The organism is Arcobacter sp. CECT 8989, assembly GCF_004116715.1.
Classification (GTDB): Bacteria; Campylobacterota; Campylobacteria; order Campylobacterales; family Arcobacteraceae; genus Halarcobacter.
Window position 1 is genome coordinate 1 of record NZ_PDKE01000013.1, and the last position, 57,671, is coordinate 57,671.

At 28.6% G+C, this 57,671-nt stretch carries 54 protein-coding genes and 1 other RNA gene (1 of these 55 running past the window's edge); 38 read left to right on the top strand and 17 right to left on the bottom strand.

What is annotated here, in order from left to right:
• Positions 1-115 precede the first annotated feature (115 nt).
• Positions 116-515, bottom strand: a transfer-messenger RNA (tmRNA) gene (gene ssrA / locus CRV02_RS11735).
• Between the two features lie 46 nt (positions 516-561).
• Between ssrA and bioA the strand changes: the two genes are divergently transcribed.
• From bioA to ppk2 (CRV02_RS11760), 5 genes are read left to right on the top strand one after another with little or no spacing between them, the layout of a single operon-like run.
• Positions 562-1,812, top strand: coding sequence for an adenosylmethionine--8-amino-7-oxononanoate transaminase (bioA, locus tag CRV02_RS11740; protein WP_129090480.1), 1,251 nt, complete (start codon positions 562-564; stop codon positions 1,810-1,812).
• A complete protein-coding gene (locus tag CRV02_RS11745; RefSeq protein ID WP_129090481.1) occupies positions 1,813-3,006 on the top strand; it encodes a saccharopine dehydrogenase family protein in 1,194 nt (397 codons plus the stop codon).
• A gap of 2 nt (positions 3,007-3,008) precedes the next feature.
• Positions 3,009-4,148, top strand: a complete 1,140-nt coding sequence (gene nspC / locus CRV02_RS11750; RefSeq protein WP_129090547.1) for a carboxynorspermidine decarboxylase — start codon at positions 3,009-3,011, stop codon at positions 4,146-4,148.
• A gap of 18 nt (positions 4,149-4,166) precedes the next feature.
• Positions 4,167-5,090: a polyphosphate kinase 2 gene (gene ppk2 / locus CRV02_RS11755; protein ID WP_129090482.1), complete on the top strand. Its 924-nt coding sequence runs from the start codon at positions 4,167-4,169 to the stop codon at positions 5,088-5,090.
• A gap of 5 nt (positions 5,091-5,095) precedes the next feature.
• Complete coding sequence (gene ppk2 / locus CRV02_RS11760) at positions 5,096-6,211, top strand: polyphosphate kinase 2 (RefSeq protein ID WP_129084447.1); 1,116 nt, start codon at positions 5,096-5,098, stop codon at positions 6,209-6,211.
• Positions 6,212-6,232: 21 nt separating this feature from the next.
• Here ppk2 (CRV02_RS11760) and CRV02_RS11765 read toward each other — a convergent pair whose 3' ends face one another.
• Positions 6,233-7,966: a VWA domain-containing protein gene (locus tag CRV02_RS11765; RefSeq protein WP_129090483.1), complete on the bottom strand. Its 1,734-nt coding sequence runs from the start codon at positions 7,964-7,966 to the stop codon at positions 6,233-6,235.
• A gap of 100 nt (positions 7,967-8,066) precedes the next feature.
• On the opposite strand from CRV02_RS11765, the gene tig reads away from it, so the two are divergent.
• From tig to CRV02_RS11790, 5 genes are all read left to right on the top strand, one after another.
• A complete protein-coding gene (gene tig / locus CRV02_RS11770; protein ID WP_129090484.1) occupies positions 8,067-9,368 on the top strand; it encodes a trigger factor in 1,302 nt (433 codons plus the stop codon).
• Between the two features lie 20 nt (positions 9,369-9,388).
• Positions 9,389-9,973 carry an ATP-dependent Clp endopeptidase proteolytic subunit ClpP gene (gene clpP / locus CRV02_RS11775; RefSeq protein WP_129090485.1) on the top strand — a complete coding sequence of 195 codons (585 nt, stop codon included), beginning with the start codon at positions 9,389-9,391 and terminating at the stop codon, positions 9,971-9,973.
• Positions 9,974-9,978: 5 nt separating this feature from the next.
• Positions 9,979-10,494 carry a peptide deformylase gene (gene def, locus CRV02_RS11780; protein WP_129084451.1) on the top strand — a complete coding sequence of 172 codons (516 nt, stop codon included), beginning with the start codon at positions 9,979-9,981 and terminating at the stop codon, positions 10,492-10,494.
• A 151-nt stretch (positions 10,495-10,645) separates the two neighbouring features.
• On the top strand, positions 10,646-12,148 hold the full coding sequence (locus CRV02_RS11785) for a YifB family Mg chelatase-like AAA ATPase (protein WP_129090486.1): 1,503 nt from the start codon (positions 10,646-10,648) through the stop codon (positions 12,146-12,148).
• Positions 12,149-12,385: 237 nt separating this feature from the next.
• On the top strand, positions 12,386-12,604 hold the full coding sequence (locus CRV02_RS11790) for a hypothetical protein (protein ID WP_129090487.1): 219 nt from the start codon (positions 12,386-12,388) through the stop codon (positions 12,602-12,604).
• A gap of 68 nt (positions 12,605-12,672) precedes the next feature.
• Here CRV02_RS11790 and CRV02_RS11795 read toward each other — a convergent pair whose 3' ends face one another.
• A complete protein-coding gene (locus tag CRV02_RS11795; RefSeq protein ID WP_129090488.1) occupies positions 12,673-13,338 on the bottom strand; it encodes a response regulator transcription factor in 666 nt (221 codons plus the stop codon).
• Positions 13,339-13,435: 97 nt separating this feature from the next.
• On the opposite strand from CRV02_RS11795, the gene era reads away from it, so the two are divergent.
• The 6 genes from era (at position 13,436) to folE (ending at position 18,946) form a co-directional block, all read left to right on the top strand.
• On the top strand, positions 13,436-14,320 hold the full coding sequence (gene era / locus CRV02_RS11800; protein WP_129090489.1) for a GTPase Era: 885 nt from the start codon (positions 13,436-13,438) through the stop codon (positions 14,318-14,320).
• A gap of 87 nt (positions 14,321-14,407) precedes the next feature.
• Positions 14,408-15,214, top strand: a complete 807-nt coding sequence (locus CRV02_RS11805; RefSeq protein ID WP_129090490.1) for a hypothetical protein — start codon at positions 14,408-14,410, stop codon at positions 15,212-15,214.
• On the top strand, positions 15,186-15,848 hold the full coding sequence (locus CRV02_RS11810; protein WP_129090491.1) for a hypothetical protein: 663 nt from the start codon (positions 15,186-15,188) through the stop codon (positions 15,846-15,848). Before CRV02_RS11805 ends, CRV02_RS11810 begins: the two co-directional genes overlap by 29 nt.
• Complete coding sequence (locus CRV02_RS11815) at positions 15,835-17,172, top strand: GspE/PulE family protein (protein ID WP_129090492.1); 1,338 nt, start codon at positions 15,835-15,837, stop codon at positions 17,170-17,172. Before CRV02_RS11810 ends, CRV02_RS11815 begins: the two co-directional genes overlap by 14 nt.
• Position 17,173: 1 nt before the next feature.
• Positions 17,174-18,361, top strand: a complete 1,188-nt coding sequence (locus tag CRV02_RS11820; protein WP_129090493.1) for a type II secretion system F family protein — start codon at positions 17,174-17,176, stop codon at positions 18,359-18,361.
• Positions 18,362-18,373: 12 nt separating this feature from the next.
• The gene (folE, locus tag CRV02_RS11825) at positions 18,374-18,946 is read left to right on the top strand and encodes a GTP cyclohydrolase I FolE (protein WP_129090494.1); all 573 of its coding nucleotides are present in this window, start codon (positions 18,374-18,376) and stop codon (positions 18,944-18,946) included.
• Between the two features lie 45 nt (positions 18,947-18,991).
• On the opposite strand, the gene mgtE is transcribed toward folE, so the two are convergent.
• Positions 18,992-20,344, bottom strand: a complete 1,353-nt coding sequence (gene mgtE / locus CRV02_RS11830) for a magnesium transporter (RefSeq protein WP_129090495.1) — start codon at positions 20,342-20,344, stop codon at positions 18,992-18,994.
• A complete protein-coding gene (locus tag CRV02_RS11835) occupies positions 20,344-21,534 on the bottom strand; it encodes a M23 family metallopeptidase (RefSeq protein WP_129090496.1) in 1,191 nt (396 codons plus the stop codon). Before CRV02_RS11835 ends, mgtE begins: the two co-directional genes overlap by 1 nt.
• Before the next feature lie 80 nt (positions 21,535-21,614).
• Here CRV02_RS11835 and CRV02_RS11840 point away from each other — a divergent pair, with 80 nt between their 5' ends.
• The 3 genes from CRV02_RS11840 to CRV02_RS11850 all read left to right on the top strand — a co-directional run bounded on the left by CRV02_RS11840 (position 21,615) and on the right by CRV02_RS11850 (position 25,250).
• Positions 21,615-22,574 carry a murein L,D-transpeptidase family protein gene (locus tag CRV02_RS11840; protein WP_129090497.1) on the top strand — a complete coding sequence of 320 codons (960 nt, stop codon included), beginning with the start codon at positions 21,615-21,617 and terminating at the stop codon, positions 22,572-22,574.
• A 68-nt stretch (positions 22,575-22,642) separates the two neighbouring features.
• Positions 22,643-24,856 carry a phosphoribosylformylglycinamidine synthase subunit PurL gene (gene purL, locus CRV02_RS11845; protein WP_129090498.1) on the top strand — a complete coding sequence of 738 codons (2,214 nt, stop codon included), beginning with the start codon at positions 22,643-22,645 and terminating at the stop codon, positions 24,854-24,856.
• A 13-nt stretch (positions 24,857-24,869) separates the two neighbouring features.
• Positions 24,870-25,250: a DUF302 domain-containing protein gene (locus tag CRV02_RS11850; RefSeq protein ID WP_129085521.1), complete on the top strand. Its 381-nt coding sequence runs from the start codon at positions 24,870-24,872 to the stop codon at positions 25,248-25,250.
• Between the two features lie 10 nt (positions 25,251-25,260).
• Here the strand turns inward: CRV02_RS11850 and CRV02_RS11855 are convergent, their stop codons facing one another.
• The 5 genes from CRV02_RS11855 to amt form a co-directional block, all read right to left on the bottom strand.
• A complete protein-coding gene (locus tag CRV02_RS11855; protein WP_258239297.1) occupies positions 25,261-25,683 on the bottom strand; it encodes a hypothetical protein in 423 nt (140 codons plus the stop codon).
• Positions 25,683-25,988 (bottom strand): metal-sulfur cluster assembly factor, encoded by a 306-nt coding sequence (locus CRV02_RS11860; RefSeq protein WP_129090499.1) that lies wholly within the window; start codon positions 25,986-25,988, stop codon positions 25,683-25,685. The genes CRV02_RS11855 and CRV02_RS11860 overlap by 1 nt, the downstream gene beginning before the upstream one ends.
• Positions 25,978-27,228 (bottom strand): hypothetical protein, encoded by a 1,251-nt coding sequence (locus CRV02_RS11865; protein ID WP_129090500.1) that lies wholly within the window; start codon positions 27,226-27,228, stop codon positions 25,978-25,980. The genes CRV02_RS11860 and CRV02_RS11865 overlap by 11 nt, the downstream gene beginning before the upstream one ends.
• Complete coding sequence (locus tag CRV02_RS11870) at positions 27,228-27,566, bottom strand: hypothetical protein (RefSeq protein ID WP_129090501.1); 339 nt, start codon at positions 27,564-27,566, stop codon at positions 27,228-27,230. The genes CRV02_RS11865 and CRV02_RS11870 overlap by 1 nt, the downstream gene beginning before the upstream one ends.
• An 85-nt stretch (positions 27,567-27,651) precedes the next feature.
• Positions 27,652-29,466: an ammonium transporter gene (gene amt, locus CRV02_RS11875; RefSeq protein WP_129090502.1), complete on the bottom strand. Its 1,815-nt coding sequence runs from the start codon at positions 29,464-29,466 to the stop codon at positions 27,652-27,654.
• 144 nt (positions 29,467-29,610) lie between these two features.
• On the opposite strand from amt, the gene purH reads away from it, so the two are divergent.
• Both purH and CRV02_RS11885 read left to right on the top strand, forming a co-directional pair.
• Positions 29,611-31,143 carry a bifunctional phosphoribosylaminoimidazolecarboxamide formyltransferase/IMP cyclohydrolase gene (gene purH, locus CRV02_RS11880; RefSeq protein WP_129090503.1) on the top strand — a complete coding sequence of 511 codons (1,533 nt, stop codon included), beginning with the start codon at positions 29,611-29,613 and terminating at the stop codon, positions 31,141-31,143.
• Between the two features lie 234 nt (positions 31,144-31,377).
• Complete coding sequence (locus CRV02_RS11885) at positions 31,378-31,737, top strand: hypothetical protein (protein ID WP_129090504.1); 360 nt, start codon at positions 31,378-31,380, stop codon at positions 31,735-31,737.
• A 25-nt stretch (positions 31,738-31,762) separates the two neighbouring features.
• Here the strand turns inward: CRV02_RS11885 and CRV02_RS11890 are convergent, their stop codons facing one another.
• Positions 31,763-31,975 carry a hypothetical protein gene (locus tag CRV02_RS11890; RefSeq protein WP_129090505.1) on the bottom strand — a complete coding sequence of 71 codons (213 nt, stop codon included), beginning with the start codon at positions 31,973-31,975 and terminating at the stop codon, positions 31,763-31,765.
• 91 nt (positions 31,976-32,066) lie between these two features.
• Positions 32,067-32,951 (bottom strand): LysR family transcriptional regulator, encoded by an 885-nt coding sequence (locus CRV02_RS11895; RefSeq protein WP_258239298.1) that lies wholly within the window; start codon positions 32,949-32,951, stop codon positions 32,067-32,069.
• A 96-nt stretch (positions 32,952-33,047) separates the two neighbouring features.
• Here CRV02_RS11895 and CRV02_RS11900 point away from each other — a divergent pair, with 96 nt between their 5' ends.
• The 5 genes from CRV02_RS11900 (at position 33,048) to CRV02_RS11920 (ending at position 39,004) form a co-directional block, all read left to right on the top strand.
• Positions 33,048-34,064, top strand: coding sequence for a YeiH family protein (locus CRV02_RS11900; protein WP_129090506.1), 1,017 nt, complete (start codon positions 33,048-33,050; stop codon positions 34,062-34,064).
• An 83-nt stretch (positions 34,065-34,147) separates the two neighbouring features.
• Positions 34,148-36,751, top strand: a complete 2,604-nt coding sequence (locus tag CRV02_RS11905; protein WP_129090507.1) for an ABC transporter substrate-binding protein — start codon at positions 34,148-34,150, stop codon at positions 36,749-36,751.
• Between the two features lie 32 nt (positions 36,752-36,783).
• Positions 36,784-37,437, top strand: a complete 654-nt coding sequence (locus tag CRV02_RS11910) for a CoA pyrophosphatase (protein WP_129090508.1) — start codon at positions 36,784-36,786, stop codon at positions 37,435-37,437.
• A 10-nt stretch (positions 37,438-37,447) separates the two neighbouring features.
• A complete protein-coding gene (locus tag CRV02_RS11915) occupies positions 37,448-38,062 on the top strand; it encodes a fumarylacetoacetate hydrolase family protein (RefSeq protein ID WP_129090509.1) in 615 nt (204 codons plus the stop codon).
• Between the two features lie 84 nt (positions 38,063-38,146).
• Positions 38,147-39,004 (top strand): bifunctional methionine sulfoxide reductase B/A protein, encoded by an 858-nt coding sequence (locus CRV02_RS11920; protein ID WP_129090510.1) that lies wholly within the window; start codon positions 38,147-38,149, stop codon positions 39,002-39,004.
• A 21-nt stretch (positions 39,005-39,025) separates the two neighbouring features.
• Here CRV02_RS11920 and CRV02_RS11925 read toward each other — a convergent pair whose 3' ends face one another.
• The 3 genes from CRV02_RS11925 to CRV02_RS11935 all read right to left on the bottom strand — a co-directional run bounded on the left by CRV02_RS11925 (position 39,026) and on the right by CRV02_RS11935 (position 43,200).
• Positions 39,026-39,364: a hypothetical protein gene (locus CRV02_RS11925; RefSeq protein WP_129085508.1), complete on the bottom strand. Its 339-nt coding sequence runs from the start codon at positions 39,362-39,364 to the stop codon at positions 39,026-39,028.
• Between the two features lie 86 nt (positions 39,365-39,450).
• Positions 39,451-41,370: an ankyrin repeat domain-containing protein gene (locus CRV02_RS11930; RefSeq protein WP_129090511.1), complete on the bottom strand. Its 1,920-nt coding sequence runs from the start codon at positions 41,368-41,370 to the stop codon at positions 39,451-39,453.
• 123 nt (positions 41,371-41,493) lie between these two features.
• Positions 41,494-43,200 (bottom strand): ankyrin repeat domain-containing protein, encoded by a 1,707-nt coding sequence (locus CRV02_RS11935; RefSeq protein ID WP_129090512.1) that lies wholly within the window; start codon positions 43,198-43,200, stop codon positions 41,494-41,496.
• A gap of 83 nt (positions 43,201-43,283) precedes the next feature.
• On the opposite strand from CRV02_RS11935, the gene CRV02_RS11940 reads away from it, so the two are divergent.
• Positions 43,284-43,598, top strand: coding sequence for an MTH1187 family thiamine-binding protein (locus tag CRV02_RS11940; RefSeq protein WP_129090513.1), 315 nt, complete (start codon positions 43,284-43,286; stop codon positions 43,596-43,598).
• On the opposite strand, the gene CRV02_RS11945 is transcribed toward CRV02_RS11940, so the two are convergent.
• Complete coding sequence (locus CRV02_RS11945) at positions 43,590-44,156, bottom strand: ribonuclease HII (RefSeq protein WP_129085504.1); 567 nt, start codon at positions 44,154-44,156, stop codon at positions 43,590-43,592. The genes CRV02_RS11940 and CRV02_RS11945 overlap by 9 nt on opposite strands.
• A gap of 73 nt (positions 44,157-44,229) precedes the next feature.
• Here CRV02_RS11945 and CRV02_RS11950 point away from each other — a divergent pair, with 73 nt between their 5' ends.
• From CRV02_RS11950 to CRV02_RS12000, 11 genes are all read left to right on the top strand, one after another.
• Positions 44,230-45,330: an ABC transporter substrate-binding protein gene (locus CRV02_RS11950; RefSeq protein ID WP_129090514.1), complete on the top strand. Its 1,101-nt coding sequence runs from the start codon at positions 44,230-44,232 to the stop codon at positions 45,328-45,330.
• Positions 45,331-45,339: 9 nt separating this feature from the next.
• On the top strand, positions 45,340-46,446 hold the full coding sequence (locus CRV02_RS11955; protein WP_129090515.1) for an ABC transporter substrate-binding protein: 1,107 nt from the start codon (positions 45,340-45,342) through the stop codon (positions 46,444-46,446).
• Positions 46,439-48,574 (top strand): ATP-binding protein, encoded by a 2,136-nt coding sequence (locus CRV02_RS11960; RefSeq protein ID WP_129090516.1) that lies wholly within the window; start codon positions 46,439-46,441, stop codon positions 48,572-48,574. The genes CRV02_RS11955 and CRV02_RS11960 overlap by 8 nt, the downstream gene beginning before the upstream one ends.
• Positions 48,575-48,632: 58 nt before the next feature.
• Entirely contained in the window at positions 48,633-51,209 is a 2,577-nt protein-coding gene (locus CRV02_RS11965) for an ATP-dependent Clp protease ATP-binding subunit (RefSeq protein WP_129090517.1), read from the top strand.
• A gap of 87 nt (positions 51,210-51,296) precedes the next feature.
• On the top strand, positions 51,297-51,431 hold the full coding sequence (gene rpmH, locus CRV02_RS11970) for a 50S ribosomal protein L34 (protein WP_044417745.1): 135 nt from the start codon (positions 51,297-51,299) through the stop codon (positions 51,429-51,431).
• The gene (gene rnpA, locus CRV02_RS11975; RefSeq protein WP_129085499.1) at positions 51,419-51,763 is read left to right on the top strand and encodes a ribonuclease P protein component; all 345 of its coding nucleotides are present in this window, start codon (positions 51,419-51,421) and stop codon (positions 51,761-51,763) included. The genes rpmH and rnpA overlap by 13 nt, the downstream gene beginning before the upstream one ends.
• A complete protein-coding gene (gene yidD, locus CRV02_RS11980; RefSeq protein WP_129085498.1) occupies positions 51,756-52,091 on the top strand; it encodes a membrane protein insertion efficiency factor YidD in 336 nt (111 codons plus the stop codon). Before rnpA ends, yidD begins: the two co-directional genes overlap by 8 nt.
• 4 nt (positions 52,092-52,095) lie before the next feature.
• The gene (gene yidC, locus CRV02_RS11985; protein WP_129085497.1) at positions 52,096-53,697 is read left to right on the top strand and encodes a membrane protein insertase YidC; all 1,602 of its coding nucleotides are present in this window, start codon (positions 52,096-52,098) and stop codon (positions 53,695-53,697) included.
• Between the two features lie 9 nt (positions 53,698-53,706).
• Positions 53,707-54,588, top strand: a complete 882-nt coding sequence (locus CRV02_RS11990) for a Jag N-terminal domain-containing protein (RefSeq protein WP_129090518.1) — start codon at positions 53,707-53,709, stop codon at positions 54,586-54,588.
• Between the two features lie 2 nt (positions 54,589-54,590).
• Complete coding sequence (mnmE, locus tag CRV02_RS11995; protein ID WP_129090519.1) at positions 54,591-55,931, top strand: tRNA uridine-5-carboxymethylaminomethyl(34) synthesis GTPase MnmE; 1,341 nt, start codon at positions 54,591-54,593, stop codon at positions 55,929-55,931.
• 154 nt (positions 55,932-56,085) lie between these two features.
• On the top strand, positions 56,086-57,324 hold the full coding sequence (locus CRV02_RS12000) for an NAD(P)/FAD-dependent oxidoreductase (protein ID WP_129090520.1): 1,239 nt from the start codon (positions 56,086-56,088) through the stop codon (positions 57,322-57,324).
• Here CRV02_RS12000 and CRV02_RS12005 read toward each other — a convergent pair.
• Positions 57,321-57,671, bottom strand: the 3' portion of a protein-coding gene (locus tag CRV02_RS12005; RefSeq protein ID WP_129090521.1) for a histidine phosphatase family protein. Its footprint extends 129 nt past the window's final position; the window shows 351 of its 480 coding nt (coding positions 130-480); its start codon lies beyond the right edge, outside the window; the stop codon is at positions 57,321-57,323. The genes CRV02_RS12000 and CRV02_RS12005 overlap by 4 nt on opposite strands.

The window sequence follows — 57,671 nt, forward strand, 5'->3', positions numbered from 1 at the left end:
TAATAAATCTTAGAAATTATTAAAAACTAAAAGAATGAGATAGAATGATTTAGAATATTAAAGTTCGATTATATCGAACTTTTTAGAATAAATAAGAAAGTGTAATTATTAATATTGGTGGAGATGTCCGGAATTGAACCGGAGTCTTAAAACAGCTACTACCAGCGTCTACATGCTTAGAAGGGTTGAAAAATTTCACTTCACAACAGCTCAACCCGCAAAACAATTGCGAAGCTAAGATTTAAAAGTGTCTCAAATTAGCCAAATCAACTCTAAGATGATAATCTATCTTGGGTGAACCCACTAAATCTACTTAGATAGAATCAGTAGTGTGAGCCTCCGAGGTCTCAAGCCCTAAGGCGAGTCCTATAAGTTTGTTAAAACTTACGCAGCTTTTGCGTAAGCTGGAGCGTAATCAGTATTGTTTGCGTCTAAAAAAAATGAACCGCGTAACGGCATGTTCAGGCCGACATGCAACTGATCCTCACTGCTCTAATCGATACCAAGTCATCCCCAGTAAATAAAGTGGAATCATAGCACTTTTTATATATAATATTACTTATGAATTATATAGAATTAGATAAAAAGCACGCTTGGCACCCTTACAACTCATTGCCAACGAAAACAAAAATCCTACCAGTAAAGAGAACTTTTGGACAAACTATTGTCTTAGAAGATGATACAGAACTTATAGATGCTATGAGTTCATGGTGGAGTGCAATCCATGGATACAACCATCCAAAGCTAGTAGAGGCTTTACAAAAACAAGCAAATATTATGCCTCATGTTATGTTTGGTGGACTTACACACGAACCTGCATCCCTTCTTTGTGAAAAGTTAGCAAAGCTTACAGGTCTACCTAGTGTATTTTTAGCAGATAGTGGAAGTGTTAGTATTGAAGTAGCACTAAAAACAGCTATTTTATACCAAAAAGCAAAAGGGAAAAATGTAGATAAATTTATTTCCCTAGAAAATGCTTACCATGGAGATACTTTAGGTTGTATGGGAGTTTGTGACCCAAACAATAGTATGCACTCATTGTATGGAAATTATTTACCAAATAATATCTTTACAAGTATAGAAGATATAGAAAAAACAATAGAAAAACATCACCATGAAGTTGCTGGTATAGTACTAGAACCAGTAGTTCAAGGTGCAGGTGGTATGAGGATTCATAAGCCTGATTATCTAAAAAAAGTGCGAGAATTATGTACAAAATATGATATAATTTTCATTGCTGATGAGATAGCAACAGGCTTTGGTCACACAGGTAAGATGTGGGCTTGTGAACATGCAGATGTAATACCAGATATTATAACAATAGGAAAGTGCCTAACAGGTGGTATGATGACACTTGCTGCAATGTGTACAACAAAACATATAAGCGATACTATTTCAAACTCTGAAATAGGTGTACTTATGCATGGTCCGACATTTATGGGAAATCCTTTAGCTTGTAGTGTGGCAAATGCTAGTATTGATTTATTATTAGAGTCAAACTGGCAAGAAAAAGTTTCAAATATCAATAAAATATTTACTCAAAAACTAAACACTTTAGAAGAAGTAGAAATCGTAAAAGATATTAGAACAATTGGTGCAATTTGTGTTGTAGAACTTCATAGCCCTGATTTCGCTCAGTTTATACAAGATGAGTGCCAAAATCAAGGTGTATGGATAAGACCATTTGGAAAACTAATTTATTCAATCGTTGCTTATACAATTACTAATGAAGAATTAAATAAGATATGTGATGCAATGATAAACGCAATTAAAAAAACAAATATTCAATTTAAAAATATGGAGCAAAAATAGATGAAAAAAGGTATTTTAATCATTGGTGCAGGTGGAGTAAGTAGAGTTGCTACAGTTAAGTGTGCTATGAATATTGATACATTTGAAAAAATTACACTAGCGTCAAGAACGGTTAAAAAGTGTGATTCAATCGCAATGGATATTAAAGAGAAACTTGGTGTTGAGATTCAAACTGCACAAGTTGATGCTGATGATATTCCTCAATTAGTAAGTCTAATTAAAGAGGTTAATCCAAAGGTTGTTTTAAATGTAGCATTACCTTATCAAGATTTAACAATCATGGATGCTTGTACTGAATGTGGTGTTGATTATGTAGATACAGCAAATTATGAACACCCAGACGAAGCTAAGTTTGAGTACAAAGAACAATGGGCTAGACATGAACAGTTTGAAAAAGCAGGTGTAAAAGCTTTACTTGGAAGTGGTTTTGACCCAGGTGTTACAGGTGTATTTTGTGCATACGCTCAACAAAACTTATTTGATGAGATTCACTATATTGACATTATGGATTGTAATGCAGGTGACCATGGATATCCTTTTGCAACAAACTTTAACCCAGAAATCAACTTAAGAGAAGTATCTGCAAACGGTAGATATTGGGAAGATGGAAAGTGGATTGAAACAAAGCCATTAGAAATCAGAGTTGACCATGATTATCCAGAAGTTGGAGTTAAACCTTCATATCTTTTATATCATGAAGAGTTAGAGTCATTATCTAAAAATATCAAAGGTTTAAAAAGAATTAGATTCTTTATGACATTTGGTGATTCTTATATCCAACATATGAACTGCTTACAAAATGTAGGTATGTTAGGTATTGAACCAGTAATGCATAAAGGTGTAGAAATCACTCCAATAGAGTTTTTAACTACATTATTACCTGACCCAGCTTCATTAGGACCAAGAACAGTTGGTAAAACAAATATTGGTTGTATCATTGAAGGTATTAAAGATGGAAAGAAAAAGAAAGTTTACATCTATAATGTTTGTGACCACCAAGAGTGTTACAAAGAGACAGGAGCACAAGCAGTTTCTTATACAACAGGAGTTCCAGCGATGATTGGAACTAAGATGATATACAAAGGTATCTGGGATGGTAAAGGTGTGTTCAATATAGAAGAGTTTGATGCGAAGCCATTTATGGATGAGTTAATGACTCAAGGTCTTCCTTGGAAGATATTAGATTTAGAGTAGATATGGAAAACCAAACTTTTAAGTCACTAGAAGAGTTACCAAGTCCAGCATTTATATGTGAAGAAGAGCTTTTAGAAAACAATTTAAAATTGCTAAAAAAAGTTCAAGATGAAGCAGATGTAAAAATCTTACTTGCCCTAAAAGGTTTTGCATTAAAGTCTAGTTTTGAACTTTGTAGAAAGTATCTTCACGGTTGTTGTGCAAGTGGATTACATGAAGCACTTTTAGCAAAAGAAGAGTTCCAAAAAGAAGTTCATACTTATAGTCCTGCTTTTAAAGATGAAGAGATAGATGAGATTATAGATATTTCTAATCACTTAGTATTTAACTCATTTACTCAGCTTGAAAGATATGGTAAAAAAGCACATGGAAAAACTTCTATTGGTCTTAGGGTAAACCCTGAGTATTCTTCTGTAGAAGTTGATTTATATAATCCTTGTGGTGCATATTCAAGACTTGGAATTACAAAGAAAAACTTCCAAGGTGATAAGCTAGACTTAGTAGAAGGCTTACACTTTCATGCTCTTTGTGAGCAAAATGTAGATGCTCTACAAGGAGCATTAGCTAACTTTGAAGAAAACTTTGGTGAATATTTAGCACAAATGAAATGGGTAAACTTTGGTGGAGGACATCATATCACAAGAGCTGATTATGATGTTGAAGGTTTAATAAAACTATTAAAAGAGTTTAAGCAAAGATACCCTCATTTAGAAGTTTACTTAGAGCCAGGTGAAGCTGTAGGTTGGCAAACAGGTTACCTTATGGCAACTGTTTTAGATATTGTAGAAAATCAAATGCAAATAGCCATTTTGGATACTTCAGCTGAAGCTCATATGCCTGATACTTTAGCTATGCCATACCGAGCAAATATTAGAAATTCAGGTCTTGCCAATGAAAAAAAACATACATATCGTCTTGGAGGGAATACTTGCTTAGCAGGTGATATTATCGGAGATTATTCTTTTGATGAGCCCCTAAAAGTAGGCGATAAAATTATTTTAGAAGATATGATTCACTACACTATGGTAAAGACTACAACGTTCAATGGAATTAAGTTACCATCTCAAGTAATAAAAAATAAAAAGGGTTGTTACCAAATTGTAAATAATTTTGGATATAATGCATATAAATCAAGATTATAATTATAAGTTGGAAGAACAATGGGGCAAGATAGAAATATCATAAATGAAGAATTTAAAGACGAAGAAGAGATTGATACTCAAAAGAGTGACAAACATTTACCAAACAACTATTCAAGAAAAAGAGAAGAGTTAAAAACAAAAGGTAAAAAAGTTCAAATCTGGGTTAAAAAAGAGACTTTAGAGTATGAAAAGGAGTTAACAAAACTTCAAATCGAACTTCTAAAGTTTCAAAACCATGTAAAAGATAAAGGACTAAAAGTTCTTATGATTTTTGAAGGTAGAGATGCTGCTGGAAAAGGTGGTACTATCAAAAGAATCACAGAACACCTAAACCCAAGGGGTGCAAGAGTAGTTGCCTTAGAAAAACCAAGTGATGTTGAAAAAACACAATGGTATTTTCAAAGATATACTAAACACTTACCTAGTGCAGGTGAGATTGTACTTTTTGATAGGTCTTGGTACAACAGAGCTGGTGTTGAGCCAGTTATGGGATTTTGTACTTCTGAAGAACACCATGAGTTTTTAAGAGAGGTTCCTGAATTTGAGCAAATGCTTGTAAAATCTGGAATTATTCTTCTAAAATTTTACTTCTCAGTATCTAAAAAAGAACAAGCAAGAAGATTCAAAAAAAGGGAAGTAGACCCTTTAAAACAGTATAAACTTTCTCCTGTAGATAAAGAGTCTCAAAAACTTTGGGATAAATATACAGTTGCTAAGTTCTCGATGCTTATGTCATCAAATTCTGATTTTGCACCATGGACAATTATAAAAAGTGATAATAAGAAAAAAGCAAGAATCAACTGTATCAAACATATTTTAACACAAGTTGATTATCCAAATAAGATTGATTTAAAAGAGATAAAAATCGATAAAGATACTTTAGTTTCTGGAACAAAAGAGTTAGAGTATATGGAAAAACAAAATAAATTTGCAAAGGCGTAGTTGTAATGAATTTAAGTGATTTTGATAAAACAGAATATAGTGGTTTATATATTTCAAAAGCTGCACACCCAACTTTTGGAAAAAAATATATAGCAAGATTTCAATATAATAAAAAAAGATATGTAAAAGTATTAGGTTATACAAAAAAAGATAACCTTACTAAAAAAACTGCACTTACTTTAATGCAGAAGTTTAAAGACTCAATTGTAGTTGAAAAAGAAGAAGAGACTGTAAAAACACCAATTACAGAAAAGAACTTTGATAAAAAATATCAAGAGTTATATGAAGAAAATAAAAATTTAAAAACTATTTTAGGTGATTTCAAAGATTTAGACCCAGAGACTTTAAGAGATGGGATTCAAAAAATCTATGACTTAGAAGAGTTAAAAAAATATCAAATTGAGCTAATCAAACTACAAAACTATCTTGAATCTGAAAACAAAAGAATGATTATTCTTTTTGAAGGAAGAGATGCTTCAGGTAAGGGTGGGGCGATTAGACGAATCACTAGATATATGAACAACAAACACTATAGAGTTGTTGCATTAGGTAAACCAACTGAAACGCAAAGAAATCAATGGTTCTTACAAAGATATATCCAACACTTCCCAACTGGTGGAGAAATGGTACTATTTGATAGATCTTGGTACAACAGAGCTATGGTTGAGCCTATTTTTGGATTTTGTACAAAAGAAGAGTATGAAATTTTTATGGAAGATGTTGTAAATTTTGAGCAAGATTTAGTAAGACAAGGAATGATTTTAATCAAACTTTATTTCTCTGTTTCTAAAGATGAACAAAAAAGAAGATTTGATAGAAGAATCAATGACCCTCTTAGACAATGGAAATTCTCAGAAGTAGATATGCAAGCTCAAGATTTATGGTCAGAATTTTCAGAGAAAAAATATGAGATGCTTAGAAGAACATCTTCAAGAGCAGCTCCATGGCATATTGTTAGAAGTGATGATAAACACAAAGCAAGACTTGAAGCTATGAAAATCATCTTAAACTCTGTTGATTATGATGGAAGAAACTATGCACTAAACTTTGATGCTGATGAAAATATTAATATCTCAGTACAAAAAGAGTTAATGCAAATGAGAAAAACAGCAGACTACTAATATTTTTTAGATTAAACTATCTTACCAAGGAGTTGAAGTGTCATCACTTTGCTCTTTGGAATCAAACTTTTTAAGCATAACTGGAACTTCTTTTGCTTGTTCTAGTTTTTTTAGCCACTTTTTTTCTTCTGCATCACTTAGTTGGTTTTGTTTTATTTGTTGATTTTTTTGCTCTTTTTGTGAGCTATTTTCTTCACTGTTTTTATTATCTTGTTTTTCTTTTTCTTCTTTAGAGTCTTTATCTTTTTCTTTATTTTCTTGGCTTTTATCTTGTTCTTGTTTTTTGTTATCTTGATTTTTTTTGTCACCATCTTTAGGCTGGTTTTGCTCATTTTTATTTTGCTGATTTTGTTTCTCTTTATTCTTATTTTCAAGGGCTTTTAATACTGCTTCAAGATTCTCTTTTGTTTGTTTATCATCTTCTATTTTTAAAGCTTTTTCATAAACTCTTTTTGCATTTTGTAAGTCATTTAATTTTACATAAGAGTTTCCCATATTATGAAGTTTTTTATACTCTAACTCTTGATTTGAAGAGACTACATTTTTATAGTGCATTAAAGCTTTTTTGTATTCACCTTGTTTATATAGAGCATTTCCCAAGTTGTAGTGAGACTCTGGAGTTTTAGCTACTTTTCTAAACTCTTTTGAGGCTTTTTCATATTCTTGTTTTTCATAATGTTCATTGGCTTTATTTATCGTTTTAAAGTCAAACTCAAAAGCTTTTAATGAACTATTTGAAAAGATTAAAACTAAAGCTAAAAGAGCAAGATTTTTATTCTTTTTAAATATCTCAGATAACTTTGGTCTAGATGAAAAAGCAATAAGTAAAATAAAAAGAGCTAACCCTAAAGGATAATAAAAAAGCTCTGTATATGTTTTGAAATTTCTTGATTCTTGTTTTTGTTTTTTTGAAGTTATATTTATATCATCTATAACTTGCTTTATATCATCACTTGAGTTTGAGTATTTTATGTATGCAGCATCTGTATTTAGTGAAAGCTGTTTAATGTCCTCATTTAGTTTAACAGTTACAATTGAACCATCATCTTTAGTTAAAAAGTTTCCATCTTGAAGTTTGATAGGAGTTGGTTTATTTGTTGCTAATCCTAAAGTATAGATTCTTATATTGTTTTCTTTCGCATATTCAATCTCTTTTTCATAGTCTGATTTATTTGCACCATCAGTTATTAAAATAAGGTTTTTATCTTTTACATTTTTTAAAAGCTTTTTACTAACTTCTAAAGTTGAGAAAATATTTGAGCCATTGTCAAAGTTAAGTCCCGTATCAAGTCTATTTACAAGTATTTTTAATGAGTTAAAATCTTGCGTTATAGGAGAAAGTATAAAAGAAGACTTAGCAAATAAAACTACTGCAATAGAGTTTTGTTTTGCATAATCTATGATGTCTAAAATCTTCTTTTTCCCAAGGCTTAATCTATTTGGATAAATATCAGTTGCAAGCATCGATTTTGAAACATCTAAAGCTATTACAAAAGATACAGTTTCTTGGTCTATTTTATGCTCTTTTTCATTTATTACAGGTCTTGCAAGGGAAATAGTCATTAGTATTAGTACTAGAAAAAAAAGTATGTTTCTAGTTGTTTTTGTCATGTATTTATTTTTTACAGATAGTTTTGCCAAAGCTTCTTTGTCAAAAAACCTTTGAAACTTATCTTTGTTTGTTGTAATTAGAAACATTAAAATAATAATAGGAATTAACATAAAAAATAGTACATTTGGATAAAGAAATTGCAATTATAAGCCCTCATAAAATCTTAGTTTTTGTATTTTATATTATCCCAAGTAACTTTTAGATAAAATCACGACTAAAATTAAAATAATCGGAGTAGATTTAATGGAATTTAACGCACAAAGAGTTGACGAAGCTAATGCAGTTATCACTTCAACAATCTCTAAAGAAACAATTGAAAAAAACGTAGACAAGGTAGCTAAACAAGCTGCTAAGACTATGGATATTCAAGGTTTTAGAAAAGGTAAAGTGCCAGTTGCTGTTGTAAAACAAAGATATGCTGATAAATTAACAGAAGATGCAGAGGGTGAAGCAGTAAGAGCTGTATTAACTGATGCTTTAGTTGAGTTAAAAATCGAAAATGCAGACTTAATTGGTGAGCCAACATTTGGTAAATATGACAAAAAAGAAGATGGTTCTATTGAAGTAGAAATCAAAGTTGCTTGCAAACCAGCAGTAGAATTAGGTGATTATAAATCATTAATTCCAGCAGTTGATAAAAAAGAAGCAGACGCAAAAGAAGTTGAAGCAAGATTAGAAGAGATTGCTAAACAATCTGCACCATTAGAAAAAATCAAAAGAAAAAGAATGGTTAGAGAAGGTGACTTCGCAGTTATCGACTTTGAAGGTTTCGTAGACGGTGTTGCATTTGAAGGTGGAAAAGCTGAGAAGTATCCATTAGAAATCGGTTCTGGTGCATTTATCCCAGGATTTGAAGATCAAGTTATCGGTATGAAATATGAAGAGGAAAAAGATGTTGTTGTAACTTTCCCAGAATCTTACCAACAAAAAGATTTAGCTGGTAAAGAAGCTACATTTAAAGTAACTTTACATGAAATTCAAGAGAAAGTTGCTCCTGAATTAAATGACGAATTAGCTAAGAAAATGTTACCAGGTGAAGAAGATGCAACAATTGATTCTTTAAAAGAAAAAATTGCTGAGCAAATCACTGGTGAAGCAAAAGCTATTTACTATAGAGATGAGTTAAAACCTGCATTCTTAGATAAATTAGTTGAAAAAATTGACTTCGCATTACCTTCTTCTGTTATTGACCAAGAGATTAACTACTCTTTAAATAACAAAGTAAGAACTATGTCTGAAGATGAAATCAAAGAATTACAAGAAGATGCATCTAAAGTTGAAGCTATTAGAGATGAATTAAAAGCAGATGCTGAAAAATCAGTAAAAGCTACTTTCATTGTAGATGCTTTAGCAAAAGCTGAAGAGATTGATGTAACTGATCAAGAAGTTACTCAAGTAATTTACTATGAAGCAATGCAAACTGGTCAAAACCCTCAAGAAGTATTAAAGCAATACCAAGATGCAGGTTATTTACCAGCAATTAAAATGTCTATGATTGAAGAAAAAGTAATTACTAAATTATTAGACGAAAAAGCAGGAAACTAAAACCTAAAATAGGATAAAAAATGAGTTATATACCATATGTAGTTGAGAAAAGTGGAAGAGGCGAAAGAAGTTATGATATTTATTCAAGACTTCTAAAAGATAGAATTATTATGTTAAGTGGTGAGATTAATGACCAAGTAGCATCAACAGTTGTTGCTCAGCTTTTATTCTTAGAAGCTGAGGATCCAGATAAAGATATCTATTTATATATCAACTCTCCAGGTGGAGTAATTACAAGTGGTATGTCTATTTATGATACTATGAACTATATTAAACCAGATGTTTGTACTATTTGTATAGGTCAAGCAGCTTCTATGGGTGCATTTTTATTATCTTCTGGAGTAAAAGGTAAGAGATACTCTTTACCTAACTCTAGAATTATGATTCATCAACCATTAGGTGGAGCTCAAGGTCAAGCTACTGATATTCAGATTCAAGCTAAAGAGATTCAAAGAATGAAAGATGATTTAAATAGAATGATTTCAGAACAAACTGGACAACCTATTGAAGTAATTGAAAAAGATACAGATAGAGATAACTTTATGTCTGCAACTGAAGCTTGCAAATATGGTTTAGTTGATGAAGTGATTTCAAGTCATAAGTAAATAATATGATTAGAGAAGTTTTAACATATCCAAATAAACTACTTAGAACAAAATCTAGTGATGTTGTGAAGTTCGATGAAGAACTTCAAACATTACTTGATGACATGTATGACACTATGATTGCAGAAAATGGTGTAGGTCTTGCTGCAATTCAAGTAGGTATTCCTTTAAATGTTTTAATTATTAACCTTCCAAACGAAGAAGATATTCAAGAAAAAGAAGATTTGATTGAAGCAATTAATCCTGTGATTACTCATAAAGATGGTGAACAAGTTTTTGTTGAAGGTTGTTTAAGTGTACCTGGGTTTAATGAAGAAGTTAAAAGAGCACAACATATTATTGTAGAGTACTACAATAGAGATGGTGAAAAACAGACTATGGAGTGTGAAGATTTCTTAGCTGTAGCATGGCAACATGAAATGGAACATTTAGCTGGGCATTTATTTATTGAAAACCTATCAATTACAAAACGAAAAAAATTTGAGAAAGAGTGGAAGAAGAAACTCAAATCAAAAAAATAAGAATCTTCTATATTTCATAATATACTCCTTTAAGGAGTATATTATGATCCCTGACAATCAACAAACTCAAATTCTACAACTACAAGAATAATCTTTAAACTTATTTTATAGTACTTTTTATATAATAAATTAAATTATTTAAAGAGTGTATATGAAGATAATAAAATCTGCAACCTTAGCAAATATAGATGCAAGTGAAGTAAGTGTTGAGTCAACCTTTACAAAAGGCCTACCAAGTTTTACAATAGTTGGTTTACCGTCTGATCAAATAAAAGAGTCAAAGGATAGAGTAAAGTCAGCACTTCTTACAAATGACTATAAGTTTCCTCCTAAAAAAATTACTATAAATCTCTCTCCCAGCGAAATTAAAAAAACTGGAACACACTTTGATTTACCTATTGCTCTTTTGATTTCTTTATATGAAGAAAAGAAAATAGATTTTAAAGATATCCATGTCTTTGGAGAACTATCTTTAAATGGTGAGATAAAAGATAGTAATAATATCTTCCCTATAATTTTGTCCCTTGCAAAACAAAGTAAGATAAATAATGTTTTAGTTTGTAGTAATAGTGCAAAAAAGATTAGTAAAATTCCAAATATAAATATCTATTGTGTTAAAAACCTTTTAGAAGCTATTGAATTTTTCCATGAAAAAGATAAGAGTAAATACCTTTATAAAAAGGATATGCTTGAATATGAAAAGATAAATATAAATGGAAAAGAGTTTTACTATGAAAACTATTATGAAAATGATTTTTTTGATATAAAAGGACAAGAAAATGCAAAGAAAGCAGCACTTATAGCAGCAGCTGGAAACCATAATATTCTTTTAGAAGGAAGTCCAGGTTGTGGAAAATCAATGATTGCAAAAAGATTGCCTTATATAATGGCTCCAATGAGTTTAGATGAGATTCTTGAAATAGCTAAACTACAAGCACTAGATTTGAAAGAGCCAAACTTTAAACCTGTACGTGTATCAAGATCTCCCCATTGTTCTTCAACAAAGGCATCAATTGTAGGAAGTAGTAATAGTCTAGGAGAAATAGCATTAGCAAACGCTGGAGCACTTTTTTTTGACGAGTTAGCACATTTTCCAAGTTCTATTTTAGAGTCTTTAAGAGAACCCCTTGAAGATAACTGTTTATTAATAAGTCGTGCAAACTCAAAAGTAAAGTATAACACAAAGTTTTTATTTATAGGAGCGATGAACCCTTGCCCTTGTGGAAATTTACTTTCAACAAATAAATCATGTAGATGTAATGAGCTAGAGATAAAAAGATATAAAAATAGACTAAGTGAACCTTTCTTAGACAGAATAGATTTATATGTAATTATGAATGAAACAAATATAAATGACAAACCAAGTGTTGATTCAAAAAGTTTGCATGAGCAAGTTATAGAAGCTTTTAAAATGCAAATTTTAAGAGGGCAAAATGAGTTAAATGGAAAGTTAAATGATAAGCAAGTAAATAAATTTTGTATTCTTGATGAAGAGTCAACAGCCATTTTACATAGAGCAACAAATAGTTTTAATCTATCATTTAGAAGTATAAATAAAGTTTTAAAAGTTGCAAGAACAATTGCAGACTTAGAAAGTTCAGTAAGCATAAAAAAACATCATATTTTAGAAAGTTTAAATTACAGAAGAAGATAGTAAATAAACTGCAATATTAAATGATGAAGAGTGGGAAGATAATGAAAAGTTGGACAAAAGTAGTTACTCTCTAAGTTTAAAAAGTGAAGAAATATATATGGAAGACTTACTGCTATTAGTTATGTATTTGACTAAATAGTTTTATTTTTAAAATTCCATATTAATTCCTCAGACACTGCATATTGAGTCCATATTAAACATTTATAATACTACATATCAAAACAAAAGGATTTAATTATGAAAAAACTTGCAACTTCAATTTTAGGAGCTACTTTACTAGCAGGTTCAGTTTTTGCAGCAGGTAATCAAGGAATGTCAGATATGAGTCATTCTAAAATGAATAAAGACTATGTTCAAAAGTGTGAAGCTTTTATGCAAAAATATCAACTAAGTCAAAATAGTTGGACTCCTCCTACAAATATACTTACAGACTTATATCAAGCATCTGAAAACTAGTCTTTTATTATCTAGTCTCCTTTCTCCTTTAAACCTTCAAGATATTTTTTCTTGAAGGTTTTTTTTGATTAAAAATTATCATTTAGCTTATAGCCTATTCCTTTAATAGTAGTAATAGCCTCTTTTCCTAATATTTTTCGTAAATTTTTAATATAAGTTCTAATAGTTGCTGCTGTTGGTATTTCATCATAAACCCAGTTGTTTAATGAAATTTCTTCAATTGATAAAACCTTGTTTTTATTTTTTAAAAAAAACTCCAAAATCTTTGATTCAATTTTAGGAAGAGTGTATATTTTTTCATTAACTTTAAGTAGTTTAGAATCATAGTTATATTCTATATGTTTATTTATTTTTATAATTCCCATTGAATCAATATTTCTTAGTCTTTTTATATTGTTTAGACGTGCTTTTAATTCACTTAGTTGAAATGGTTTTTTTAAATAATCATCTGCTCCTGCATAAAATCCAATTTCTACATCTCGTGCTGTATGTAATGATGTAATAAAAATAGCGGGAATATCAATTTTATTTTGTTTTAGTATTTTTAATAAATCCAAGCCCGTCAAAGATGGAACATTTATATCTAAAATAAGAAACTGAAAAGACTCTTCATAAATACGTTCTAATGCCTCTTGTCCATCATATGTAGTAACAACATTGTATTTTAGAGAAATCAAATACTCTTCTATTATCTCATTTAGTAGAATATCATCTTCAAGTAAAAGTATTTTCATTTTAGTTTTGGTCCTTTAATTTATTGAGAAATCATATGAAATTTATGAGGATTGAGTGTGGATATGTTATAATCCCAAAAAAACAGTAAGGATTTATATGACTAAATGTGGTTATGTATCTGTAGTTGGTAGACCAAATGCAGGAAAAAGTTCACTTTTAAACTGGCTTGTAGGTGAAAAGATTGCAATGGTTTCACACAAAGCTAATGCAACAAGAAAAAGATCAAATATAATCGTAATGCACGAAGAAGACCAAATTGTATTTGTTGATACTCCAGGTATCCACGAAACAGAAAAACTTCTAAATCAATTCATGTTAGATGAAGCATTAAAAGCAATTGGTGATTGTGATTTAATTCTATTCTTAGCTCCAGTTACAGATAAACTTACTCACTATGAAAACTTTTTAGAAAAAAATAAAAAGAACACAAAGCATATTTTACTTTTAACAAAAATTGATAATGTTTCAAATAATGAAGTATTAGAAAAGATGAAGGAGTACGAACAATATGCAGATAAATATGAAGCAGTAATTCCAGTTTCAATTAAAAAGCAAACAAGACATGAAGATATTTTAGATGTTGTAACAAAACATTTACCAGAACATCCTTACCTTTTTGACCCAGAGATTATGACAACTGAACACTTAAGAGATATCTTTAAAGAGTTTATTAGAGAATCAATTTTTGATAATATCTCAGATGAAATTCCTTATGAAACAGATGTTATTGTAAATAGAGTTGAAGAGAAAAAAGATATTGATGTAGTAAAAGCTACGATTATTGTTCAAAAATCAACTCAAAAGGGAATGATTATTGGTAAAGGTGCAAGTGCTATTAAAAGAATAGGTAAAGACGCAAGAATCAAAATCGAAAAACTTACTGGAAGAAAGTGTTATTTAGAACTATTTGTGTCTATTAGAAAAGGATGGACTAAAGACAAAAAAGGTCTTAAAGAGTTAGGCTACGACGTAACTTTTTAAATAAATAACTAAAAAAAATATTTAATTAAACTTTATTAAATCTTTAAAATAATAAAATAAATTATATTTTGTTATAAAAGGTTTAATATGGAAACTTATGAAATAAAATCTACTGAGAAGATATCTGAAGTACATTTAAAAAGTTTTCTCCTTACAAACCTTGGAAAAGAGGATTTTTTTCTATCTCCTAACTCATATATTTTTGCTTCTTATTTAAAAGAGTTAAATAAATACCAATTAATAATTTTTGAAAAAAACAATAGCTTAGTTCCTGAAATATTTTTACATAAAGCAATTTACGAAAATGAACTTCTTATTACCCAAAAGTTTTTTTGTCTTTATAAAGACAAAAAAGTATATTTTTATCAAGAGTTAAAAGAAAAACTAGATAAAGAAAGAATTGAAGAGTTTATAAAAAGTAGTTTTAACTTAGATAGTTTATCTATTGTAGATAAAATAAATGAAGAGAAAAAAGAGGAGAAAAACTATAGATTTATAAAGTATAAAAAAAGCTATCTATTTAAACTTTTAATACTCTATTTTCTAATTTTATTTATTACTTTACTTTGGTATTTCTCTTTAGATAATAAAACTGAAAAAGATATCTCTATATCAAGTTTAAAAAAGAAGATAGAAAGCCAAAAAAAAGATAATGCCTACTCTTTTGTATCCTCTAAAATAATAAATTTATATTATCAAGCAAAACAAAAAGAGATAAACTTACATCTAATCCAACAAAATGACAACTCTTTTTTGATTGAATTAACTTCATTAAATAAAAATAGTATCTATGAGTTTTTTGATAATTACAAAACTTCTATAAACAGCTTTAAATATGATGAATTAATAGGAGGCTATATAGTAAATGCAAATATTAAATTTATTAGAAAATAGTTTTGAAAAAGCAGCTACAAGAGTAAAGTTAGAACTGTTTTTATTTCCTTTAATTATTATTGCTTTTTTGATTTATTTTTTAGAGCAGACAAAAGTAGGGGAATCTGAAAGAAATCTCTTTAGTAGTAATATCTTTATTCAAAAAAAGAGTATGGACAAATCCTTAATAGAAGTAATAAAAGATATTGAAACTTATTTAGAAAAGAATTATATTCAGCTAATTGATATTTCAAATATAGATGAGAAGATACAACTTCAAGTAAATGCTTCTATTCTCTTAAATTTAAAATTATTAGATTATATAGAACACTACAATAATTTCTCTTCTATTAAGACACTAAAACTTACAGATGATAGTTTACATGTAACGATAAGTTTTGATAAATCTTTTATAAAAAACAGTAAGAAAGCAAGCAAGCTTGAACTAGCTTATTTAGAAAAACACATAAGTACTAGTAAAAAGTATAGTCTAAAAGCAATAGTTGGGAATGAAGTTTTAATTAATGAAAAATGGATAAGTCTAGGTGAAAAAGTAAACAAAGATTTTAAAGTAGAAAAAATAAATAGAAATTCAGCTGTAATAAAAAGTGAGACTATTCAAATAGAACTAAGGCTTTATAATGAAACTATATAAATATCTAATTGATTATAACTATGTAAATAGTTTTGATTTAAAACTTTTAAAAGAGGCTTTGGTTTTACCTATTTCAAGTGATGGAATCTATTGTAAGTTTTATGTTTGTAAAGAGTCAAATTTAAAAGTACTTGATTTAAGTTTGATAATAGAAGAGATTGAAATTTCAAAAAACAAAATAGAGTTCTTCTTAAGTGACTTTAATACAAGACTTGATTTATATAATCGCAGTGAAAATCTAATAAAACAAAAAGAAATAAACCCAAAACTTATGGAGGAGTTTTTTAATAAACTTTTAGAAAAAGCACTGTGTCTAAGAACAAGTGATTTACACTTTGAGAGTTTAGAAAACTCTATGATTGTAAGGTTTAGGATAGATGGGGAGCTAAGCTGTTTTTATATCTTTAATAAACAGTTTTTTAAGACTATAAGTTCATATATTAAGATGTTATCAAAACTTGATGTAACAAAAGTTCGAAACCCTCAAGATGGAAGATTCTCTTTTAAAACTATTGATTTTAGAGTTTCTACTATGCCTACAATTCATGGGGAATCAATAGTAATAAGAGTCTTAGATAATTTAAATGTTAGTGATGATTTAGAAAGTATGAGTTTCTCTTCTCATATAGTTGACTCCTTTGAAAATATTACCTCTTTAAAAGAGGGATTAGTTTTAATAACTGGACCAACTGGAAGTGGAAAGAGTACAACTCTTTATTCTTTGGTTAAACAGTTAAATAGTGAAGATAAAAAGATAATAACTATTGAAGATCCAGTTGAGTATAAAATAGAACAAGTACAACAAGTAAATATAAATGAAGATATTCAATTAGGTTTTAATAATGTACTTAAAAATATTTTACGTCAAGATCCAAATGTCATACTTATAGGAGAAATAAGAGATGCCTTCTCTTTATCAATTGCTTTACAAGCATCATTAACCGGACATTTGGTTTTAGCTTCTATTCATGCAAATTCTAGTGTTGATACTATTTCTAGACTTATTGATTTAAATGCAGATAGGTTTTTATTAGCAAGTACTTTAAAGTATATAGTTTCACAAAGGCTAGTATCAAAACTTTGTACTTGTAAAAGTACTTGTGAAAAGTGCAACTATAAAGGTTTTCTAGGAAGAATGGGTATTGCTGAGAGTTTAGTATGTGATAGTAAAATAAAAACTCTTTTAATGAAAGATGATTTTTTAGTTGAGATTGAAAACTATTTAAAACAAAAAGAGTATAAGACAATCTTAGATGATGGCTTAAAAAAAGTAGAAGAAGAAAAAACTACTTTAAAAGAGCTATATAAAGTGGTGAACTCTTAAGATGAAGTATAAAGTAAAGTATCAAGAAAAAGGAAAAATAAAAACTCTTCTTTTAACTGAAGATGAATACTTAGAAGAGAATAGTTTGCCTTTAAATATTATTAGCATAAAGAAAACTATAGAGTTAAGTACTCTTTTTTCTTCAAAAAAAAGAGTTAGTAAAAGAGCTTTAATCAATATATTAAATGAATTAAATCTTATGCTTGAAGCAAATATACTCTTTGATGATGCCTTTGAAATTTTGATTGATTCTAATAAAGATAAAACTATAAAAGATTTTCTACTTAAGTTAAAATACTCTTTTTCAAATCATTTAGATTTAGAACAAAGTTTAAAAGAGTTTAGAGTTGATAGTTTTGTAATCTCCTTATTTAAGATTATACAAAATAGTGGAGAGCCAAAAAGGCATATTAAAACTTTGTATGAGATTTTAAAAGAAGAAGATGAGGTAAAAAAACAGATAAAAAAAGTTTTTGCTTATCCTTTGATTTTAGTAAGTTCATTTTTATTTGCACTTATTGGTATTTTTAATTTTGTAGTACCAAAGTTTGAGAATATGTTTTTACAAAATGATATGAAATTAAGTTTTGCTACAAAGTCTCTATTTCTTGTAAAAAATATATTTGAAAACTATCTTTTATTTATTATAGTAATTCTTAGTTTAGTACTCTTTTTTATATACTTAATCTACTCAAAAAGTGAGAAAATAAAGTTTTTTGTGCATAGAATTATTTTTGAAAAACTATTTATAGTAAGTAAAATATATAAGCTTCGAATAATGTATAGATTCTTTTATATTGTAAATAGTTTGCTTCAAGGAAGATATGAGTTTCATGAAACTATTATTAAGAGTAAAACTTTAATAAACAACAAATACTTTTTAGATAAAATTACACGAATTGATAGTTCAGTAAAAAGTGGTAAGTCTATTTACCATAGTTTTAAGAAGAGTGATATCTTTGATGAGCTTGTTTTAAATATAATTAGAACAGCCGAAATATCAAACTCTTTAGAGAAAACAAGTTATGAGATAAGAACTATCTATAAAAAAAGATTTAATGAAAAAGTAGAAATATTTTCTATACTAATTGAGCCAATATTTTTTATATTGATTATGTTATTAATTGTTTGGATAATTATGGCTATCTTTGTTCCTTTATGGAGTATAGGTGATATTTTAAAAATATAAGAGGAATTTTTTATGAGCAAAGAACTAGAGTTTGAAAACTCAGTTAAAAACATTTTAGAGTATGTGGGTGAAGATATAAATAGAGAAGGGCTTGAAAAAACACCTAGTAGAGTTAGAAAAGCTTTTGAGTTTATGTGTGGTGGATATAAGCAAAATCCAGAAGAGATTATCAACTCTGCACTTTTTACAAGTTCAAATGATGAAATGGTAGTTATCAAAGATATTGAGTTTTATTCAATGTGTGAACACCATATGTTACCAATTATAGGTAAAGCACATATTGCATATATTCCAAATGGAAAAGTAGTAGGACTTTCAAAAATACCTAGAGTTGTAGATGTTTTTGCTAGAAGATTACAAATTCAAGAGCAAATGACTGAACAGATTTGTGATGCACTTCATGAAACTTTAAATCCAAAGGGTGTTGCAGTTATGATTGATGCAAGACATATGTGTATGGAGATGAGAGGAGTTGAAAAGATTTGTTCAACAACTGTTACTTCTGCACTAAGAGGATTATTTAAAAAAGACAAAAAAACTAAAGATGAGTTCCTTTCAATAGTTGCTCAATCTTTACATAAATAAAGTAGGCTTTTTAGCTTACTTTTATATAAAAGTAAATAAAACCTTTTAAAGTAAAATTACTTTTGCAAGCATTAAAAATGAGAAGAAACCTACAATATCTGTAACCGTTGTAAGTAGTACTGTACTTCCTATTGCTGGGTCTACATCAAGTTTTTTAAGAAATAGTGGAATTGAGGCTCCAAAGAAACCTGCACTAAATAAGTTTATGACCATTGCCATGGCAATAACAACACCAAGCATAGCTTTATCAAACCAAATCCAAGCAATCAATCCTATAACTACAGCAAAAACTACTCCATTAAAAATAGAGATAAAAACCTCTTTTTTAATAGCAGTTTTACTATTATCAAAGTCGATATCACCTAAAGCAAGTTGTCTTACCATTACGGCTAAAGTCTGTGTTCCTGCATTTCCACCCATCGAAGCAACAATAGGCATTAAAATAGCTAAGGCAACATATGATTGAATAGTTTCATCAAATAAGCCAATAACTAAAGAGGCTAAAATAGCAGTTCCTAAGTTTAAAAATAGCCAAAAACCTCTTTTTTTAGCAACTGTAAGTAAGTTATCATCTTGCTCAAACTCATCATCTACCCCTGCTAATTGGTACATTTGTTCTGTTGCACTCTCTTCAATTACATCTAAGATATCATCTGATGTAATCCTACCCATTAACATACCTTGATATCCAACAACAGCCACAACTGAAAGGTCATATTTCTCAAACTGTTTTGCTACATCATCAATATCATCTTTATCTTGTACAACAAAGGGTTTAAACTTGTTTTCTTCGTGAGAGTTTAAAATCTCTTCATATGTTTTTGTAAAATCAAAGATAATTAAGTCTTCAAGTAGAATTGAAGCAAGAAGTTTTTTATCATCATTAATAATAAAAACTTGGTGAATATTTTCTAATTCATCACTTGCTTTTCCCTCTCTTAATCTATCAATAGAACTTTGAATAGTATCTTTGATATTTGCAGAGAAAAGCTCAGTCTGCATGTATGAACCAGCTTCATCTTGGTTATATCTCTTAAGCCAATTAATCTCTTCTTGGTCTTCTTCTTCTAGACCATCGAATACCTCTTTGGCTTTATCTTCATCAATTCCTTCAATTTCTTGAATGATATCCGTAGCATCATCTGATTCTAGTTCATCTACTACGTCTGTTAGTTTTTTAATTGATAATTCTTCATAAACATCTTCTCTTAGATATTCAGGAAGTTCAAGGATAACTTCACCTAATAAATCTTCGGGGATTTTTTTAATAGTATCAAAGAAGTCTTGGCTATTTTCTGCGTGGACTTTTTTTAAAGAGTAAGCTATATCACTAGGGTGAATGTCTTCTATTTTTTCAAGAAGTTCTTTCGTGTCTGTTATAACTCTCTCTTCTGACATTAAATATTCCTAATTGTAATTGGTGAACTTGAAAGTGAGTCTTCAAGCTTTGTTGGTATTAACACATTTAAATCTTTAGTATGACCTTTTAATCTATTTGACATAGTTTTAGCATACTCTTTAAATACTCTTTTTTCTTTACCTTTAAGTTTACTCTTAGTTACCTTTATAATTTTTAAAGGATCAATTGCTCTACCATTTCTATATAATCCTAAGTGTAAGTGAGGTCCAGAACTTAGTCCCGTACTTCCAACATATCCAATATGTTGACCCTTTCTTACTTTACTTCCTCGTCTTAATCCACCTTTGAATTTGTACTGGTGAGCATAAAGAGTTTTTAAACCATTTTTATGTTGGATAATAATTGTATTTCCATAACCACCTTTTCTACCTCTAAAAGTGATTCTTCCATCTGCTGCTGCGTAGATTTTTCTTCCTCTTGGAGCTGCATAATCAACTCCTAAGTGGGCTCTATATCTTTTTAGAACTGGATGGAATCTTCTTTTTTGGAATCTACTTGAAATTCTACTATATCTAACTGGCGTTTTAAATGTGAAGTTTGTTAAGCTTTTACCATTTAGGTCATAATATTGACCATCTCTTTCATGTCTAAATATAAAGTTATTATCTCCTGCAACTTCAACCATAGCTGCAACAATTTCTGGTTGACCAAAATATTTTCCAAGTCTGATTTTTTGTTTATATTTTATAACTACAAAATCACCTTTTTGCATTCCTCTAAAGTTTACACTTGATTTAAATGCTCTAATAAGTTCATTTGCAAGATTTTTATTGTTTGTTTTTTTCATAATATCAAGATATGGAGAGTGAGAAATTTCTAAAACTAAAGTCTCTTCTATCTCTTGATATGAAATAGGAAGTGTTTGAAACTTGTACGTTCCATCTAGTTGTTTTGCAATGTGAAGTTGAATATCTTCTGATACTGGAATTAATACTTGTTTTAATGAGTTATCGTCATCAAGTAATAAGTGATAAGGTATACCTGCATTTATTTCAGAACATAACTCTTTATCCTCTTTTGGCAAATCAAAATATAATGATTGGGAAATTCCATACTGTTCTAAAAATGTTAAAAATGTTTCGCCCTTTGGCCAAGCTAACTCTTTCACCTCTTTTGCTAGTGCAAAAGTACTTAAAAATACAAAAACTAATAAAATGATTTTCTTCACATGACTTCTTTATACTAAAATTAGAAAAATTATTATACAATCCGCAACTTGAAGAGTTAATAAAATATTTGGGGAATTGTATGAAAAAACTACTACTTCTTTTATTCTTTATGGTTACTTATTTATTGGCTGATCTAGTAGATGTTTATCGAAACCAAGGCTTAGATGCAGTACGAGCTGAGTTAGAAAAAGAACTTACAAAAAAGCAATACTGGGAAAATTATCTAAGTAACAAGAACGTTGAGTATGGTTACTATGAATCAAAAGAGTTTTTAATAGTTGCAGAGAAGCAAAAAAAAGAGATAAAAGTATTTAAAGTAGAAAAAGATAATTATAATCTACTTTTAAAAGAAGATATTATTGTTGGTGAAAAAGAGGGTGATAAGCAAGTTGAAGGTGATTTAAAAACACCAGAGGGTGCTTATATGTTAACAAAAAAACTTACTAAATTAGATCAATTTTATGGACCACTTGCTTTAGTAACTTCGTATCCAAATACTTTTGATAAAGCATTAAATAAAAATGGTCATGGAATATGGATTCATGGAATGCCTTTAAATGAAGAAAGAGAAAAATTTACTCAAGGGTGTATTGCTTTAGACAATGAACAATTACAAGCAATAGATAAAAGCATTGCCCATGAAAAATCTATTTTACTTATAAGTGATGAGCATCTTCCAAAAACTTCAAAAGAAGAGATAAGTACAATTTTAGCTGCTATTTATAAGTGGAGAGAAGCTTGGAAAAAATCTGATATTGAAGAGTATTTAAACTTCTATTCTGAATCTTTCAAAAATGATAGAGGAATGAGTTTAGAAGAGTTTGCAAAATATAAAAAAAGAATCTTTGCTAAAAAAGAAGAGAAAAAAATTGTATTTACAAATATAAATATCGCTCCTTATCCAAATTCACTAAATAAAAATATCTATAAAGTTCTTATGGATGAAGATTACAAAACAAAATATTATACTTTTGTAGGAAAAAAAGAACTATATATTGAGCTTAAAGACAATAAAGTACAAATCTTAGCAGAGGGTTAAAACTAATACTAAGAGCTTTTTTTGTATAATCGCCTTTAATTAAAACTACCATAAATTTAAGGGCGAAGATGCAAAAAGAAGAGATGAATCTTGAAGAGATAGCACTTGCACACTCTTTAACACTTGAAGAATTCGAAAATATCAAAGAAATTTTAGGAAGAGAACCAAACTATGTAGAAATTGGTATTTTCTCTGCTATGTGGTCTGAACACTGTTCATATAAATCTAGTACAAAATACTTAAAAGGTTTCCCAACAAAAGCACCATGGGTTATCCAAGGTCCAGGTGAAAATGCAGGGGTTATTGATATTGGTGACGGTTATGCAGCAGTATTTAAAATGGAATCTCACAATCACCCATCTTTTATTGAACCATATCAAGGAGCAGCAACAGGTGTTGGTGGAATTATGAGAGATGTATTTACAATGGGTGCTAGACCTGTTGCAAGTATGAACTTAATCCAATTTGCTGGAATCGAAGGTGACAGTGAAACTGCTAAAAAGCACAGATACTTATTAAGAGGTGTTGTTGCTGGTATTGGTGGATATGGTAACTGTATGGGTGTTCCAACTATTGGTGGACAAACTAATTTTGAAGAGTGTTATGCAGGAAACAACTTAGTAAATGCATTTAACTTAGGTATCGCAAAAGCTGATGAAATCTTCTACGGAAAAGCAGAAGGTATTGGAAACCCAGTAATGTATGTTGGGTCAAAAACAGGTAGAGATGGACTTGGTGGAGCGGTTATGAGTTCTGCTTCATTTGATGAAGATTCAGAATCAAAAAGACCAACAGTTCAAGTAGGTGATCCATTTACTGAAAAACTATTATTAGAAGCTTGCTTAGAACTATTCAAAGAAGATTTAATTATTGGTATTCAAGATATGGGTGCTGCAGGACTTACTTCATCTTCATTTGAAATGGCAGGAAGATCTGACTCTGGTATGATTATGCACTTAGACAAAATTCCAGCAAGAGAAGAGGGAATGACTCCTTATGACTTTATGTTATCTGAGTCTCAAGAAAGAATGCTTATTTGTGCTAAAAAAGGTAGTGAGCAAGCAATTATTGATATCTTTGAAAAATGGGAATTAGATGTTGCTGTTGTTGGTGAAGTAACTGATACAGGAAATATGGAACTATTCTGGCATGGTGAAAAGTGTGCAGAAGTACCAGTTCAACCAGTTTCTGAACAATCACCAGTATTAGATAGACCAGTTTCAAAACCAGCATACTTAAATGATATTGCAAATATCTTTTTAGATAAAAACATCTCTAATCAAGAGGCATTTGATAAACTATTATCTGATATGGAAGTAGTTGACAAATCTTGGGTTTATGACCAATATGATTCAATGGTACAAACAAATACTGTAAAAGGACCAGGTAAAAATGATGGTTCTGTAATTAGAATCAAAGAGACTGGAAAAGCTTTAGCTATGTCTGCTGATTGTAATACAAGACAATGTTATGTTAACCCTGAATTAGGAGCAGCAGCAGCTGTTATGGAATCAGGAAGAAATGTTGCTATGACAGGAGCTACTCCAAAAGCAATTACAGATTGTCTAAACTTTGGTAACCCACAAAACCCAGAAGTAATGTGGCAGTTTGCTCAAGCTTGTGAAGGTATTAAATCTGCTTGTAAAGAGTTAAATACTCCAGTTATTGGTGGAAATGTATCTTTATATAATGAAACAAATGAAGTAGGTGTTTTCCCAACTCCAGCAATCGCAATGGTTGGTGTAAATGATGATGCAAACAAAGTTTTACCTTCTTGTTTACAAGAAGATGGAAACACTTTATATTTATTAGGTGATACTAAATCTGAGTTTGGTGCTTCTTTATATCTTAAAAAGTTATATGGAAAAGTTGCAGGAGCTCACCCAGAAGTTGATTTTGCAAAAGAGCTTAACTTATGGAATACAGTAATTGAAGCAAATAACCAAGGTTTATTAAAAGCAGCAAAAGATGTTAATGTTGGTGGTTTAGCTATCGCATTAGCAAAAATGGCAGTTGTTGGAAACAAAGGTTTAGAAGCAAATATCAAATTAGCTGATGAAAAAGATTTATTCTCTGAAACATTAAGTAGAGCTGTTGTTGAAGTAACTCCTGAAAATAAAGATGCATTTGAAAAACTGTGTGCTTCTAAGGGAATGAAAGTTACTGAATTAGGATTAGTTGGTGGTGGAAGAATTGCTATCAACGATATCTATACAGAATTAGCAGATGCTAAAAATGTATACTTCAATAGATTTAAAGAAGTAATTGAGCAAGACTTATAATAAAGGTTTTAAAATGCAACAATATATTAAAGATTCTTCAAAAAGCGTTCAAGAGGTAGTAGATACTATTTGTGAAAAAGCATCAAACTATAAGTTTGGTGTTTTACATATTCATAATGTAAAAGAGACTCTTAACTCAAAGGGTGTAGAGTTTGATGATGAGTGTCAAATTCTTGATGTATGTAACCCTGGTGTTGCAAAAGAGTTTTTAACTGCAAATAGAAACCTATCTTCTATAATGCCTTGTAAAATCTCTGTTTATAGCAAAGATGGTCAGACAAGTGTAGTTATGAATCCTGTTGAGGATTTAGCTAGACCAATTGAAGAGTCTGTATTACCATTAGCAAAAACAACACAAGAAACTTTATACAAATTAATAGATGAAGCTATCTAAGCTTTATCTATTAAACACTATACATAATCTGCGATAAAAATATAATCATAATTACTAAAATAAATGGAAGCCTGTGACCTTTAAATACGAAAGGTTGAATTCCAAAAAATACTTGTAAAACTCCCCTTAATCCTAACCATAATCCTAAAATTGCTTTTATTGAAAGTAGGATTTGAAAAGTTGAAAAATTATTATCTTCAGGAATACTTCCAAAACTAATATGAAATAGATATATTCCTGATATTACTGCAAGAATTAAAGCTTTGGGAACTATAGCACGGGTTAATTTTGCAAAGTAGCCTCTTACTTCTTTGTATTTGTCTTCACTTAGAGTTTTTTGCATTCTCATTAATATAAGATTATCTGTAAATAAAAAGCCTGCATAAATAAATACTGAAAAAATATGAATTAGTTTTACAAGTAAAAAGTCCATTAGAAACCACCTAACTTCTGCTTTACATGTTCTTGTGACATAGATATATTCCACTCTGGTTCCCATACAAGTTCAACACTTGCAAGTTCAACTCTAGGAAGTTCTTTTAAAACAGCTTCTTCCACCCATTGAACAATTAGTTGATGTAAAGGACAAGCTTTTGTACTAAGTGTCATAGTTACAACAACTTCCATTTTTTCATTACAACTTGCATCATAAATAAGTCCCATTTCCACAAGGTTAAATCCAACTTCAGGGTCAATAACAGTTGATACAGCTTTAAAAATTTCTTCTTTAGAATACATAAGATCCCTCCTTAATTGTTGCCATATATAAAATATCTTTTAATAAAAAGATAAGACCAATAGTTAAAAAACATAAACCACTTTTGTATATTTCATCTATATTTGTTGCTAAACCTATTGTTACAATAGTAGTTCCAACAGAAGAGCTTAAAATCTGAAAGCTAGAGCTTTTCTTTGGTATTAAATCAGTTAACATAGGTACTTGTTTTTTGCCTACAAACATAGAAAATCTTTCATACCAAACTAAAAAAGGAACTATTTTATATAGATGTCCTGCTATTAAAAAACCAATAAAACCAACAAAAATAAGCCATGAAGCTGAAATTAAAAGCTTATCATTTCCATACAAGAAATATGCGATAAAAAATATAAGTGATACAAGTAAACTTAGATATGAGAAAATCATACTTTTAAAATAAATATCAACCTCTACTCTTACTCTTTTTTTATAGATTACAAATATCTGAACAAAATATAAAAGCAATGAGATTATACAAAGTGTATAAGCTATAATTTCAAAGATATTGATATTAAAAAAACTGAAAATAAGCATTGAGATAATACTTGAACATAAAATATAAAAGGCACTTTTTACATATATCCATGAAAAACTATGACTTAACCAAAACATTGGAAGAAGAATTAAACTCATACTCATAATAGTAGTTCCTACATATCCAAAGAACACTAAGAAAATATGTGATTTTAAAAGTCTAAATGAATCTACAGATACAATACCAGAATGGTTAAGAGCTAATGCAATTCCAAGTATTAATCCAAATAGTAAGAATATATTTGAGATGATAATTGTAGAAATAATGAAGTTTATCTTCTTAACTTTTAAGATTGTTAAAAATGTTTCTACTAAAAATATAGCCATTGCTATAAAAATAGCTGTTCCTCCAAAGGGAAGTAAAATAGGAAAACTATAAAAGCCAAAAGCCATTAAAATAGTACCTATTATAACTAAGGGATAAATTGCATAATACAAATCAACTGCACAATGACCAACTTCTAAAACCACAGGAACAAGTTGAGCCATTGCTCCTAAAATAATAAGCATTACAAATGAAAGTAAAAATATATGAACCCAAGCTAAAGTACTACTGTTTAAGTAGTGTAAGCTTTCAAGTTCAAATCCAAACATAAGTAAGATACTTATTACAAAAGTTATTACACCTAAAATAAAAAAAGGTGCTACAAGTTTAAAAGGTGGTGCAAAAGCAGTTGAGATATTCATTAGTGGTTACATCCTGAGCCACTACAACTATTTTGAGTAAAATCAGTTGTATTTTTAGCACCTATTTTTTTTCTAAAAATAACTTTTGAAAAACCATTTTCTAACTCTTTTACATCAAAAGTAAACTCTTGCTCTATTCTTGGGAAAAGTCCTGCTGGTGACTTATGGTTTATCATTACTAATTGACTATTTTCATCTAGTAGTTGTAATCCTACCATTGCATTTACCATAGGTTCTGGTGGACCACATCTGCTAGTATCAAAGTGATAAGTTGTTAATCCATCTTCAATAGATTTAAAAAAGTCTACACTTGAACCTGCTACTTCTATTTTTTCCATTTTTTATCCTTTGTTTTTTGAAGTTTAACTTCTTTAAGGATTTGATTTATTGATGCCAATCAATAAAGAAAATGAATAAATAGTTTTAGTAGCAATAAACTCTATTTCTTCCTAGTTTTTTTGCTTGATATAGTGCTTCATCTGCATTTTTAAATACATCATCAAAGGAGTTATTTGAAGCTTTAAAGCTACTAACTCCAAAAGAAGCTGTAACTTTACCAACTTTAGTAAATTTTACTTTTTCAATATCAGCTCGTATTTTATCTGCTATATTTTGTACCGCATTTAAGTTTGTAGTATTTATCACTAATACAAACTCTTCACCTCCCCATCTAGCAAAGATATCATCTAATCTAATTTTATTACCAATAACTTCAGCAAACTCACTTAAAATAATATCTCCAATATCATGTCCATAAGTGTCATTTATAGATTTAAATTTATCAATATCAGCAATAATAACAGAATACTCATCTCCATAAGGGCGATATTTCATCTTTTCTAAAAAGCCTCTTCTGTTTAAAACTTTTGTTAATGAATCAAAATAGGCTTTTTTATGTAAAGATTTATTTGATTTTTTTAGAGTCTCATTTTTCTCTTTTAACATCTCTAAAAGATAATTGAAAAACCTTGCAACAATACCTACTTCGGTATCTCTTTCTTCATATATTTTTTTATTTAAATTTCCTGTTTTCATAATAGTAACTATGCTTTCAATAGTCTCTACCCAAGGAAGTTTTGCATTGTGTTCACTTGTATTTAATCCAAGAACTTCACTTCTTTTTTTAACCCTTAAAAACTTGTATCTATATAAAATCAAAAATAGAATAATTCCTAAGGTAAAAGAAAATATAAATGCAGAAAATATTCCTAAAGTTTGAACTATAAAAAACTCCACAAATGATAAGCCAGTTGGTGATGCGGTAAAAAGTGCAATTGCCAATGTTCCCCAAGCTCCTGCAAAACCGTGTATTCCTATTACATTTAAAGGATCATCAATTTTAAGTTTCTTTGATATAAACTCATTTGAAAAGTGCATTATCATAGCAGATATAAATCCTACAACTGCTGCTTGATATATTGTAAATAAATGACATCCTGCAGTTATACCAACAAGTCCTGCAATAATCCCAAAACTAAATAGTTCTACTTTTGTTTTTTCATGATTAGCAAAAGTTAATATCCATGCAGCAAAACCACCAAATATAGCTGATATAAGTGTATTTAAAAGTATTAAAGTAATTTGTGCATCAAACTTTAAAAGACTTCCTGCATTAAATCCAAACCATGCAAGGAAAAGTATAAAAACACCAAATACAATAAAGTTGTGATTTGATGGTGCAAAATATTTAATTTTGCCTTTTCCAAACTTTCCAAGTCTTGGACCTAAAACTATAGTTCCAGCTAAACCTATCCAAGCTCCAACTGAGTGAACGACAGTAGAACCTGCAAAATCTACAAAGCCTAGTTCATATAACCAACCATTTTGATTCCAAGCCCAATGTCCAAATATAGGATAAATAATTGCTGCTACAAAAATAGCAACTATAATATAAGCATTAAATTTTATTCTTTCAGCAACTGCCCCTGAAACTATTGTAATCGCTGTTGCTGCAAACATTGCTTGAAAAAAGAAGATTGCATTTTGTTCTAAATTTTTTCCATCAATTATAAAATTTGAAGTTCCAAATAGTCCTGATAAACTATCTCCAAACATAAAGCCAAAACCCAAAAGCCAAAAAAACATAATTCCAAACACTGTATCTATTAGGTTTTTCATAGCTACATTTATAGTATTTTTTGTTCTAACCGTTCCTGTCTCAATTAAAGAAAAACCAAATTGCATTAAAAAAACCAAAAAAGCACTTAGTAATATCCACATTAAATCTAAACTACCCATAAAGTTCTCCTTGGCAAAAATTATAGCACCAAAAATAACTTTATTAAGTATATTACTTATATAGAAAATAGACAATTTTGCTCAAGCGACACATAATTACTTTTTTAGTATAATCACGTTTACAATTACGAGTGAGGAAATAAATTGAGAGCATTAATTAGTGTAAGTGATAAGAGTGGTGTTGAAAATTTTGCAAAAGAACTTGTAGAATTAGGTTATGAAATCATCTCAACTGGTGGTACATATAAAAAACTTCAAGAAGCAGGAATTGCAGTAATAGAAGCAAATGAAGTTACAAAATTCCCTGAGTGTTTTGAAGGAAGAGTAAAAACTTTAAATCCATATATTCATGGTGGTATTTTACATAGAAGAGATAAGCAATCTCACCTTGACCAAGCAAAAGAATTAGGTGTAGAAGGTATCGATTTAGTATGTGTAAACCTATATCCTTTTAAAGCTACTATTGAAAAAACTGATGACTTTGAAGAAATCATTGAAAATATTGATATTGGTGGACCTGCGATGGTTAGATCTGCTGCTAAAAACTTTGATTCTGTAATTATTGTAACTGATGTTGCTGATTATGATACTGTATTAGATAATCTTAAAAATGATACAAATACAGTTGAATTTAGAAGAGACATGATGATTAAAGCATATGAGCATACTGCTGCATATGATTCAATGATTGCAAATTATATGAACAAAAGATTCAACAATGGTATGGGTGAAAAACAATTCATCGTTGGTGAAAAAGTATTTGATACAAGATATGGAGAAAATCCACACCAAAAAGGTGCATTATATGAGTTTGATAAGCACTTATCTGAAAAATTCATTCCAGTAAAAGGTGAAGCATCTTTTAATAACATGGGTGATATCTCAGGAGCTGCAAAAATTGCTGCAAACTTTGGTGATGACAATGCTGTATGTATCGTAAAACATGGTAACCCTTGTGGTTTTGCTATTAAAGATACATTATTTGAATCTTATACAGAAGCTTTAAAATGTGACCCTGTTTCTGCATTTGGTGGAGTTGTTGCTGTTAACGGTGTAGTAGATGGTGAACTTGCAAAAAAAATGAATGAGATCTTCTTAGAAGTTGTATTTGCTGCAGACTTTACTGATGAAGCAATTGAAGAGTTTAACAAGAAGAAAAGACTTAAATTATTTAAACAAGGAACTGCAAAATTAGACCTTGCAAATGATGATTTCAACTTCAAGATTGTTGATGGTGGATTTGTTTACCAAGATTCTGATGTAGTTGGTGAGGATGAAGTTAAAAATGCTGAACTTAAAACTGAAAGAACTGCAACTGAACAAGAGAAAAAAGATATGGAAATTGCTGTAAAAGTAGCAGCAGGAACTAAATCTAACTGTGTTGTTTATGTAAAAGATTCTGCAGTTGTTGCTATTGGTATGGGTATGACTTCAAGAGTTGACGCAGCTAAAGCAGCACTTAGAAAAGCAGAAGACATGGGTATTGATGTAAGTGGTTCAGTACTTGCTTCTGAAGCATTCTTCCCATTTAGAGATTCTATTGATGCAGCGGCAGAAGCTGGTGTTAAATGTGTGATTGAGCCAGGTGGTTCAGTAAGAGATGATGAAGTTATTGAAGCTGCAAATGAGCATGGAATGGCTTTATACTTTACAGGTGTTAGACACTTTTTACATTAATTAAATTAGAGGAAGATTGATTTTTATAGCAATCTTTCTTCATAAATCTTCGTTGAAAGAAAAATAAATCTAGTCATTTACTGACAGTAAACTCCTAGAGTTTATTTTTCTTACTGCCTTGATTTCTTTTGAAACTTTACTTTTAAAATCAATCTTTTTATTACATATTGTAATTATTTATATTATTTAACTTATTTTTATATATAATTATAAAAATTAATAGGAGACTGTAATATGGAGTGGTTACCAATAGTCATTGCTGTTGTAGCTGTTGTTATTGCAATTTGGCAAGGGGTTTTAGCAAAAGCTCAACTTGAACAGGCAAAAATTACTAAGCAAGAGACTGAAAGAGTTCTTGAAACAATTAATGAAAAAGTTAATAAAATTGAAATGATTTCAGATGAAACAAGAAAAGATGTAAGAGAACAAATATCAAAGTTAGTAGACAAACAAGATGAAAATTTCAAAATGCTTTTAAATACACCTAAAGAAAATAGCCAAAATGAACTGATTGCAAAACTCTTACCTACATTAATGACTGATCCAGAAATGTTTAAAATGTTAGTTGAATTTGGACAACAAAAAAATAAATAGATATTAAAAGTAAGAACTCTTACTTTTAAATGTCTAATAAACTACCAATACTTAAAATTAAACCCTTGCTTCTAAACTGTGGAATTAAGTTTAATAAAGATTCTTTTCCATGTTCATTTATATGATTTACTATTAGTTCCCTTTTTGTATCTGAGTCTAAAATTAGTTCTTCAACTCTTGATACATTATTTGTTTTTATAGCTTGTAAAAGTTGCGTTGATGCAGGAATAAATGTCATTTATATTCTCCAAAATAAAAATTTATGGAATAATGACAAAAAAGTACTTAGTAAATATAAGTTTTTGTGTTACCATTTTGTAACTATATTTTTAGTTCAAACCTTCTATAAAACAGTTTTTCATATATGAAGTAAACTCTAAAAATAGTTTGCTTTGGTATTTGTCTTTATGATAAACCATAAAAAGTTCCCTTTCAAAGTTCAAATTTTTTATTTTAATTTCAAATAATTTTTTATTTTCCAACTCCTCTTTTACTGCAAGTTTAGAGATACAAGTTATTGTCTCTTTGTTATTTAGAAGTATGTTTTTTATCTCCTCAAAGTTTGATATTTCCATTGAGATATTCATTTCATCTTGATATTTTAGTTTACTTAAAAACACTTCTCTTGTCGCAGAACCTTTTTCTCTTAGAAGCCAATTATATTTATATAGTTGGTCTATATAATACTCTTTTTTAGTAAGCTCCTTATTTGATGAAACAATTATAAGGGAATCATTTGCTACTTTTTCTTTTATAATATTTGCTTCATTAAAATCACTCTCCACAAAGCCTATATCAACATTTGAGTTTAAAATAGATTCTAAAATCTCTTTTGTGTTTATTGAGTGTTTTGTAATATGAATATCATGGTTTGAAATAAATTTATAGATGCATTGAGATAGGTTTATGCTATTGAAGGTTTTACTAGAGGCAATTTTCAAATTACCCTTTAATTTATCAGAGCTAAAACTCTCTTTTGCATGAATCAACTCTAAAAAAGGTTTGTATGACTTTTCTTTAAAAACTCTTCCTCTTTCATTTAAAGTCAGCTTTCTTCCTATTCTATCAAAGAGTTTTTCATCTAGTTTCTTTTCAAGACAGTTAAGACTAATTGAAATAGCAGACTGAGTCATATTAAGTTTTTTTGCAACATTTGAAAGATTTGTTTCTTCACATAGTTTAAAAAAGATATCTAGTTCTTTAAAAGTAATCAAGAAGTTTCCTTATTAAAAATATTTATGATTATATCAAAAATAATTAATTTTACAAATATTGACTAAACTACTATAATTTCAAAAAAAGGAGAGAAAATGCGAAGATTTAAAGATAAAAACTTCTATTTTGCACTAAGCACAATATTTATACTAACACTATTTGCAAACTATATTTCGCAATTTGATTTTTTTAATAAGCTTGGATTATCTTTACTAATTATTTCTATTTTGATTGGAATGATAATAACTAATATTTTTAAAATCAGATTGCCTCAAACCTTTGATAGTGCAATTGCCTTTTGTACAAAAGAGTTATTACGACTTGCGATTGTTTTTTATGGTTTTAGATTAACTTTCAATGAAATTTTAAATATAGGTTTTGATGGAATAATTGTTAGTTTTTTAATTGTTTTTACAACATTCACTTTAGGATATATTATTGGAACAAAGGTTTTAAAACTAGATAAAGAGATTACTATTTTAACTAGTGCAGGAAGTGCTATTTGTGGAGCAGCAGCAGTTTTAGCTACTGAAGGGGCTTTAAAAAATAAAGCCTATAAAAGTGCTATTGCAGTTTCAACTGTAGTGCTGTTTGGAACTATTGCAATGTTTTTATATCCATATATGATAAAAGCTGGTTTTGTAACTTTAAATGAGGAGCAAACAGCTTTATATATTGGTGGAACATTGCATGAAGTAGCTCATGTTGTTGCCGCTGCAAATGGTTTTGAAAATGAACTTATAGAAGAAAACTCTGTAGTTGTTAAAATGTTAAGAGTTATGCTTTTAGCACCATTTTTGATAGTTGTTTCACTATTTTTAATAAATAAAAAAGAAAAGAAAGAGAAAGGAAAAGTTGTAATTCCTTGGTTTGCTGTGTTTTTTATTTTAGTTGCAGTTTTTAACTCTTTTGATTTTTTACCAAAAGAGCTAGTTTTTACTATAAATGAAATAGATACATTTATTTTAGCAATGGCAATGATGGCTTTAGGATTAAAAACAGATTTAAAAAATATAAAGCAAACTGGGTTTAGACCAATACTATTAGCAACGATACTTTTTATTTGGTTAATATTTGGAGGATTGTTTATTATTAATACAGTAACTTTATAAATAAAATGACCATGTAACAGTACTTTTAAGTTAAATAAACTATTTGTTTTAATATAATATTTTAAATTCTTAAAAGGGTTACAGTGAGTCTAAACTTTCAAAAATTAATTATTTTATTTTTGTTTTTCAATTCTTTAGTTTATGCAAAAGATTTAAAAAAGGTAACCTTACAACTCTCTTGGTTTGATCAATTTCAATTTGCAGGTTATTATGTAGCAAAAGAGCAAGGTTTTTATAAAGATTACGGTTTAGATGTAGAGATTAAACCCTTTAACTTTGGAGTAAATGTTCCCGAAGAAGTTGATGCTAAAAGAGCTGACTTTGGTGTTGATAGAGAAACACTTATACTTCAAAGAGTTCAAGGTAAAAAGCTAGTGGCTTTATATGCACTTTTTCAAGACTCACCTTTAATTCTAATATCAAAAGATGATGGAAAAATTAATAGTGTAGAAGATTTTGTTGGAAAAAAAGTAATGACTACCATTGATGACTCTAGTGAAGTATCAATAAAAGCAATGCTTCTTTCTAAAAATACAAAGATGCATGAAATCGATTTTATAAAACACTCTCATAATGTAAATGATTTAATTGAATCGAAAACTGACCTTATGTCTGCATATCTATCTAAAGCCCCATATGAACTTCAAAAAAGGAATGTTCCATATAAGGTTTTTAATCCTAAGGATTATGGCTTTGATATGTATAGTGATTTTTTATTTACAAATCAAGATATGATTGACTATGATTTAGCTACAGCTCTAGCCTTTAAGCATGCTTCTTTAAAGGGATGGCAATATGCTTATTCTCATATTGATAAAACTGTAGAGTTACTTTATACAAAATATAATGAACAAAATCTTACAAAAGAAGAGTTGAAATTTGAAGCAGAAGTTTTAAAAAGACTCTCTTTTTCTAAAACAGATGAGCTAGGACTTATTGTTCCAGAAAAGATTCAAAGAATATATGATTTATACAATGTTATGGGTTTAACACCAAATAAAATAGATTTAAATGAGTTTGTTTTATATGATAGTTTTAATGAAAAGTTAGAGCTTACAAAAACAGAAAGACACTATATAAAAAATAACAGGCATGTAAACACTTGTATCTTACCAGAATTAAAACCATATAGTTTTGTAGAGGAAAATAGCTTCCATGGTTTTGTATCTGATTACTTATCTCTAATAGCAAAAAAATCAGGACTAAAATTTGATTTGATAGAAACAGAGAACTTTAAAGAGTCTTTAGAGTTTGTAAAAAGTGGACAATGTGATATTTTAGCTTCTGCTCAGAATGTAAAAGAGAGACGAATGTTTATGAATTTTACTGAGCCATTTTTAACTACTTCTTTAGTGTTGATTACAAAAAATGAAAAAAACTTTATAGATGATATTTCAATTTTAAAAGATAAAAAAATCAGTATTTATAAAAGTTATTCTTTCAATAAAATATTAAGGGAAAAATACCCTGATATTGATTTTGTAGATGTTGAAGATTTAGAAGATGGAATATCAAAAGTTGAAGATGGTGAAATCTTTGGTCATATTGATTTCCTTTATACTGCATGGAACAAAATTCATAGTTTAGATAATGTAGATTTAAAAATTTCTGGTAAACTTGATGAAAATGTGCCTTTGGCAATTGCCATAAATAAGAATAGAATTTATCTAAATAGAATTCTTGAAAAGTCAGTAAAAAGTATTAGTGACGAGGAAAAAGATAGACTACTTAAAAAGTGGGTTGCAATAGAATATAAAAAAGAGTTTGACTATAAAACTTTTTATCAAGTAATATTTGTATTTATAATTGTACTTATAATTTTTACTTATAGACAAATTCTTCTTAAAAATATGAATAAAAAACTAAAAAGTGTAGTTGATGAAAAAACAAGAGAATTAAAGAAAATAAATCAAGACTTAGAAAAAACTATTCAAGAAGAAGTTGATAAAAACTTAAAAAAAGATGCCTTATTGACAAAACAATCAAAAATGGCAGCAATTGGTGAGATGCTTCAAAATATTGCCCACCAATGGAGACAACCTTTATCTGTAATATCTACAGGAGCTAGTGGTTTAAAACTTCAAAAAGAGATGCATGGAAAAATTGAGGATAAATTTTTAGACGAAACTTTAACAAGCATTGTTGATACATCTGTTCACCTTTCAACTACAATTGATGATTTTATGCACTTCTTTAAACCTAATGAAGAACAAAGAGTATTTAACATTAAAGATACAGTAAATAAAACACTAAATATTTTTGATTATAACTTGCATAGTGGAAAAATTAGAGTTGAAAAAGATATTGAAGATGTAAAATTAATAAACTATGAGAGTGAATTAATTCAAGTGATTATGAATATCTTAAGTAATTCAAAAGATGCTTTTGTTGAAAGACAAATAGAATATAGAATTATTTTTATCACAACTAGGGTTGAAGGAGAGTCTTTAGAGATTACTATAAAAGATACAGCAGGAGGAATTCCAAGTTCAATTTTAGATAAGATATTTAATCCATATTTTACAACAAAACATCAGTATCAAGGAACTGGAATAGGACTATTTATGTGTCAAGAGATTATTACAAAACATATGGATGGAGAGATTACTGTTTCAAATAGAGAGTTCATCCATGATGACAAAGAGTTTATAGGAGCTGAGTTTATTTTAAAATTCAAACTTAAATAGTTTGATACAATAAAAGAAACTACAGAGTAAAGATGAAGAAAAAACAGTTAAAAAAACTTTTAAAAAACTTACCACAAGAACCTGGTGTGATGGCAAGGGATAGGTTTTTTAATTCTGCTGTATTAATACCTCTTGTTAAAATAAAAAAGAAGTATTATATTTTATTTCAAAAAAGAGCAGCTCATATAAGACAAGGTGGAGATATATGCTTCCCTGGTGGAAGATATGAGCCTGATGATATTTCTTATATGCATACTGCCCTTAGAGAGACAAAAGAAGAGTTAGGTATAGATGCTAAGGATATCAAGATATTGGGGCAACTAGATACTTATGTAGCACCAATAGGAGCAGTAGTTGAACCTTTTGTTGGAAGAATAAAGAAAAAGACTTTAAAAAGTATGAAAATAGATAAAAATGAAGTTGAAAAAACTATTTTAGTTCCAGTATCATTTTTTAAAAAAAATCCACCTAAAGAGTATACTTTAAGATATGAAGTACACCCTTTTTCAATAGATGAAAAAGGAGATAAGCAGATTCATTTTCCAGTAGAGGACTTAAATCTTCCAAAGATGTACCATAAACCTTGGGGACATAAAAAACATAAGGTGTGGGTATACAAATATAAAAAAGAAGTTATTTGGGGACTTACTGCTGTTATAATTAACGATTTAATAAAAAGATTTTAAAAGGAAATATATGAATTCAATATTAATAAATCAAAGTGAAATTTTTCCATCAAAAGTTGTGTGCATTGGAAGAAATTATGTTGACCATATTAAGGAGTTAAATAATGAAACCCCTGATTCCATGGTTTTTTTCTTTAAACCTAATTCATCTATTTCAAAAAACCTTATTTTTCCTAAAGGGAATAAGAGTTGCCATTATGAAGCTGAAATATCTTTTTTAATTGAAGAAAATAAAATTTCTGCTGTCGCTTTTGGTCTTGACTTAACACTAAGAGAAGTTCAAAGTAAGCTAAAAGAAAAAGGTTTACCTTGGGAAAGAGCAAAAGCTTTTAATAACTCTGCTGTATTTTCTGATTTTAAAAGTTTTAATGGCGAGTTAGAAGAGTTAAGTGTTGAACTTTATATAAATGATGAGTTAAAACAAAAAGGTGGCGTTGATTTGATGATAAATAAGCCACAAGAGATTATTGATGAATTATTGAGTTTTTCAAGTTTTGAAGATGGTGATATTCTTATGACAGGGACTCCACAAGGAGTTGGAGAGTTTAATATAGGTGATATTTTCTTAGGGAAAATTCTCTATAAAAATGAAACAATAGTTGAGCAAAGATTTGAAGTTCTTTAAGAGTTTAAATTATTTTGATTTTTTATTTAAAGATTTTCTGCATTTAGCTACAATCGTCCAATATTTAAGAAATGGGGTTCTAAAATGAAATACAATGAACTAACTGAAGAAGAAGCATATGTAATTGAAAATAAAGGTACAGAAAGACCTTTTAGTGGTAAATATAATGACTTCTATGAAGATGGGCTTTATAAGTGTAAAAAGTGTAATGCTCCTTTATATAAATCTAGTGATAAATTCTCTTCAGGATGTGGTTGGCCAAGTTTTGACGATGAAGTTAAAGGGGCTATCAAAAGAGTTTTAGATGCTGATGGTAGAAGAGTTGAAATTGTTTGTGCAAACTGTGATGCACATTTAGGTCATGTTTTTGAGGGAGAAGGTTTTACTGCTAAAAATACAAGGCACTGTGTAAACTCTATTTCCTTAAAGTTTGAAAGTAGAAACTGTGACTGTAAAGAGCATGCCGTAGCATATTTTGCAGCAGGTTGTTTCTGGGGTGTTGAATACTACTTTGAAAAGTTAAAAGGTGTTCATAGTGCAGTTTCAGGTTATATGGGTGGGCACTTAGAAAATCCTGATTACACTGCGGTTTGTACTGGTACAACGGGTCACTTAGAGATTGTAAAAGTAGAATATGATGAGTGCCAAGTACCTTTTGAAGAGTTAACAAAACTATTTTTTGAAATCCATGATTTTACTCAAACTAATGGTCAAGGTCCTGATATTGGGCCACAATATTTATCTGCAATTTTTTATGTTGATGAAAAACAAAAAAATACAGCTTTAGAGTTAATTGATAAATTAGAGGATTTAAATTACAAAGTAGCAACTTCACTTCATGAAGCTAGTAGATTTTATGAAGCAGAAGATTATCATCAAGACTACTACGAGAAGACAGGAAAAGTTCCTTATTGTCACTCTCGTAGAGAAATATTTAAATAAAATAGAGAAAAGTTCTCTATTTTATAAAGTACCTAAAATATAGTAAACTTCTTTTCCATCTAGTTTTTGTAAGTTTACATTATATTTATTTGCCCAATGGCTTACTTCTTCATGAAACTCTTCTAAGATTTCATCTGCGTCATTTTCATCACATTTAATTTTTAAATATTTAGTAGAGTTTGATAATCCAATGTATGCATTCATTTTTTTTAAATGATCATTTAAACTAATTAAATGTTTTGAAAACTTGTTAAAATCTTTTGTTTGTGACATCACTTCTTCTGCTTGTTTAAGAGATGAGTCACTTTTTGAGTAACCTAATTGTGAAAGTAAAACTTCAGGTGATACTTCTAATTGCATGTTTCTTCCTTTTTAAAATATTTGCTTATCTTAGCAAAAAAATTGTAAATTTGTATTAAAAAATATATATTATATAGATAAATTAATCATTGAATTGAAAACTCTTTTTTCATATTATCGCTTAGGAGTTTTAAATTCTTTTCATCGACTTTACTTTTAGAGTATTTTATTAAATTTATTACATTTTTATGGAATTTTGTAAAAAAAGACTTCATTTTAGGATCAATATTATTTGTATTGTTTACATGCGCATATTCGTCAATCATTGTAATTACTAGATCATATTTTCCCATGAAAACAGCATAATTAATAGGAAGAACTCCATAGTTATCTGCAATATTTACAATTTTTTGGTCATATGAGTTTACAAGTTTAAATGTTTTACAACAATCTTTCCAAACAATATTATGAATTATAGTTCTACCTTTATTATCAACACTTTTAAAATTTGGTTTTGCTTCTAAAAGAAGTTTTGTTGTGTAGATACAATTGTTTAAAATAGCTTTATGTAATGCAGTTGCACCTAAATCATCTTTTTCATTTATATTAACTCCAAGGTTTAATAAACTTTGTAATGTTTTTAAATAAAGCCTTTGTTTTTGTGTACTTGACGTATCTGCATTATCTATTAGGTAAAATAGAATATTTTTGTGTTCTAAATCTTTTTGATTTATATTGATTCCATATCTTTTTAGAAGTTTAAAAAGTTCAAAATTATAGTAAATAATTGTATCAAAAAATAGTGGTTTTGCTTTTGAGTTGTATTTCTTTAAATCAACTTTTGTATTTTTTAATAAATACTCTAATAAATCATAATAATTATTTTCATATGAACTTTTTTCTTGTAAAGAGTAGCTTATTATTTTTTGATTTTTATAGTGTAAAATTAGTTCAATTAGTTTTTCAATTATAGTTGAGTCATCATCATCTCTGATATTTACATCAGCTCCTAACTCTAATAGTCTTTTGATTAGTTCTATATTTTGATAACCTTTATAACAAGCTTCTGTTAATACAGTTTGTCCTAAGTGATTTTTTTGATTAATATTAAATTTTTCTAGTGAAATAAAGTATTCAATTAGTTCATCATCTTCACTTCTTATTGCTTTAAAAAGAATTGTCTCTTCATCTTTATTTAAAGAGTTTACATTGATATCGAAGCTAATTAGTCTTTTGATTAGTTTAAAATGAGTAAGGCTTTCTATTATATTAAGTTTATCTTTTGCATCAAGATAGTTTTTTACAATGTAGTTTAATACAGTATTTCCTGCAAAGTCTTTATTGTTTACTTCACAACCGTACTCAATAGCTTTTTCAATTACTTTTATATTTTCAATACCTTTATTAACAGCATAAAATAGAAAGTTTTTCCCATCTTTATCCCCTAACGTAGGATTAGCTCCATGCTCTAAAAGTTTTGTTGCTAGTTCATAGTTATTGTATGCAGCTTCTTTATGTAAAATTATGTTTTTATTTTTATTAACACAGTTAATATCTATTTTTTCATTTTGTAAAACACTATCTAGTATTTCACTACTTCCATTTGATACTGCATCAAATACTAGGTTATTTCCATAGAAGTCTTTATTTCTTATATCATCTGTTTTACTTAATAAATATTTGTATGTTTTACTTCCAGCTATAATAGCTTCTTGTAAAGCTGTACGATTATAAAAATTCTTATGGTTAGTATTTGCGCCTTTTTCAACTAAAAACTTCACAACTGCTTGATTATTTGATTTTACTGCATAAAAAAGTACAGTCTCTTTGTCTTTGTTTTGTGCTTCTAAACTTAACTCTTTATCCATTAGCCATTTTATAGATTCAAGATATGCACATTTGGCACAAAGGTGTAAGAGAGTTTCTTGATTTTCATTTGTTTCATAAAGGTTAATATTTTCTGTGTAATGAAATTCTAGTTCATCTAGATTAAAGACTTTGTTAAGTAGAGCATCCCTAAAGCCATCTTTTGAAGGCTTTTTTTTATTGAAAATTTTTTTTAGCATCGTTGTTACTTTTTAATAGATAAGGGTATTATATAACTAATAGCTAAAATAATTATTAAAAAATAGAGTAAAAAATTATAAATTTAAATAATTTTTAAATTTATAAAAAGGTCTTAAAGGCTATTATGCAATAGAAAACTCTTTTTTCATATTCTCACTTAAGATTCGTAAGTTTTTAAAGTCAACTTTTGTTTTTGCATGTTTAGTAAGTTCATCTAAGTTATTATGGAATTTTTTAAAGAAGTCTTTCATTTTAGGGTCAATTTTATTTGTATTATTTACATGGGCAAACTCTTCAATCATACTAATTACTAAGTCATATCTTCCCATAAAAACAGCATAGTTAATTGGTAAAATACCATATTTATCAGCAATATTAATAACCTCATTATCATAAGAGTGAATAAGTTTAAAGGTTTTTGTACAATCTCTCCATACAACATTATGAATAAATGTTCTACCTTTATTATCAACACTTCTATAGTTTGGTTTAGAGTCAAGTAAAAGTTTAACTGTATGAATTGAGCTATTTAAAATAGCTTGATGAACAACTGTTGCACCAGTATCATTTTTAGCATTTACATTAACTCCTAGATTTATCAAACTTTGCATTGTTTTTAAATAAAGCTTTTGTTTTTGAGTTGTAGAAGTATCAGCATTTTCAATTAAGTATGAAAGCACGCTGTTTTGATTTAAATCTTTTTGGTTTAAATCTATTCCATTTGCTTTAAGTAGAGTAAAAAGCTCAAAGTTATAGTGAGTTATTACATCAAAAAATATAGGTTTAGATTTTGATGTAAAGTTATTTAGATTTATTTTTGTATTTCTTAATAGGTATTTTACTAGTTCAAAATAGTTGTTTTCAGAAGAACTTTTCTCAAGTAAATGTAAATCTATTTCTTTGTGGTTTTTATAGTGAAGAATTAATTCTATTAATTTCTCAATAAGAGTTGCATTTTTTTTGTCTCTAATATTAACATCAGCCCCATAGTTTAATAAAGCTTTAATAACTTCAATATTTCTAAAACCTTTTAAACAAGCTTCCATTAAAACAGTTTCACCATAATAGTTTTGCTGGTTAATATTTATATTTTCAATACCTAAAAAAAGATTGATTAGTTTTGTGTCTTCTTCTTTTATAGCTTGAAAAAGTATATTTTCTTCTCTTTTATCTAGATTGTTTATATCTATATTAAAATCTAATAGTTTCTTAATAATCTTAAAATAAGAAAGAGCAGAGTTAGAGTTTTTTTCTTTTAAATAGTTATTAACAGCATAACTTAATACTGTATCTCTATTTTTATTTATGCAGTTAATATCTACATTTTTATTTTTTAAAACAGTATCTAAAACTTCATCATTACTACTTGATACGGCATGAAAAAGTATGCTATTTCCATAAAAGTCTTTATTGTTAACTTCTTCTGTATGTTCTAGTAGATATTTGTATGTTCTACTTTCTAAAAGAATTGCTTCTTGTAAAGGTGTACGGTTGTAAAAGTTTTTGTGGTTTACATTTGCACCTTGTTCCACTAGATATTTTACTGTTAATAGATTATTTGATTTTACTGCATAAAAAAGTACAGTCTCTTTATCTTCTGTTTGAGCTTCAAGACTTAAACCTTTATTTAGAAGCCATTTTATAGATTCTAGATAAGCGAATTTTGCACAAAGATGTAATAATGTTTCTTTTTTTTCAGTAGTTTTAAATAGATTAATTTTATTGCTATAATGAAATTCAATCTCATCTGGATTAAATATTTTATTAAATAAGGCATTTTTAAAACCTTCAGAAGAAGGTTGTTTTTTATTAAAAATATTTTTTAGCATCGTTATTTCTTTTATCTAATGTATAGATATTATATAATCAATAGCTAAAAAAAGTCATAAAATATCAGTTTAAAAGGAAAAATATGAGTGTTTTGTTAAGTATGGCAATGTTTCCAACGGATAAAACAGAAAGTAAAAGTGAATATGTTTCAGAAGTTATAAAAGTTATTAGAGAATCTGGTTTTAATTATCAGTTAACTTCTATGTCAACAACAATAGAAACAGATAAAATGTCTGAGGCTTTAGGAATTGTTCAAAAGTGTTATGAAAAGCTTGAAGAGTTAGGTTGTAATAGGGTTTATTCTACTTTGACTTTTGATATTAGAAAAGAAAAAGACAATAGACTGAAAACAAAAGTTCAATCTATTGAGAATAAGATAGGAGAAGTATCAAAATAAGCTAGGCTGATTTTGATCATCTACTCCTTTTAGTTTGAAACTAAATCTGTGTTCTTCACATCTTCCAAACTCTTTAATAGCTTCTACATGAGCTTTTGTTCCATAACCTTTATGTTTTTCGAACGAGTAGTTTGGATATTTTGAAGCTATATCACACATATATCTATCTCGACTAACTTTTGCTAAGATAGAAGCTGCACTTACTTCTTGAACTGTAGCATCTGCTTTTATTTTGTGTTGTAAAGTCTCTATTCCAAAAGAGGTATTTCCATCCATTAGAAAATCACTTGTTTCATCTTTTAAATTATCCATAATCTCTTTTATCGATGCTTTCAAACAAGCACTTAGACCTTTTTCATCAATAGTTTTAGAATCAGTAAATACAATATGATAAGAACAGTTTTGTTTTATTTCATCAAAAAGCTTTTCTCTTCTTTTTTCTGTAAGTTGCTTTGAGTCATTTAGACCTTCTATTTCTTTATTTATAATTGCACCAGCAACAACAAGTGGTCCTGCAATAGGACCTCGTCCAGCTTCATCTATTCCACAAAGTGACATATTTTTCTATACTCCAAAAATTAAATGTTTTTTTGTATAATAGTAGATTGTTTATTAAAAAGTGGGAAGAGTAATGTATAAAGTTGTAGGGATAGTTTCAGTTATTATTTTAGGTTTATTTTCATATTTTAGTTTTTTTAGTAATAATGAAATAAAAATAGGTTTTTTAGGTGGTTTAAGTGGAAAATACTCAAACTTAGGACACTCTTTGTTAAATGGAATGACTTTAGCCTTAGAAGAAGAAAATTTCAAAATCAATGAAAAGAAAGTAAAAATTATTTCAAAAGATGATAGACAAAGACCTACCTTTGCAAAGCTTGCCGTTACAGAGTTTAAAAAAGAAGATGTGAACTTGATTTTAGGAAGTGGAACAAGCTCTATGACCAAAATAGCTTTAGAGTCTTTTGATGAAAATTATATGCCTACATTAATTTCTGCCTCAGCTAGTTCAAATACTTTCTCTAAAAAAGATGATAACTTCTTTAGAACACAAGTTTCTCAATCAGAAGCAAGTTTTGAAAAACTAAGTAAATACCTTTTATCTAATAACTTAAAAAGTATCTATGCAATTTATGATTCTAACAACCGTGCTTATAGTGAAAGTTACGCTAGTAATTTCGAGAGTTCTTTTAAAAAACTTGGGGGAAATCCCTTTGTCAAACTAAAAGCGTTGTCGAAAGATTTTTCACATATTACAGAGGATATTAAAAAAAGAGAAGATATTGATGCTATTATAATTATTGCAAATACAATCGATACAGCTAAACTAGTTCAGTTTTTAAGAATTAGTGATATTGAAAAAACAGTTATTGGTTCAAGTTGGTCAAAAAGTTCTAAACTACTTGAAGATGGTGGTAAGTATGTAGAAGGAATGATTTTCTTAACTTCATATAATAATAGTTCAAAGAATGAAAAATATTTAAATTTTGTTAAAAAATATGAAAAAAAATATAAAACAAAACCTTCTGTCTTTGCTTCTCAATCATATGAAACAACTAAAATTATAATTGAAGTATTAAAGAAAAATGAAAATATAAAAGAGTTTAAAGATACACTTTTAAGTATCAAAAAGTTTGAAGGACTACAAGGTGAAATAGAGTTTGATAAGTATGGAGATGTAAAAAGAGATTATATTCTTATGAAAGTTAAAAATGGTCAATATAAACCTATATAAGGAAATATTATGAAAAAACTTTTAATTTTATTTTTAGTAATAGTTATATTTGTAGTTATAGTTTCCCTTCTGTTTTATAAAGAAAAAGAACCTGTTAAGATAGGCTTTATTGGGGCTTTAACAGGAAAATATTCTGTCCTTGGTAATGCAATGGTAAACGGAGTTTTATTATCATTCGAAGAAGTAAACTATGAAGTTAATGGAAGAAAAATAGATATTGTTTTTAAAGATGATAAACAAGATGAAGACTTAAATAAAAATATTATCAATGAGTTTTTGAGAAATGATATAAAAATCATTATAGGAAATGTTACTAGTTCAATGTCTAAAGTTACTATGTCTATAATCAATGACTATGATGATATGTTTATGATTTCAGCATCTTCTGCTAGTAATGAATTTTCAGGAAAAGATGATAACTTTTTTAGAGTTCATGTTGCAAACAATACTCAAAGGTTTGATTCTTTTACTAACTATGTAATAAATAACGGTTTTAAGAGAGTCTATGGAATATATGACCCTTATAATGCGACTTATGCAAAGGATTATTTAATCAACTTTGAGAAAAGTTTAGTATCAAAAGGAGAAAAACCTCTTCTTTCATATTCAAAAACAAACACAAGTTTAGACTTTCTAGTCAATGATATAAGAAAAAAGAATCCTGATTTAATAATTATTTGTGCAAACTCCGTTGATTCTGCTAGAGTTATTCAATATATTAGATTAAAAGGTATCAAAACACAAATCGCATCATCTGAATGGGCAAGAACACCATCTTTTATTGAAAATGCAGGTAAAGCAGCAGAGGGTGTTATTTTTAATATTGATTATGATGAAAACTCTGCTAATCCAAGCTATAAAGAGTTTGTTCACAACTATAAAAGAAAGTATGATATATCTCCTTCTATGTATGCTTCAAAGGCTTATGAGATTGGTAAAATTTTATTGGAAGTATTAGAAAAGGGTGATGAAACTCAAATAAAAAGAAACTTATTATTCCAAAAAGAGTTTGAAGGTGTTCAAGATAAGATTTTATTTGATGAGTATGGAGATGTTATCAGAAGTTATTATAATTTTAAAGTTAAAAATGGGGAGTTTGTAAAAGTAGATGAATAAAATAAAGAGTTTAAAAAGAGAGATACTTCAACTTTTAGTTTTATTTTCAATCTCAGTAATTATAATTGTTGGAATATTAACAATATGGAAGCTTTATAATTCAAAAGTGGAGATTATTAATCATAATCAAAATCTTATTTTAAAGCAAGTGGGTAAAGAAGTTGAGCAGTTACTTCAAGATATAGAAGATATTTCAGTATATATTTCTAAGAACTATTTTAATAATCATATGGTTCTTAAAAATCTTGTGGAAACAAATAAAAACATCTCTTCTATATTAGTTTTAGATGAAAAAGGAATCATCGAAGACTTTTATGCAATATCTAATCTAAATATCTATAAAGGCTTTGATTATTCAAACAAAAACTATTTTAAAAAGATAAAAGATCATAGAAAATATTACTGGAGTAATGTATTTTTATCTTCAGTTGATGAAGAGCCAACTATTTCTTATAGTTTTAAAATGAATAATAAAATTGGTGTTATTATGATTAAATTAACTGAGTTGTCAAACTTCATACAAAGATTTAAAAATACTGATAACTCTCATATGTTAAGAATATTTGATGAAACAGGAATTATGGTTTTAAATCCTGATTCAAAGCAGTATGTACTTCAAAGATTTAATGCAAGTTCTTCTTCTGTTTATACTGACTTAATAAATAAAGAAAAGCCTTTTAAACAAGCAATTTTTACAGGAGTTACTAAAAAGGGTAAACAACTAGGTACTTATATCAAAGTTAAAAAAACTGGTTGGAGTATTTTAGTTAGACAAAGCCATGATGATATTTTAAAGTCTTTAAGTTCAATTATTGTTTCTATTGTTTTAGTAGTATTATTCTTTAGTATTATTGCAATTTTCCTTGCAATAAGAATCTCTCAAAAAATTTTTACAGCTTTTGATAACTTACAATTAATCACATCAAGAATTTCTGATGGTAATTATAATTTGAAAGTAGAAGAACTACATTATGAAGAGTTAAATAATCTTCTTGAAAGTTTTAATAAAATGCAAATTGAAATTGATAAAAGAGAAGATAATTTAGAGAAATCATTAAGTAGTTTTAAAGGACTTTTTAATTCTACAATGGAGTCAATTATTCTTTCTAAAGATGGAAAGATATTAGATATAAATGATGTAAGTTTAAAACTATTCCAATCAAGAAGTAAAAAAGAGTTTATAAATAAATCTTTATTTGATTTTATAGATGAAAATTATCATAAGATAGTAAAGTCAAATCTAATAAAAAACACTGACCCCTATGAAGTTGAATTAATAAAATTAAATGGAAAAAGATTCCAAGCCTTAGTTCAAGGTAAGATTTTAGAGTTTGAAGGTGAAGATGTAAGGTTAACTGCTGTTATTGATATTACAGAGCTAAAACAAAAAGACCAATTATTATTCCAACAAAGTAAGATGGCATCAATGGGTGAGATGATTGGAAATATTGCCCACCAATGGAGACAACCTTTAAATACAATTAGTACTTGTGCAAGTGGAATTAAGTTTGAAAAAGAGTTTGGTGTTTTAAATAATGATAGAGTTGCTGATACCATGGATATTATTGTTGAAAATACTCAATTCTTATCAAAAACAATTGATGACTTTAGGAACTTCTTTAAATCTGATAAAAAGACAGAGAGGTTTATTACTAGGCTTATAATTAAAAGAGCACTTAAACTATTAGATGCAAGTCTAAAAAACCATGAAATAGAACTATTTGAAAACTATTTGGAAGAAGAACTTTTATATGAAGGTCTTTCAAATGAGTTTATTCAAGTTTTTGTAAATATTATAAATAACTCAAAAGATGCCTTTATTGCAAATAATGTAGAGCATAAAGTAATATACATAAATGAGAGTATTGAAGCTAATAATTATGTTTTAGAGATTAAAGATAATGCAGGGGGAATTCCTGAGAATATTATTGATAAAATATTTGAACCATACTTTACTACTAAACATAAAGCACAAGGAACAGGAATAGGTTTATATATGTCTCATCAAATTATTGCTGATCATATGCATGGAAATATAAAAGCAGAAAATATAAATATAAACTATGATAATAAGCACTATAAAGGTGCTTCTTTTAAAATCTTATTACCACTAAATAATAGTACTTGACAAAATATGACTCAAGTGCTATAATTTTATTAGCAGTTGAATTAAAGGAGTGCTAAAAATGAAACAAATATTCGAAAAACTAACAAACCAAATGGCTGAGACAGTTGATTCTTCAGTGTCTTTAGCTTTACATAATAAAAATCAAGAAGTAGAAGTAATACACTTTCTATGGGCTTTATTAACAAATACTAATTCAGTTTTAAATCAATTATTAAATAAAATGAATGTTGATAAAGTTGCAATAGAATTAGAAGCTAAGTCTTATGCAGCAAAACTAACATCTGTATCATCTATATCAAAAGAGAATATAAAACTTTCAAGAAGTTTTGCTAGTTCTTTAGAGAGTGCGCAAGGACAAGCTATAAAACAAGGTGATAAGTTTATTGCTATTGATACTTGGCTTGTGGCAAACTTTGCTACAAAAGAGTTAAAAGAAGTTCTAGGTAAATATATTGACTTAAGAGAAGCAGCAAAAGAGCTTGAAGCTATGAGAGCAGGAGCTACAGTAGATAGTGCTAGTTCTGATGAAAACTTTGATGCCCTAGAAAAATATGGAATAAATTTAAATAAAAAAGCTATTGATGGAGAGCTTGACCCAGTAATTGGAAGAGATGAACAAATCAATAGAATGATGCAAATTCTAATTAGAAAAACAAAAAATAACCCAATTTTACTAGGTGAACCAGGAACAGGTAAAACTGCAATTGCCGAAGGACTTGCTCAAAGAATAGTAAATAAAGATGTGCCTACAAGTTTACAAAACAAAAAAGTGATTACTCTTGATATGAGTGCAATGATTGCAGGTGCAAAATATAGAGGTGAATTTGAAGATAGATTAAAGTCTGTTATTGATGAGGTTAAAAAAGCTGGAAATATAATCCTTTTCATTGATGAGATTCATACTATTATTGGTGCAGGTGCAAGTGAAGGAAGTATGGATGCTGCAAATATCCTAAAACCTAGTCTTGCAAGAGGTGAGCTTCATACAATAGGTGCAACAACACTTAAAGAGTATAGAAAGTATTTTGAAAAAGACGCTGCTATGCAAAGAAGATTTCAGCCTGTAAATGTAGATGAACCAAGTGTAAATGAAGCTTTACAAATATTAAGAGGTATAAAAGAGAAGCTAGAAACTCACCACAATGTAACTATAAATGATAGTGCATTAGTTAGTGCAGCAAAATTATCTAATAGATATATTACTGATAGGTTTTTACCAGATAAAGCAATTGACTTAATTGATGAAGCAGCAGCAGAATTAAAGATGCAAATTGAGTCTGAACCAATTGCCTTATCAAATATCAAAAGAAAAATCCAAACTATTAATGTAGAAAAAGAAGCATTAAAGATGGAAAAAAATAAGAAAAATAGTGAAAGACTAGAAGAGATAGAAAAAGAGTTAGCTAACTTAAATGAAGAGAAACAGTCTTTAGAAACAAGATTTGAAAATGAAAAGCAGACTTTTAATGCTGAAAGTACATTAAAAGCAAAAATTGATGAACTAAAAACAAAAGCTGCAAGGGCAAAAAGAGATTCAAACTTTGAAGAAGCAGCTTCTATTGAGTATGGAGAGATTCCACAACTTGAAGCAAAAATAAAAGAGAATCAAGAAAAATGGGCAAAGATGCAAGAAGAGGGAACTCTTTTAAGAAATTCAGTTGATGAAGAAGCAATTGCAAGTATTGTTTCAAGATGGACAGGAATTCCAGTAAATAAAATGATGGACTCGGAAAAACAAAAAGTTTTAAAAGTTGAGCAAGTTTTAAAAGAGGATGTAATAGGGCAAGATGAAGCTTTAAAAGCAATCTCTAGAGCTATTAAAAGAAATAAAGCAGGATTAAGTGAAGATAGTAGACCTATTGGTTCATTTATGTTCTTAGGTCCAACAGGTGTTGGTAAAACTGAGAGTGCAAAAACTCTTGCAAGATTTTTATTTGATGATGAAAAATCACTTATTAGATTTGATATGAGTGAATATATGGAAAAACATGCGGTATCTAGACTTATTGGTGCAGCCCCAGGTTATGTTGGATATGAAGAGGGTGGCCAGCTAACAGAAGCAGTTAGAAGAAAACCATATAGTGTAATTTTATTTGATGAGATTGAAAAAGCTCACCCAGATGTGTTTAATATTTTATTACAAGTATTAGATGATGGAAGATTAACAGACAACAAAGGTGTAACTGTTGATTTTAAAAATACAATTATTATTTTAACTTCAAATATAGGAAGTTCAAAGATAATTGAGATTGAAAATAAAGAAAATAGAAGAAAAGAAGTACTAAATGAGCTAAAATCTCACTTTAGACCAGAGTTTTTAAATAGACTTGATGATATAATCATTTTTGAGCAATTAGGATTAGATGCGATTACAAATATTGTAGATATTATGTTTGATTCAATTAAGAAAAAAGTTGAACAAAAAGATATCACTATTTCATTAACTTCTAGTGCCAAAGAGCATATTGCGAAAATTGGATTTGACCCTGTATATGGTGCTAGACCGTTAAAAAGAGCAATATATGAGATAGTTGAGGATAAGTTAGCAGATTTAATTTTAGAAGATAAAATCACTGAAGGGTCGTCTGTTGAGTTTGATTTAGTAAATGAAGAAGTTGTAGTAAATATAAAATAAATTTTATGAAGACACTTAAACTAAACAAAATTTAAGTATAGTTTAAATATAATACGCGACTTAATTTGTGAATAGAGGAATAAGATTATGAAAAGAACATATCAACCACATAACACGCCAAGAAAAAGAACGCATGGTTTTAGAATCAGAATGAAGACTAAAAACGGTAGAAAAGTTATCAAAGCTAGAAGAGCTAAAGGTAGAAAAAGATTAGCTGTTTAAGTAAATCGCACCGTCTTAACAATTCAAGAGATTTTAATCGACTTTATAAAAGCGGCAAAAAGTGGCATACGCACACTTTTGTCGCTTTTTTTTCGTCTGATGAAAACTTAAATCTTGCATTTGTTGCTTCAAAAAAAGTAGGAAATGCTGTAAAGAGAAGTGAAGCAAAACGAAAACTAAGAGCACTTTGCTTGAAGTTTGAAAATAGGTTAGAAAACGGTAAATATATTTTTGTAGCAAAAGAGAGAGTTTTTGAAAAAGATTATAAATCTCTAGAAAAAGATTTTTTGTATGCTATGAAAAAACTTCAATTACTAAAAGCAGATGAATAAAATATTTAAGTATTTGATAAAATTTTATCAAAGGTATTTATCTGTAATATCTTTCGGGTCATGTAGATATTACCCATCTTGTTCAAATTATGCCATCTGGCAATACGAAAACAATACTTTTTTTAAGGCAACTTATTTTACAATATCACGCATATTAAAATGCAATCAACTTTTTGAAGGTGGATTTGATTATCCAGTTGTAAAAATAGTAAAGCATAATAATATCAATTTTAAAAAAATAAAAATTAAATATTGGCTAATTCCAGTAGACAATAATAAATACCTCATAGTAAAAAATCGGGAGTGGAAAAATAATAATGGTGAATAACAGTATGAACAATAATAATGGTATGCAAAAAAGAATGCTAATAATGACACTTGTAGTGTTTGCATTTTTTATCGCTTATGAATTTTTAGTATTAAAGCCTCAACAAGAAGAAAAGGCAAAACAAGAACAAATTGCAAAAGAACAAAAACAAAATAGTGCTCCAGATGTAGCAAATGTTGCAAATGCACCAGCTGGACAATCACAAGATGACATGAATAAGTCAATTCAAGCTTTATCAACAAAAGCAATTGGTTCTTCAAATATTTTAACAACTATTAAAACTAATAGAAATATTATTGAAATTGATAAATTAGGTAGAGTAGCGCAAGTAACTTTATTAGATGCAAAATATAAAGATGAAAATGGTGATCAAATCAAACTTTTTGAAGCTGATCAATTAAGACCATTAGAAGTTAGATTTGCAAATACTGATATTAATGACGAAGCTTTCAAAGTAAGTTATGAAACTACTGCAACAAATGTTGATGCAAGTACAGAAGCTCAAAAATTTACACTTGTTCAAAAACTATCAGGTATTACTTTAACTAAAAACTTTACTGTTTATCCAAATGGACACTATGATTTAGATATCTCAACAGATAAAAAAGAACAATACTTTATTACAAATGGATTTAGACCAAATGTTTTAGCAGATATGTATGCTGACCATGGTTTATATTTAAAACTTAATGATGGAACAATGGAATTAACTTCAGATGAAGATTTAGATAAAGTTAAATCTTATACTGGAATCAAATTTGTTTCTAACTTTGATAGATACTATGCAACAGTTATTTATAACTTTGATAACTCTTTACAAGTATCTTTAATGCCAGATAATAACAGTAACCCACAAGGTTTTGTTCATGTTACTGAAAAGACTTCTTTCTCTGGATATATGGGACCTAAAAACTTCAATGACTTAAAAGCATTACATCCAGAACTAACAGACGTAATTGAGTATGGTTGGTTTACATTTATTGCAAAACCAATGTTTACATTACTTCAATTTATTCAATCATATGTTGGAAACTGGGGTTGGACTATTGTTATTTTAACAATCTTAATTAAACTTGTTTTATATCCATTATCATACAAAGGTATGGTATCTATGAACAAGCTAAAAGATTTAGCTCCTAAGATGAAAGAGATCCAACAAAAATATAAAGATGACAAACAAAAACAATCTATGCACATGATGGAGCTTTATAAAAAGCACAATGCAAACCCAATGGGTGGTTGTTTACCATTAATCTTACAAATCCCTGTATTCTTCGCAATCTATAGAGTACTTTTAAATGCAATTGAATTAAAAGGTGCTGAGTGGATTTTCTGGGTACAAGATTTAGCAGAAATGGATCCATATTTTGTATTACCAATTTTAATGGGTGCTTCTATGTGGTTACAACAAAGAATTACTCCAAATACTATGCAAGATGAGATGCAAAAGAAGATTTTCCAAATGTTACCAATCATCTTTACATTCTTCTTCTTATGGTTCCCAGCTGGTTTAACTCTATACTGGTTCGTAAATAATGTATTTACAATTGCTCAGCAATACTACATTAATCAACTGTTTGAGAAAAAAAGAGCTGCTAAAAAATAGGAGTCTATAATGAAAAAATTTGAAGCTAAATGTTTAGAAGAAGCTTACGAGCTTGCAACATCAGAATTTGAATGTTCTATAACAGATTTAGATATTGATATTATCCAACAGCCAAGTAAAGGTTTCCTTGGCTTTGGTAAAAAAACTGCTATTATCACTGCAACTTCAAGAAGAAGAAAAAGAGATAATAGAAGACAAAAAGAACAAAGATTTAGAAAAAAAGATATCAAAATTGAAGATGTTTCTAAAAAAATAGAAGACTCAAATAGAAGCGATAATGAACAAAAAGCTTCAAATATTAAAAAAACTGAAAAGAAATTAAACGATGTTCCTAATGTTGATTCAAAAGAGAAGATTTTTGACAACTTCTATAGCGAATCAGAAAAACAAAACGAAATGTCTAAAATTATTGTAAAAAAAGAATCACAAGAAGTTTTAGATGAAGTTAAAGATGGACTTAATTTACTTTTCGCAGATACTTGTTATGAAATTGATAATATCAAAGTAGAGTTTTATGATGAAAGTACACTTTATATAGAGTTTACAGGAGCTGATTCTGCTTTACTTATTGGTAAAGAAGGCTATAGATATAAAGCTTTATCATATATTTTATTCAACTGGATTAATGAGAAATATGGACTTATGCTAAGACTTGAAGTTGCAGAATTCTTAAAAAATCAAGAAGCTGCAATTCATACATACCTAGAGCCTGTAATTGAAATAATCAAAGAAAAAGGTTCTTATAAAACAAAACCACTTGATGGTATTTTAGTGCATATTGCACTTAAAAAACTAAGAGAAGAATTCCCTGATAAATATGTAGCTGTTAAAACAAATATCAGAGGAGATAAATACGTACTTGTAAATGAGTACAGAAGCAAAGAGCAATAAAATTGTTAGATGAAAATACAATTGTAGCCATTGCAACTGCAAATGGCGTAGGCTCAATCTCTATTGTAAGAGTTAGTGGTAAAGATGCTCTTTCAATTGCTTTAAAACTTTCAAAGAAAAAAGAACTAAAACCAAGAGTAGCAACTCTTGGAACTATTTACAACTCAAATGATGAAATCATAGATGAAGCACTTTTAATATATTTTAAAAATCCTTACTCTTTTACTGGTGAAGATGTAGTAGAGTTTCAGTGTCATGGTGGAATTGCTATTTCTAATATTATTATGCAAGAAGTTCTTAAATGTGGTGCAAGACTTGCAAATCCAGGTGAGTTTTCAAAAAGAGCTTTTTTAAATGGAAAGATTGACCTTACAAAAGCAGAAGCTATTGCTAAGATTATTGAAGCAAGAAGTGAAGATGCAGTTAAACTTTTAGCAAAACAGCTAAAGGGTGAGTTAACAAACTTTGTAAATGATATTAGAGAAGACTTACTATTTATGCTTGCATATACAGAAGTAAATATTGATTATGCTGAAGAGGATTTACCAAGTGATATTTTTGAGCAGATTCAAAATAAGCTAGATAAAATAAAAGAAAAACTATCAAATACTCTTGATGCAAGTAAAAGAAGAGAAGGTCTTATTGAAGGTTTTAAAGTAGCTATTGTTGGAAAACCAAATGTTGGAAAATCTTCACTTTTAAACAAACTTTTAAATTTTGATAGAGCTATTATTTCTGATATAGCAGGAACTACTAGAGATACTATTGAAGAGTCTGTAAAGATTGGAACTCATATAATCAAAATAGTTGATACTGCTGGTATTAGAGAAGCTGATGATGTAATTGAAAAGATAGGTATTGAAAAATCTATTGAAGCAGTTAATGAAGCTGATATTGTAATCGCACTTTTTGATAATAGTAAGTCTTTAGATGATGAAGATAGAAAGATTTTAAATATTTTAGAAGATAATTCTCACAAAGAGATAATTACAGTTTTAAATAAATGTGATTTAGAAAATAAGTTTGAAAAAGATAAGTTAGAAAACTTTGTTAGTTTAAGTACTAAAGAGACTATTACTCCTTTAATACAAAAAATTGAACTTATTTTAGATTCTAATACTCATAGTGATGATATGACTTTAGTTTCGAAAAGACAAGTAGATGAAGTGGAAAATACATATTCTCATATCATTCAAGCTTCTTTACCTTTAGAAACTGGAGAGCTAGAGTTTTTTGCTCACCATATAAATGAAGCTTTAGCTTCTATTTCAAATATTACTAGACCATATGAACATGACCAAATGCTTGATGTTATGTTTGGTTCTTTCTGTCTAGGAAAATAATAGAAGTATTTCTTTTGATGATTTCTTCGTTATTATAAAAGTTTATAAGTCACATACTTTTAGTATGCTCCTAGCTAAACTTTTATTTCTGGCCTTGAACTAACCTAAAATAAATACTTCTATATATGAAAATTACAGTTAATGGAAATTTTAAATGAAAACTAATTACGATTTAGTAGTCATAGGTTCTGGTGCAGCAGGTATGATATCTGCAATTGTTGCAGCAAGAAATGGCAAAGATGTTCTTCTATGTGAGCAACAAGAAAAATTAGGACCTAAACTAAAAGCTACTGGTGGAGGAAGATGTAATCTTACTAATACTCTTTCAAATGAAGATTTTATGAATTCATTTGGAAAAAATGGTAAGTTTATGTTTGATGCACTTAAAGATTTCAATCATCAAGATCTTATAAACTTTTTAGAACAAATTGGAGTAGAAACACATATTCCCGATGGTTTTAAAGTATTCCCTGTAACTCACAACTCTTCAACTATAATAAAAGCTTTAGAACAAGAGCTTATAAATGTAGGAGTAGAAGTTGCTTATAGTACAAAAGTAGATGATATAGTTTTTGAAGATAACTGTGTTAAGAAAGTTTGTACTTCAAAGGGTGAAGTTAGTACAACAAAAGTTATTGTAGCAACAGGAGGATTAGGTTATCCAAAACTTGGAGCAAATGGTGATGGTTATACTTTTGCAAAAGCTTCAGGACATAGAGTAACTTCTTTACATCCAGCAATGACTCCTTTACTTACAAAAGAGATTTGGGTTGCACAATGCCGAGCTGATACAATAGCAAAAGCACAAGTTAGTGTAAATATAAAAAAACATAAAAATCTTAAAAAGACTGGGGATTTAATCTTTACAAATAAAGGTGTTCGAGGTCCTGTTGTTTTAGACTTTTCAAGGGAAGTAACTCCTTTACTTGAAAAGTATGGAGAAGTTCCTATTTTAATAAATATGTTAAAAGGAATGAATGAAGAAGAACTTTTTTCATATATAAAAAAAAGAACAGCATCTAATCCTGATTTTAATATATTACAAACCTTAGAAACACTATTACCAAGCTCAGTTATTAAAGAGTTATGTACGTTAGTTGAGGCTGATTATGAATTAAAATTCAAAGATTTAAAAGGTGAGATAAGACAAAACCTTGTAAAGATTTTAGTAAATACTCCTTTAACAATTAGCAATCATTTAGGTTTTGAAAGAGCTATGATTACACGAGGTGGAATAAGCTTAAAACAGATTAATCCAAGAACAATGCAAAGTAAGCTTGTACAAGGATTGTACTTTTGTGGGGAAGTTGTAGATTTAGATGGTCCATGTGGCGGTTACAATCTGCAATGGTCTTTTGCAAGTGGTAACCTAGCAGGGAAGCTTTTAGATTAGTCTGGTTTTATTTGATAAATTAATTTTGCATTTGAAATATCAATAGAAGTCCATGAGTTACAATCAAATTCTATTTTAAGAACTTCTCCCATAAGTATTTTTTCTTTTAATCCAACAAGGCTAACTCCAAGGGCAGTTAGTGATGGATTATGTCCTACTATCATTAGTGTATTAACATCATCAAAAGTATAAGTAATTGATTCAATAACTTCATTTACAAAAGCTTGAAAAAGTACTTCATTGTACATAATATTTTTACTGTAACCTAACTCTTTTGCAACTACTTCAGCTGTTTGTTTAGTTCTAAGAGCTGGACTCGCAACTAATAAATCTGGTAAAACATTTTT

Excerpts from the sequence above, each read along its gene's own strand:
- CRV02_RS11795 (WP_129090488.1), bottom strand. The coding sequence starts at position 13,338 with ATGAAAATACTTTTACTTGAAGATGATATTCTACTAAATGAGATAATA.
- CRV02_RS11885 (WP_129090504.1), top strand. The coding sequence starts at position 31,378 with ATGGAGTGGTTACCAATAGTCATTGCTGTTGTAGCTGTTGTTATTGCA.
- CRV02_RS11900 (WP_129090506.1), top strand. The coding sequence starts at position 33,048 with ATGCGAAGATTTAAAGATAAAAACTTCTATTTTGCACTAAGCACAATA.
- CRV02_RS11810 (WP_129090491.1), top strand. The coding sequence starts at position 15,186 with ATGCAAATATTAAATTTATTAGAAAATAGTTTTGAAAAAGCAGCTACA.
- CRV02_RS12000 (WP_129090520.1), top strand. The coding sequence starts at position 56,086 with ATGAAAACTAATTACGATTTAGTAGTCATAGGTTCTGGTGCAGCAGGT.
- CRV02_RS11950 (WP_129090514.1), top strand. The coding sequence starts at position 44,230 with ATGTATAAAGTTGTAGGGATAGTTTCAGTTATTATTTTAGGTTTATTT.
- CRV02_RS11990 (WP_129090518.1), top strand. The coding sequence starts at position 53,707 with ATGAAAAAATTTGAAGCTAAATGTTTAGAAGAAGCTTACGAGCTTGCA.
- CRV02_RS11820 (WP_129090493.1), top strand. The coding sequence starts at position 17,174 with ATGAAGTATAAAGTAAAGTATCAAGAAAAAGGAAAAATAAAAACTCTT.
- folE (WP_129090494.1), top strand. The coding sequence starts at position 18,374 with ATGAGCAAAGAACTAGAGTTTGAAAACTCAGTTAAAAACATTTTAGAG.
- CRV02_RS11925 (WP_129085508.1), bottom strand. The coding sequence starts at position 39,364 with ATGCAATTAGAAGTATCACCTGAAGTTTTACTTTCACAATTAGGTTAC.
- purL (WP_129090498.1), top strand. The coding sequence starts at position 22,643 with ATGCAAAAAGAAGAGATGAATCTTGAAGAGATAGCACTTGCACACTCT.
- rpmH (WP_044417745.1), top strand. The coding sequence starts at position 51,297 with ATGAAAAGAACATATCAACCACATAACACGCCAAGAAAAAGAACGCAT.
- CRV02_RS11955 (WP_129090515.1), top strand. The coding sequence starts at position 45,340 with ATGAAAAAACTTTTAATTTTATTTTTAGTAATAGTTATATTTGTAGTT.
- CRV02_RS11870 (WP_129090501.1), bottom strand. The coding sequence starts at position 27,566 with ATGGAAAAAATAGAAGTAGCAGGTTCAAGTGTAGACTTTTTTAAATCT.
- def (WP_129084451.1), top strand. The coding sequence starts at position 9,979 with ATGATTAGAGAAGTTTTAACATATCCAAATAAACTACTTAGAACAAAA.
- CRV02_RS11865 (WP_129090500.1), bottom strand. The coding sequence starts at position 27,228 with ATGAATATCTCAACTGCTTTTGCACCACCTTTTAAACTTGTAGCACCT.
- CRV02_RS11840 (WP_129090497.1), top strand. The coding sequence starts at position 21,615 with ATGAAAAAACTACTACTTCTTTTATTCTTTATGGTTACTTATTTATTG.
- yidC (WP_129085497.1), top strand. The coding sequence starts at position 52,096 with ATGAACAATAATAATGGTATGCAAAAAAGAATGCTAATAATGACACTT.
- clpP (WP_129090485.1), top strand. The coding sequence starts at position 9,389 with ATGAGTTATATACCATATGTAGTTGAGAAAAGTGGAAGAGGCGAAAGA.
- CRV02_RS11960 (WP_129090516.1), top strand. The coding sequence starts at position 46,439 with ATGAATAAAATAAAGAGTTTAAAAAGAGAGATACTTCAACTTTTAGTT.
- yidD (WP_129085498.1), top strand. The coding sequence starts at position 51,756 with ATGAATAAAATATTTAAGTATTTGATAAAATTTTATCAAAGGTATTTA.
- CRV02_RS11920 (WP_129090510.1), top strand. The coding sequence starts at position 38,147 with ATGAAATACAATGAACTAACTGAAGAAGAAGCATATGTAATTGAAAAT.
- amt (WP_129090502.1), bottom strand. The coding sequence starts at position 29,466 with ATGGGTAGTTTAGATTTAATGTGGATATTACTAAGTGCTTTTTTGGTT.
- CRV02_RS11890 (WP_129090505.1), bottom strand. The coding sequence starts at position 31,975 with ATGACATTTATTCCTGCATCAACGCAACTTTTACAAGCTATAAAAACA.
- CRV02_RS11945 (WP_129085504.1), bottom strand. The coding sequence starts at position 44,156 with ATGTCACTTTGTGGAATAGATGAAGCTGGACGAGGTCCTATTGCAGGA.
- CRV02_RS11965 (WP_129090517.1), top strand. The coding sequence starts at position 48,633 with ATGAAACAAATATTCGAAAAACTAACAAACCAAATGGCTGAGACAGTT.
- mgtE (WP_129090495.1), bottom strand. The coding sequence starts at position 20,344 with ATGTCAGAAGAGAGAGTTATAACAGACACGAAAGAACTTCTTGAAAAA.
- CRV02_RS11935 (WP_129090512.1), bottom strand. The coding sequence starts at position 43,200 with ATGCTAAAAAATATTTTTAATAAAAAACAACCTTCTTCTGAAGGTTTT.
- CRV02_RS11850 (WP_129085521.1), top strand. The coding sequence starts at position 24,870 with ATGCAACAATATATTAAAGATTCTTCAAAAAGCGTTCAAGAGGTAGTA.
- CRV02_RS11940 (WP_129090513.1), top strand. The coding sequence starts at position 43,284 with ATGAGTGTTTTGTTAAGTATGGCAATGTTTCCAACGGATAAAACAGAA.
- CRV02_RS11860 (WP_129090499.1), bottom strand. The coding sequence starts at position 25,988 with ATGTATTCTAAAGAAGAAATTTTTAAAGCTGTATCAACTGTTATTGAC.
- CRV02_RS11745 (WP_129090481.1), top strand. The coding sequence starts at position 1,813 with ATGAAAAAAGGTATTTTAATCATTGGTGCAGGTGGAGTAAGTAGAGTT.
- era (WP_129090489.1), top strand. The coding sequence starts at position 13,436 with ATGACTAAATGTGGTTATGTATCTGTAGTTGGTAGACCAAATGCAGGA.
- CRV02_RS11785 (WP_129090486.1), top strand. The coding sequence starts at position 10,646 with ATGAAGATAATAAAATCTGCAACCTTAGCAAATATAGATGCAAGTGAA.
- CRV02_RS11805 (WP_129090490.1), top strand. The coding sequence starts at position 14,408 with ATGGAAACTTATGAAATAAAATCTACTGAGAAGATATCTGAAGTACAT.
- CRV02_RS11790 (WP_129090487.1), top strand. The coding sequence starts at position 12,386 with ATGAAAAAACTTGCAACTTCAATTTTAGGAGCTACTTTACTAGCAGGT.
- bioA (WP_129090480.1), top strand. The coding sequence starts at position 562 with ATGAATTATATAGAATTAGATAAAAAGCACGCTTGGCACCCTTACAAC.
- ppk2 (WP_129084447.1), top strand. The coding sequence starts at position 5,096 with ATGAATTTAAGTGATTTTGATAAAACAGAATATAGTGGTTTATATATT.
- CRV02_RS11855 (WP_258239297.1), bottom strand. The coding sequence starts at position 25,683 with ATGGACTTTTTACTTGTAAAACTAATTCATATTTTTTCAGTATTTATT.
- tig (WP_129090484.1), top strand. The coding sequence starts at position 8,067 with ATGGAATTTAACGCACAAAGAGTTGACGAAGCTAATGCAGTTATCACT.
- CRV02_RS11915 (WP_129090509.1), top strand. The coding sequence starts at position 37,448 with ATGAATTCAATATTAATAAATCAAAGTGAAATTTTTCCATCAAAAGTT.
- CRV02_RS11910 (WP_129090508.1), top strand. The coding sequence starts at position 36,784 with ATGAAGAAAAAACAGTTAAAAAAACTTTTAAAAAACTTACCACAAGAA.
- ppk2 (WP_129090482.1), top strand. The coding sequence starts at position 4,167 with ATGGGGCAAGATAGAAATATCATAAATGAAGAATTTAAAGACGAAGAA.
- nspC (WP_129090547.1), top strand. The coding sequence starts at position 3,009 with ATGGAAAACCAAACTTTTAAGTCACTAGAAGAGTTACCAAGTCCAGCA.
- CRV02_RS11815 (WP_129090492.1), top strand. The coding sequence starts at position 15,835 with ATGAAACTATATAAATATCTAATTGATTATAACTATGTAAATAGTTTT.
- CRV02_RS11930 (WP_129090511.1), bottom strand. The coding sequence starts at position 41,370 with ATGCTAAAAAAAATTTTCAATAAAAAAAAGCCTTCAAAAGATGGCTTT.